Below are 56,455 nucleotides of genomic sequence, written 5' to 3'. Positions count from 1 at the left end.
GCCATTGTGCCGCTCCTCCTCGTGGCCGAACAGGGCCGCACCTGGGGCTGGAGCTCCGCGAACTCCTACCTCTGCTACGCACTCGGCGTCGTGGGCATCATCGCGTTCCTGCTGGCCGAACGGCACGCCGCCGACTACGCGCTGATCCCGCTCCGGCTGTTCCAGAACATCACCTTCGGCCTGTCCTCGCTGCTGAACTTCATCATCGGCATCGGCATGTTCGGCGCCATCGCGATGCTGCCCATGTACCTGCAGCTGGTCAAGGGCCTGACCCCCACCGAGGCCGGCCTCATGATGATCACTTTCACCGTGGGCATCCTCACCGGCTCCATCACAGCGGGCCGGACCATCTCGGCCTCGGGCACCTACCGGATCTTCCCGATCCTTGGCACCGCAACGCTGACGGCGGCCGCCGTCGTCATGGGCCTCTCCCTCGGCGTGGACACCCCGCTGTGGGTCCCCGGCGCCATCGCCGTGTTCTTCGGCCTGGGACTGGGCTTCTGCATGCAGCCCCTGACGCTGGCCATGCAGGTCTCCGTGCCCTCGAAGGACATGGGCGTGGGCACTTCCTCCGCCGCGTTCTTCCGTTCCATGGGCGGCGCGGTTGGCACGGCAGTGTTCATCTCGATGCTTTTCAGCCTCGCGGCGGACAAGATCGCCACGGGCATGAAGGACGCCGCGCAGAATGCTGACTACCTCAAGGTGCTCAAGGATCCGGCCGTGGCCGCCGACCCGGCCAACGCCCAGCTCTACGACTTCTTCAAGAACGGCGCCAGCAACGACTCGCTCAACGACACCAGCTGGCTGCACACGGCCAACTCGACGCTCACCCGTCCCATCGTCGAGGGCTTCGCGCAGTCGATCGACGCGGTCATGCTCACGGCCGCCGTGCTCACCGGCATCGCCTTCCTGATCACGTTCGCCCTGCCGAACAAGAAACTCACGGACCCGAAGGCGGTTGCCCGGGAGGGCGCCGTGGCCGCCGCCCACTAGGCGGTCCCGAGGTCTGGAACACGACGACGGCCGGCAGTCTTGTGGACTGCCGGCCGTCGTCGTCTGTCCTCAGCCGCAGCAGCGGCAAAGTGTATGTTTCGTCTCACTTTCCAGTGGTTGTGACAGGGGGCACGCGGGGGCGGGTGTAAGACTGGGTAGTTGCGGCGAAGGCCGTGGACCGCGAACTGCCAAGGGAGCCGTATGACCACCACCCATGACCAGACCGCCGCCAAGATCCCAAAAAGGGTCATTTGGCTGGCCGTAGCGGGCGCCGTCGGCGGCTTCCTCTTCGGCTTTGACTCCTCCGTCGTCAACGGCGCCGTCGACGCGATCAAGGACGAGTTCGCCCTCAGCGAGGCCGTGACCGGCTTCGCCGTCGCCGTGGCCCTCCTCGGCTGCGCGGCAGGGGCCTACCTGGCCGGCAAGATCGCCGACCGCTACGGCCGGATCCCGGCCATGAAGCTGGGCGCGCTGCTGTTCCTGGTCAGCGCCATCGGCACCGGGTTCGCGTTCGGCGTCTGGGACCTGATCTTCTGGCGTCTGGTGGGCGGGCTCGGCATCGGCCTGGCCTCGGTGATCGCGCCGGCCTACATTTCCGAAATTTCCCCCCGCCACGTCCGGGGCCGCCTGGCCTCGCTGCAGCAGCTGGCGATCACCACCGGCATCTTCGCCGCCCTGCTCTCAGACGCCGTGTTCGCGACGTCGGCCGGCGGCGCGGACCAGGCCCTGTGGCTGGGTTTGGAAGCCTGGCGCTGGATGTTCATGGCCGCCGCCGTCCCCGCGGTCGTCTACGGCTGGATCGCCTTCACCCTGCCCGAATCGCCGCGGTTCCTGGTGTTCCAGGGCAAGGACGAGGAGGCCCTCAGGGTCTTCAAGTCGATCGCCCCGGACGAGGACTCGGACCGGCACCTGCGCGACATCAAGAAGGCCATCGACGAGGACAAGCTTGCCGGCCAGAAGGGATCCCTGCGCGGCAAGGCCCTGGGCCTGCAGCCGGTGGTCTGGATCGGCATCATCCTGTCCGTGCTGCAGCAGTTCGTCGGCATCAACGTGATCTTCTACTACTCCACCACGCTGTGGAAGGCCGTGGGCTTCCAGGAAAAGGATTCGCTCACCATCTCCGTGGCCACCGCCGTCACCAACATCCTGGTCACGCTCGTGGCAATCGCCCTGGTGGACCGGATCGGGCGTCGTCCGATCATGCTGGCCGGCTCCATCGGCATGGCCCTCTCGCTGGGCACCATGGCGCTGGCCTTCGGCTCGGCCACCGGGTCCGGCGACGCAATCTCGCTGCCCGGGGCGTGGGGCCCGGCGGCGCTGGTCGCCGCCAACGTGTTCGTCATCAGCTTCGGCGCCTCCTGGGGCCCGCTGGTATGGGTGCTGCTGGGGGAGATCTTCCCGTCCCGGATCCGCGCCCGGGCCCTCGGCCTGGCCGCGGCCGCGCAGTGGATCGCCAACTTCGCCATCACCCTGAGCTTCCCGGTCATGGCCGCGGCCTCCCTGCCGCTGACGTACGCCATGTACGCGCTGTTCGCGGCGGCGTCGTTCTTCTTCGTCATGTTCAAGGTCCCGGAGACCAACGGCATGTCCCTGGAGCAGGCCGAAACCCTGTTCGTACCCAAGGGATCCGCAAAGGAAGCCGCCAAGGAATCCGCGAAAGAGTCCGCCAGGGCCTGAGCCGGCGCTTCTGTGAGGCCCGCCGCGCCTTCAGCGTTCCGACAAAGAACGCCCATGCTTCCGAGGAAGCATGGGCGTTCTTTGTCACCTCAGCGGGTTCTGCACAACACCGGGCGTTGCTACACCACGTGCGGCTCGTGCGCCGCCAGGTAGCGGCGTCCGCCGAAGACGACGGCAATGGCGGCCACCATGGCCAGCGCGCCGGCGAAGAAGGGCACCTGCGGGCCGAAGTGCTCGCCCAGCTGCGCGGCGGCAAACGGTGCCAGGGCGCCGCCCATCCAGCGCACAAAGTTGTAGCCGGCCGAGGCCACCGGCCGCGGCGAGTCGGAGACGCCCATGGCCAGCTCCGTGTAGATGGTGTTGTTGATGCCCAGGAGCGCCCCGGAAATAACCACGAGGACGACGACGGCCGGCACCGAGTGCCCGGCGGCCAGGCCCAGTCCCACAAGGTCGAGCATCAGCAGGACGAGCGTGCCGGTGAGGACCCGGACCGCTCCGAAGCGGTTCTGCAGCACGGGGGCGGCAAACACTGAGAAGACCGCGACGGCCACACCCCAGCCGAAGAACACCCCGCCGATCCCGTAGGCGTCCATGCCGAGGATGAAGGGCGTGAAGGCGAGGACGGTGAAGAAGCCGTAGTTATAGAACAGGCCGCTGGCCGCCGTCGTCCGCAGCCCCTTGTGCCCCAGGGCCAGCAGCGGATCCCGGAGCCGGACTTTCCGCTCGGGCAGCGGCGTCTTGGGCAGCAGGGCAATGAGCGCGATGAACGCGGAGGCCATCAGCACGGCCGTACCGAAGAACGGGGCGCGCCACTGCCAGCCGCCCAGCAGTGCGCCCAGGAGCGGGCCGAGGGAAATGCCCAGGCCGAGCGCGGCCTCGTAAAGGATGATCGCGGTGCCGGCGCCGCCGCTTGCGACGCCGACAATCACGGCCAGCGCCGTGGCCACGAACAGGGCGTTGCCCAGCCCCCAGCCGGCGCGGAAGCCAATGAGCTCAGCCACGCTGCCGGACGTGCCGGACAGGGAGGCGAACACGACGATGACCGCCAGCCCGATCAGCAGCGTCCGCTTCCCGCCGATCCGGGAGGAGACGTAGCCGGTGATCAGCATGGCGACGGCGGTCACCAGGAAATAGCTAGTGAAGAGCAGCGACACCTGGCTCGGCGAGGCGTCCAGGTTCTTGGCGATCGCCGGCAGGATGGGGTCCACCAGCCCGATCCCCATGAAGGCGAACACCGCCGCGAGGGCCGTGGCCCACACCGCCTTGGGCTGTTTGAGCAGTGAGGCCTTCTCGGCCTCGAGGGTTACTTCCGCTGCCGGCAGGGTGTCGGCGGGCTGGCCGTGCATGGGGGCACTCCTAAGTGATTGGAATTGTTGGGTGAAGATCAGGCCAGGAGCGTCGCGTTGATCCTGCCGATGACCGGGAGGGCGGCCGCGAGGGCGGCGCGGTCTTCGCCCGAAAGGGACGAGAGGACGCCGGCCATGACGGTGTTGCGGCGCTCGTTGGCGGATGCGACGGCGGCGAGGCCGGCGTCCGTGAGGGTGACCCGGACGGCGCGGGAATCGTCGGGGTCCGGCTCGCGCCGGGCGAGGCCGGCGCGCTCGAGCTTGATGATCTGCTCGGTGGCACTGGGCACCTTGACGCCCAGGTTCCGGGCGATTTCGCCTACCCGCACGCCGCCTGCGGCGGGCCCGGCGTCCAACAGCATCTTGAGCATGCTGAGCTGGGCGGCGCTGAGTTCGCCGTCGGCGTCCAGGCGGCGGACGAGGTAGATGCTGTGGCGGAGGGCCTCGCGGAAGTCCTCGGCGAGAGCGAGGAGGCCGGGGTCAGCCGGTTCACTGGCGTTCATAGTTAGGTAGCCTAACAGTTAGGCAACCTAATGGTCAAGGACTCTCGTTGCCCTATCACTCCCGGGTGCTAAAACCGTCGGATAGCAGCCAAAAGTGATAGGGCAACGGGGGTGTGAGGGGCTTAAACACGCCGACGCCGGAACTCAGGTGAGTTCCGGCGCCGGCCCAGCTAGGGCGTTGATCAGACGACCGCCTTGGCCTCCTCGATGAGGGAGGAGACGGCGGCAAAAAGCGGGTGGTCCGCCGGCAGGCCAGTGATCTTCTCCGTGGCCTCGTCCGGCGTGGACGCGGAGAGGATTTTCGCCAGCTCCACGGCCTCGGCGTCGGCCGGATCATTGAAACGCAGGGCGGCGGCGATGGCCCCGAGCAGCGCCTCGGGGACAATTCCGCGTTCGGCCAGCTCGGCAGCGGGACCGATGAAGCGCTCGTGCCGGCTGAGTTTGCGCAGCGGCGCACGGCCCACCCGGGTGACGGTGTCCGGCAGGTGCGGGTTCGAGAAGCGGCCCAGGATTTTTTCCACGTACGCCTCCTGCTCGGCCCGGTTGAAGCCGTGCTTGGCCACCAGCAGCTCCTTGGTTTCGTCCAGGACGGCGCGTACATCGGCCGCGACGTCCTGGTCGGCCATGGCCTCGGAAATCTTGCCCAGGCCGGCCTCGAATCCGAAGTAGGCCGCCGCCGCGTGCCCCGTGTTGACGGTGAACAGCTTCCGCTCGATGTACGGTGCGAGATCGTCCACGAACGTCGCGCCCGGGACCACCGGCTCCTTCCCGGCGAACGGTGTACGGTCGATCACCCACTCATAGAACGTCTCCACCGTGACGTCCAGGCCCTGCCCGGCCTCCTGGTTCGGCACAATCCGGTCCACCGCCGTGTTGGCAAACACGGCGGCCGCGTCCAGGGCGCCCGCGGCCGGATCCCACTGGGCAATGACCTCGGACTTCAGGATGTCCGTGGCGTTGATCGCGTTCTCGCACGCCATCACCTGCAGCGGCGCCAGCCCGGCGGCACGGGCGGCAATCCCCTTGGCGATCACGGGCGCCACGAACTTCAGGATGTGCGGCCCCACGGCGGTGGTGACGATGTCCGCCGTCGCGATTTCCGCGACGACGTCGGCTTCCTGGGTGCCGGAGTTCAGCGCCCGAAAGTTGTTGACCGTACGGACAGCGGGGTTCTCTCCGACTTCGTGGACCTCGTAGCTGTCCGCGGCGGCCAGCTCGGTGATGAGGGCGTCCGCGACGTCGGCGAACACCACCTCATACCCTGCGTCGTGCAGCAGCAGGCCCACGAAGCCGCGCCCGATGTTTCCGGCTCCGAAATGAACAGCCTTCACTAGGAGTTGACCTTTCCGAACAGGGCCAGCACTTCGTCAACCGTGGTGGCCGCCTCGAGCTGGGCCACCTGGGCCTTGTTGGTGAAGACCTTGGCGATTGAGGACAGGATGTGCAGGTGTTCGTTGTTGACGCCGGCCACACCGACGACGAACTTCACTTCCTTGCCGTTCCAGTCGATGCCGTTCGGGTAGCGGATAACGGAGACCGCCGACTTCATGATGTGGTCCTTCGCGGCGTTGGTGCCGTGCGGGATGGCCAGGAAGCTGCCCATGTACGTGGAGACGGATTCCTCGCGTTCGTGCATGGCGTCCACGTAGCCGGAGTCGACGGCGCCGCGGTCCAGCAGAAGCTGCCCGGCCTCGTCGATCGCGGCGTCCCGCGTGGTCGCGTGGCCGTTGAGGACGACGCTTTCGGCCACCAGGATGCCGGCGGGACCCTGCTCGGCTTCTGCCTCGGCGGCAGCGGGGGCGGTGCCGGCGGCGGCCGCGGCAGGGGTCGTTTCCGTGGTGCCGGCTTCCGTGTTGCTGGCCTCGACCAGTTCCACGATCTCGTCGTACCGCGGGCTGTTCATGAAGTTGTCCACAGAGACATGCACGGCGCTGGCGGTCGCGGGCTTGGCCCGTTCGGTCAGGTCCTGGTGGGTGATGACGACGTCGTACGTGTCGGTGAGGTTGGCGATCGCGGAGTTGGTGACCTTGACGTCCGAGAAGCCGGCGGCCTTGATCTTGTTGCGGAGCACCGAGGCGCCCATCGCGCTGGAACCCATGCCGGCGTCGCAGGCAAAGACGATGTTCTTGATCGGGGTGGCGAGGACGGCGACGCCGCTGGCACCCACGCCCTCACCGATCAGGGCTGCGGACACCGAGCTCTTCTTGCCCTTCAGGGCCTCCATCCGGTGGGTGGCCTGATCGAGGTCGTCTTCGGCGGGCGCCTTGCTGGCTTTCAGGACCACCGAGGCGATCAGGAAGGACACCGTGGTGGCAAAGAGGACGGAGAGCGTCACGCCGACGTAGCTGTCGCGTGCCGTTGAGGCGTAGACCGCGATGATGCTGCCCGGGGCTGCCGGGGACCGGAGTCCGGCGCCGGTGACCACGAGCGTGAAGATGCCGGTCATGCCGCCGCCGATTGCGGCGAAGATCGTCATCGGCTTCATCAGGACGTACGGGAAGTAGATCTCATGGATACCGCCGACGAACTGGATCACGGCTGCGCCCGGCGCGGACGCCTTGGCCAGACCCTTGCCGAAGAATGAAAAGGCGAGCAGGATGCCGAAGCCCGGACCGGGGTTGGCTTCGAGCAGGAACAGGATGGACTTGCCCTGCTCGAGCGCCTGCTGCGTGCCCAGCGGGGTGAGGATGCCGTGGTTAACGGCGTTGTTGAGGAACAGGACCTTTGCGGGCTCGATGAAGATGCTGGTGAAGGGCAGCAGGCCGTTGGTGACCAGGAATTCGACCACGGCGCTGGCGCCATTGCTGAAGGCCTTCACGATCGGGCCGACCACCAGCATGCCCACGACCGCCATGGCAGCGGCAACGATGCCTGCCGAGAAGTTGTCGATCAGCATTTCGAAGCCGGGCTTGACACGGCCTTCCCAGATCTTGTCCAGCTTCATCATGATCCAGGCAGTGAGCGGGCCAAGGATCATGGCGCCGATGAACATGGGGATGTCGGTACCGACGATGACGCCCATGGTGGCCACCGCGCCCACCACGCCGCCGCGCACGCCGTAGACCATCCGGCCGCCGGTGTAGCCGATCAGCAGCGGGAGCATGTACGTGATCATGGGCCCGACAAGCTTGCCGAGCTCCGCATTGGGGAAGAAGCCGGCCGGGATGAAGAGCGCCGTGATGAAGCCCCAGGCGATGAAGGCGCCGATGTTGGGCATGATCATTCCGGACAGGAACGTCCCGAATTTCTGGACGTGCACGCGCATGCTGGTGCGTGGTTTCGCAACTGTCTCTGTTGCCATGTGAGTTCCTAACCGTCGTTCCCGCTGCATTGCAGGATGGTCCGATAATTTCGCCGAGCTAGCTGGTGGAGCTGTTGGAGATCCGGTGGAGCCATTCGAGGAAGAGCTTGAGTTCCGAGCTGGAGAGCTGGTCCGAGTGGGACGCCTGGAGTGCTGCGTTCAATGCGATGGCCGCCACAACCACTGAGGACTTTCCGCTGTCCACAGAACCGTTGTCCCGGGCCTGCTCGGTGGAAACCGCAAAGATCATGGCGTCGCGGGTCATGGCGGAGAGCTCGAGGTTCCGCTCCGGCACCTTTTCCGCGATCAGCATGAGGGTCATGCCCACATTGGCCGCCAGGATGGACCTGGCCGCCTCCTTGGGCGGGACGTTGAGCTGGCCGGAGACAGCCGCCTTGTTCAGCATTTCCTCCATGAGGGCCTCGGCATCGGCGACGATGGCCGGGCGGCTCTCAGGGCGGATATTGCCGAACATGACGAGGTACAGTTCCGGCTGTTTCAGCCCGAACTGGACATGGTTGTCCCACATCCTCCGGATGTCCTCCAGAGGTTGGCCAGAGGGCGCGAAGTCACGTTCGCCCGCGACATATTCGTCGAAACCTGCTGCGACGACGGCGTCGAACAGCCCTTCCTTGTCACCAAAGTGGTGGTAGAGGGTCGGTGCCGTGACACCGGCCAGCTGCGTGATCTGGCGGGTCGAGACTGCGGATCCGCCGGAGTTGGCCAGCAGCTCGGCGGCCGCACGCAGCAGCCGGGCCTTGGGTGGTAGCTGGCCATCGATACTCATAACCGCTACCCTAGCACCTATAGCAACGCTATATGAACTGCATCACATACAATTTTTCCAGGTGCCGTGACCCGCCCGCTGCCGCAGCCGTCAGCCGCAGGCGCAGATGATCAGCAGGGTCGCTGCGGCACCTGGTTTACCGGCTTAGTGGCCACTGGCCTACGACAGAAAATGAGGACCTTCAGTGCAGAACTTCCCAGGAGTAGGCGTTAGCCCCGGCCGCATCATCGGTACCGTCCGGCAGATGCCCAAACCGATCAGCGAACCGCCTGCCGGAGAGCAGCTTCCCGCCGGCGTCACGGCGGAGGACGCGACGGCGGCGCTGAAGGCCGCGGCGAAATCCGTCCACGACGAACTGAAGGCCCGGTCCGAGACCGTCTCGGGCGACGGCAAGGCCGTCCTCGAGGCCACGGCCCTCATGGCCACCGACACCATGCTGCTCAAATCCGCCGCCAAACTGATCGGCCGCGGCACCTCCGGGCAGCGGGCAATCTGGGAAGCCGGCGCCTCGGTCTCGGAGATGCTGCACAACCTGGGCGGCTACATGGCCGAGCGCGCCACGGACGTCCTGGATGTCCGCTCCCGGATCGTGGCGGAACTGCGCGGGGTCCCCGCGCCGGGCATTCCCGTGTCCCCCACCCCGTTCATCCTCATCGCCGAGGACCTGGCCCCGGCCGATACCGCCACCTTGGATCCGGAAAAGGTCCTGGCGCTGGTCACCGCCGGTGGCGGCCCGCAGTCCCACACCGCGATCATCGCCCGCTCGCTGGGTCTGCCGGCCGTGGTCGCCGCCGTCGGGGTCGACGAGCTCGCCGACGGCACCGAGGTGTACGTGGACGGTGCGGCCGGCCTCATCACCGCGAACCCGGACGAGTCCCAGCGCGCGGCCGCAGCCCACTGGGCCGCCACCGCCTCGCTGCTTGCCGCCTTCGACGGGACCGGCACGACGGCGGACGGCCACCTCGTGCCGCTCCTGGCCAACGTCGGCGGCGCCAAGGACGCCGTGGCCGCGGCCGGCCTGAACGCCCAGGGCGTGGGACTGTTCCGGACCGAGTTCTGCTTCCTGGAGCGGGACACTGAACCGACCGTGGAGGAACAGGCCGCCGCCTACCAGGGCGTCTTCGACGCCTTCCCGGGCAAGAAAGTGGTGCTCCGCACGCTCGACGCCGGCGCGGACAAGCCGCTGCCGTTCCTGACCGACGCCACCGAGCCCAACCCGGCCCTTGGCGTCCGCGGCTACCGGACCGATTTCACCACGCCGGGGGTCCTGGAGCGCCAGCTGCAGGCCATTGCCCTGGCGGAGAAGGCATCCGAGGCGGACGTCTGGGTGATGGCCCCGATGATTTCCACCGCTGAGGAGGCGGCCCGCTTTGCCTCGCTGTGCGCCGCGGCAGGGATCAAGACGCCCGGCGTCATGGTGGAGGTCCCGTCGGCGGCGCTGACGGCCGAGGCCATCCTCCGCGAGGTCGGCTTCGCCAGCCTGGGCACCAATGACCTCACCCAGTACGCCATGGCGGCCGACCGCCAGCTCGGCCCGCTGGCCGCCCTGAACACCCCCTGGCAGCCGGCCGTACTGCGGCTGGTGGGCCTGACCGTGGAAGGTTCCGCGGCCGAGGGCCACAACAAGCCGGTGGGCGTGTGCGGCGAGGCCGCGGCGGACCCTGCCCTCGCCGTCGTCCTCACGGGGCTGGGCGTCACCACGCTGTCCATGACGGCGCGTTCCATCGCGGCCGTCGCCGCCGTGCTGAAGACCGTCACCCTGGCTGAAGCCCGGGAGCTTGCCAAGCTGGCCTTGTCCGCGCCGAGCGCTACCGAGGCCCGGGCCTGGGTGCGGGCAAAAATGCCGGTCCTGGAGGACCTTGGGCTGTAGCTGCTGCCGCTAGGATGCACTCATGGCACTGATAGCCCCCCGGGTGACGGCCGGCCTCCCGGCCGAGGATGCGCAGAACCTCAGGTACGCCCTCGACGGCAGCCACGACATCACGGTGTTCGTGGACGGCACCGTCCACCGGCTGCCGCCCGCGGCGCGGGACGCCGTCGTCGATCTGCTGGACCGCTTCAGCCGCGGCGAGGCCGTGACGGTCAGCAGCGTCGAGGAAATGCTGACGACGTCCCGGGCCGCGGAGCTTGCGGGGATCTCGCACACGTATCTGCGGAACATGACCGACCGCGGCGAGATCCCGGTGGAATACCGCGGAACGCACCGCCGGATCCGGTTGGCCGACATCATGGCGTGGCTCGAAACGCAGAAGAAGAACGGTGCGGGCGCCGGGACGCCGGCCGGCCAGGATGACGAGGCTGCCAGTGCTTCATGAAGCAGTGATAAGGATCAAGCAACGATCCCGGTCCGGCGCGGAAGCACTGATATCCCGCGGGTTAAGCTTGGAATGTGGGTAAATTCAGAGGGTGGCACATCGTGGCAGGGATCGCCGCCATGCTGCTCGCTGGCATCTTCGGAACCGCCATGGGCCTGAACAACACCGCCACGTATCTGGCAAGCGGCGTCGCTTTCGTAGCGGTGTCGCTCTGGGTGGACAGCCGGATTTCCCGCCGCCGCAGTGCCGCCGGCATCGCCCGCCCCGGCCCCGGCCAGGACCTTGGCCAGGACCTTGGCCACGACGCTGGCCACGATGCGAAGCCGGCCCTCGACGCCGACCCCTCCAAGCGCGAGGGCTAAGCGCGCCGCTAGATTCTGGGCCGGCCAGCCCAGCGCCGCGCCTTGAGCCCGGCATGCAGTTCCAGCCGCACCATTCCCTTCAACGGGTCCACGCCCAGCAGCTGGCGGATCCGGCCGAGCCGGTTGTAGATGCTGCTCCGGTGCAGGTGCAGTTTGGCCGCGACTTCCTGGACCGAGCCGTCGTTGTCGTAGAACAGCTCCAGCACGGGCAGCAGCTCGTGGTTGCGGTCATGGTCCTCGAGGAGGCGGAAATACACGGAACCCGCGTCTGCCCAGGCTCCCGCGCCGCCGCCGGCCGAGGCCAGGAGCTGGTAGACGCCGGTGGCCCGGCAGTCGACGAGCTCGCCCAACTGGGGATCCACCGCCGCGGCCTGGGCCGCCTGCCGTGACTGCCGGTAGGCCTCGGCCAGTTCCCGAGGCTTGGCGAATCCCTCGGACGTGCCCAGGATGATCCGCCGGACCGTGCGCCCGGAGCGTTTGGCGAGTTCGAGTTGGTAGTGGACCAGCACCTGGGCGTGGTCGGCGCGTCCCGTGGATTCCTTGAAGAGCACCACCGCGTGGGTCTCCGTGCCGGCGCTGAACAGTGCGGCGTCCACCCCGATGGTCGCCTGCAGCGCCGCGGAGCGGTGAATGAGCGTGTCGGCGATGGGATCCGAGCCACCGGCCCAGCCATCCGCGTCCAGGACGGTCACCAGCTGCCAGGGTCCCTTGCCCTGGACCTCTTTCCAGCCCGCGACGGCCGCCGCCGCGTTGGCCTCGCCGGCGCACGCGGCCAGGAACTCCTGTTCGCGCCGGCGCCGGAACTCGGACTCGGCCGTATTGGAATCCAGCAGCAGGGTGGACAGTTGTTCCAGCTCCGGGGCCACGTCCGGCAGCTGGGCGAGGACGGTCGCGGCGCTGGGTTCCTCGGCGTCGAGCTGGACCCACAGGTACCCCACCCGGAAGCCCCGCACCAGCAGCGGCACGCACACGCGCCCGAGCATGCCGAGGTCCGCGTTGGCCGGCACGACGACCGGCCGGACCGCCGTCGCGATCCCGTGGGAGAGCTGCCACGCGATGACGTCCACGGGGACACGCTTACTGAGCAGGAAGTTCACCCGGACGCGGTCCGCATGGGATTGGTTGGAACTGTAGGCGAGGAGCAGACCGTCGAGGTCCTCGAGGGAGAGGCCGCGGCCCAGCCGCTGCGCCACCTGCTCCACGAGCTGCTCCACGTCCTGCTGCTGCATCCTGCCAGACTACTGCCCCCGCCCGCCGCACTGCGAATGCAGCCGGGACGGACACGAGCCGACACCTGACGCCCGCTCCATCGACAAATGTCTATCCCATGTTTTGAAAAACCCCGGAATGACGCGGCGGGCGCCCAATGCCCGGCGGCGGCACCTGTCGCGTGCCTCACAGCGGGATTTATTCTGGAAGTACGAATCCCCCGCTCATCCAGGCCCACGAGGCCACCACCTACTGGAGCTAACAAATGATCATCGGCGTACCCAAAGAGATCAAGAACAACGAGTTCCGCGTCGCCATCACGGCGGCCGGCGTCCATGAATTCCGGACCCACGGCCACGAGGTCCTCGTCGAGCGCGGCGCGGGCCTGGGCTCCGGCATCACGGATGAGGAATACGCGATCGCCGGTGCCGAGATCGTCGCCGAAGCCGACGACGTCTGGGGCCGCGCCGACATGGTGCTGAAGGTCAAGGAGCCGGTCAAGGCCGAATACCACCGCTTCCGCAAGGGCCTGATCCTCTTCACCTACCTGCACCTGGCCGCCGAACCGGAACTGACCCAGGCCCTGATCAACTCCGGCGTCACCGCCATCGCCTACGAGACCGTCCAGGAGGGCAGGTCCCTGCCGCTGCTGGCCCCGATGTCCGAGGTTGCCGGCCGGCTGTCCGTGCAGGTCGGCGCCACGTCCCTGATGGCGCCGGCTGGCGGCAAGGGCGTGCTGCTCGGCGGCGTCCCGGGCGTCCGTCCGGCCAAGGTCGTTGTCCTCGGCGCCGGTGTTGCCGGCACCAACGCTGCCGCCATGGCCCTGGGCCTGGGTGCCGACGTCACCATCCTGGACATCAACATCAACCGCCTGCGCGAACTGGACGCCCAGTACCAAGGCCGCCTGAAGACTGTCGCGTCCAACAAGTACGAGATCGAGAAGTCCGTGGTCGACGCCGACCTCGTGATCGGTTCGGTCCTGATCCCCGGCGCCAAGGCACCGAAGCTCGTCACCAACGAGCTCGTGTCCCGGATGAAGCCCGGCTCCGTGCTGGTCGACATCGCCGTGGACCAGGGCGGCTGCTTCGAGGACACGCACCCCACCACGCACCAGGAACCGACGTACAAGGTCCACAACACGATCTTCTACTGCGTCGCCAACATGCCCGGCGCCGTCCCGAACACCTCCACGTACGCGCTGACCAACGTCACCCTGCGCTACGCCGTCTCGCTGGCGAACCTGGGTGTCAAGGCTGCGTTTGAGCGCGACGCCGCCCTGGCCGCCGGCCTGAACATCGCCGGCGGCAAGGTTGCGCACCGCTCGGTCTCCGAGGCGCACAACCTGCCCCTCGTCGCCGACTGGCACGAGCTGGTCTCCGCGTAGCCAACACATCTCCGCGTAGCCAGCACTTCATCGGCTGCTCCTCCCCACCGGCCCCCTCGCCTCGCAAGCTCGGCCAGGGAACCCTGCCGGTGTGGGCCCAAACCGCCCTTTTTTGGACACCCAGAAGGGCGTTTTCGGAGCAGCCGATGGCTGTTTAAGCCCGCACCGTGCCGAGAACCTAGGCCAGGGACCGGGCCTGCTCGATCAGCTGCAACACCTGGAGCGGGCCCGCGGGGTCGACGGGGACGGGCAGCGACGAGCTTGCGCCGCCGTCGGCGATCTTGGCGGCCAGGATCCGGTAAAACTCGGGGTAGGCGCCGCGCTCGGTGGGCAGCCGGTCCAGGTGCCCGTCGCGCCCCAGCAGCCCGGCCCAGTCCGGATCTTCCACGCCGTAGTCGGCATCCAGCGGGCTTCCCCCGGCCAGGATGTACGGCTCCTGCGGGTCCACGCCGTGCTTGGTGAAACCGCCCTCGCTGCCCAGGATGCGGTAGCGCGGGCCCTGCTGGGCGCACAGCATGTTCATCCACAGGTGGCTGGTCACCCCGGAGCTGTGCCGCAGGACCAGGAAGACGTCGTCGTCCGCCTTGGCTCCGGGCCGCCGGGCCGCCAGTTCCGCGTGAATGAGCGTGGCCGGCCCAAAAAGCTGCACGGCCTGGTCCAGCAGGTGGGTGCCGAGGTCAAACAGCACCCCGCCGCCGTCGTCCGCCGTTGCGACCGCCTTCCATGCTTTGGGGACGTCGGGCGACCATCGCTCGAAGCGGGACTCAAAGCGGCTCACGGTGCCGAAGGCTCCGGTGTCCATGAGGGCTTTAACGGTGAGGAAGTCGCCGTCCCAGCGCCGGTTCTGGAACACCGTGAGCACCCGGCCCAGCCGCCCGGCCAAGTCGATGAGCTCCTGCCCCTCGGCGCTGCTGACAGCGAAGGGCTTGTCGACGACGACGTCGAGGCCGGCTTCCAGCGCCGCTTTCGCGAGTGGGTAGTGGGTGGCGGGCGGCGTGCCGAGCACCAGCAGGTCCAGTTCGCCGGCGAGCTCCAGGATATCGGCCGGGGTGTCGACGATCCTGGCCGCCGGATAGCTGTGTGCGGCGGCAGATCTCCTGGCGGCGTCGGAGGTGGCAATGGCATCGAGCGAATAGGCCGGGTTTGCGGCGATGAACGGGGCGTGGAAGACGCTGCCCGAAAGGCCGAAACCGGCGACGGCGGTGCGGATGGGCCGGGTTGAATCGTTGCTCATGGTGCCAAGGCTACCGGCTGGGCATGCACCGGGGCGCCTGTCCGGCAGGGCTTAATCGAACAAGGCCGGCGCCGCCCGGATGATTCCAGGGGCACCGGCCTCGGCCGTGCTGCTTGTTAGTGCGTGGTGCTTGCCGGGACTAGCTCTTCTGCCAGCCGACGACGCTCCAGTCCGGGGTCTGGAACAGGGCCGCACCGTAGTTGGCCAGGCCCGTACGGGCGAAGTAGATCTGCGGGCCGTTCATGATCACGCCCATGGAGAAGTACTTCTCCATGTGCTTCTTCTCGACGTCCATGGCGGCCTTGTTGCGCTGGGCGTCGTCCTGGATGGAGGCAAGGTCCTTGATGGCCTTGTCCAGTTCGGCGTCGCCGAGTTCGTTCTCGTTGGTCTTGGAATCGTAGAACTGCTTCACGCCGGAGGTGGCGTCGGCGCCTACCGTGTAGCCGCTGATGGTGAGCTGGAAGTCGCGGCTGCCAACCACCTTGCCGAAGTCGGCGTCACCGCGCTGGTCGATGCCAACGTCCATGCCGGCCGCCTGAAGCTGCTTCTGGAGCGTCTGAACGGTGGCGAGGCCGGTGGGGTCGTCACCGAAGTTGGTGATCTTGAACGACGCCGGGACGCCGTCCTTTTCCATGATGCCCTTGGCGTTGGCCTTGTAGCCGGCCTCGGTCAGGACCTTCTTGGCCGCGTCGGCGCCGGTTTCCTTGACCGGGTAGTTGTCCTGGTAGTACTTCGAGAACGGCATCAGCATCATGGAGCCCGAGCTGTTCTCTTCCCAGTTCAGTCCGCCAAAGCGGACGGCGCGGATGGCGGGGCGGTCCACGGCGGTGAAGATTGCCTTGCGGACTGCGACGTCGGTGAGCGGGGCCTTGAGGGCGTTGAGGTTCAGGCCGCCGGCGAAGAGGCGCTGGCCGCGGCGGACCTCGGAGTTCTTGGAGCCTTCAAGCTGCTTGTACTTCGTCAGCGTGCGGCCGTCGGCCATGTCGATTTCGCCGTTCTTGAAGGCGGCGATCTCGGCGCTGGCCTCCAGCTGGCGGAAGATCACCTTGTCCAGGACCGGCTTCTCGCCCCACCACTTGTCATTCGGCACGAGGGAGACAGTCTTCGCGGCGGAGTCAAACTTGTCGACCTTGAACGGGCCTGCCATCCACTCGGGGTGCAGTTCGCCCGTGAAGCCGGTGTTGAAGATTTCGGGAGTGTTCACGGTCTGCGGGATGAAGCCGCCGAACATGTCACTGAGCGGGTACACCGGCTGTGTGGTGGTGACAACGACTTCCTTGTCGCTGCTTCCCGCCTTGACGGAGTCGATGAACTCGTAGGCCCCGGAGCTGACGATGTCGATGTCCTTGTTCTGGCCATTGAGCATCTTCCACGTGTTCTCGAACGTGGCGGCGTTGATCGGGGTGCCGTCGTTGTAGGCGGCCTTCGGGTTGATCTTGATGGTGATGGTCTGCTTGCCGTCTTTGACCTCGCTCTTGAAGTCTTCGCAGAAGTTCTTGTTGAGGTTGGCGGTGCCGTCGAAGTCCAGCTTCCAGCAGCCCACGTAGCCGGCCTCGTCGATCGGGTAGTGCAGTTCGGTGTTGTCCGCCGAGTTGCCCGCGTTGGAGAAGCCGTTGAAGTCCGGTCCGATGTTGCCCAGCGGCAGCGTCACGGTACCGCCCTGCTGCAGGTCGGCGGCCTTCTTGGCGTTGACGCTGACCAGCTTGCTCAGGTCGCCGGAGGCATCCTGTGCCTTGGCGCTCTGGGCGGTGGTTGAGGCGCCACCGCTGCCGCAAGCGGTCAGCGCGAGGGCTGCCACGACGGCGGTGAGGCCGCCGATCCTGGTCCGATTTTTCATGTGATCCCCTTCATTTTTTCATGCGAGTGTGATGCGTGGGTTCTCGGGTGGTGTGCTGGTCCGGTGATTCAGTGGTTTTCGTGGACAACCAGCATGTCCGCGTCCAGTTCGCCGTCCGGGTAGAAGCAGGCGAACTGCTGGTCGGTGGCGGACGCTTCGAGGGCCGGCTCCAGGGTCAGGCACTTCTCCTGCCTGGCCGGCGGCAGGGCCGCGAACACGGGGCAGCGGGTGGCGAAGTTGCAGCCTGCCGGCGCTTCCAGCGGCGAGGGCAGGTCGCCCTGGAGGATGATCCGCTCGCGGGTGCGCTCCAGCTCCGGATCCGGTACCGGGATCGCGGAGAGCAGGGCACGGGTATAGGGGTGGCGGGGGTTGTCGAAGACGGCGTCGACGTCGCCGATCTCCACGATCTTGCCCAGGTACATGACGGCAACGCGGTTGGAGATGTGCCGGACCACGGAGAGGTCATGGGCCACCATGAGGTAGCTGAGGCCGAGTTCGGCACGGAGCTTGTCCAGGAGGTTGATGACGCCGGCCTGCACCGATACGTCGAGGGCGGAGACGGGCTCATCCAGGACCACCAGCCGGGGGTTCACCGCGAGGGCGCGGGCAATGCCGATGCGCTGGCGCTGGCCGCCGGAGAACTGGTTGGGGAACCGGTTGACGTGGTCCGCCTGCAGGCCCACCAGCTCCATGAGCTCCATGATCCGCTTCCGGATGGCAGCCTTGGGCATGCCCAGGTTTTCCATCGGCTCGGCCAGGACCTCGTAGACGGTGAAGCGCGGATCCAGTGCCCCGGTGGGATCCTGGAACACCATCTGCAGTTCCTTGCGCATGGCGCTCTTGGCCCGGGCGTCCGCGGCCTGCTTGTTGCTCAGCCCGCCGATCACCACCTCGCCGTCCTGGTCCTTGTGGAACTCCATGATTTCCAGCAGGGTGGTGGTCTTTCCGCAGCCCGACTCCCCCACGATCGAGAAGCACTCGCCCTCACGGATATCGAAGCTCAGCCCGTCCACGGCCTTCACCGTGCCGATCCTGCGCTTGATCAGGGCGCCCTTCATCAGCGGAAAGTGCTTCCTGACGTCGCGGAGTTCCAGGACAGTCTTGCGTTCGTGCCGGGGAAGGCTGTCAAAGCGGGATACCGGCACGGCCGGGACGGCGAAAACCGTGTGGACATCGACGTCGGCGAGGGCCTCGCTCTTGATGCACGCGGCGCTGTGCCCGGTGCCGGGCGCCACCGCCCGAAGGTCCGGTTCGCCGTCGAGGCAGGCCTCGCTGGCCAGCGGGCACCGCGGCGCGAACGAACAGCCGGTGGGCGGCTGGGTGAGGTTCGGGGGGATGCCGTCGATCGGCACCAGCGACGATTTTTCCGCGACGTCCACGCGCGGGACCGCACCGAGCAGGCCCATCGTGTAGGGCATCCGCGGGCTGTAGTAGATGTCATCGACGCTGCCGGTCTCCACCGGCCTGCCCGCGTACATCACCATGATGTCGTCCGCCATGCCGGCGACCACGCCGAGGTCGTGCGTGATCATGACGACCGCGGCGCCGGTCTCCTCCTGGGCGGCGTGGAGCACCTCGAGGACCTGCGCCTGGATGGTGACGTCCAGCGCCGTCGTCGGCTCATCGGCGATCAGAACCCGCGGGTTGTTGGCGATCGCGATGGCGATCATGACGCGCTGGCGCATGCCGCCGGAGAACTCGTGCGGGAAGGCCTTGAGCCGGTCCTTCGGGCTGGGGATGCCGACCAACCCCAGGAGTTCGACGGCGCGTGCCTCCTTGGCCTGCTTGCTCATGGTCGGGTTGTGGACGGTCAGGGCCTCGATGATCTGGGTGCCGACCGTGTAGACCGGGGTCAGGGAGGACAGCGGGTCCTGGAACACCATGGCGAGGTCGCTGCCGCGGTGGCGGCACATGGCCTTGTCGCTGAGCCCCAGGAGCTCCTTGCCCTGCAGCCGGACGGAACCGGTGATTTCCGCCGTCGCGGGCAGCAGGCCCATGATCGCCATGGACGTGACGGATTTGCCGGAGCCGGACTCGCCCACAATGCCCAGCGTCTTGCCGGGCATCACGTCGAAGTCGACGCCGCGGACCGCGTGCACCACGCCGTTTTCCGTGTTGAAGCGGACGTTGAGGTCCCGGACGGAGAGGACCGCGCTCGTGGGGGCGTGCAGCCCGGCGGCGTGGAGGCGCTCGGCGGTCCCTTGCGCGGTGTCCCGTGCGGTGGTGTTGCTGGTCATTTGCTCTTCTTCTGTGTCTTGCCGGTGGCGCCGCCGGTGGCGTGGCCAGTGGCCTTGCTCCTCTTGGCGCGGCCAACGGAGCTGGAGCTGGGGTCGAACGCGTCGCGGAGGCCGTCGTTCATCATGGCGAGCGAGCCGGTCAGCAGGAACATCACGATCAGGGGCGCCCAGAACATCCACGGAAAGGTGGAAACCTGGGAGGTCGACTGGCCGATCAGGACGCCCAGGCTCACGTCGGGGACCTTGATGCCGATGCCGATGAAGGAGAACGCGACCTCGGCGAGGATGGCGCCGGTGACGCCGCGGGTGACTTCCAGGACCAGCAGGGAGCCGATGTTCGGCACGAGGTGGCGCCAGACGATCCGGCGCGGCGGGATGCCCATGTACTGGGAGGCTTTGACGAAGTCACGCTGCATGAGGGAGAGCGACAGGGACCTGATGAGGCGTGCGGTCCCCATCCAGCTGAAGACCAGCAGAACGATGATGAGCAGCAGCCAGCTCGGGACGGTGTTCTTCAGGCCGTTGGCGCCGCCGCTCGTGGCCACCGCGACTACCAGCAGGGCCGGCATCATGATCAGGGCTTCGAGGATGAACAGCATGACCTTGTCCACCTTGCGGCCGAAGAACGCCATGGTGCAGCCGTAGACGGCGGCGATCAGCACCGAGACGAGGCCGACGACGACGCCGATCAGGATGGAGACCCTGGTGCCCTCGACGGTCAGGGCGTAGAGGTCGATCCCGGCCTGGGAGGTGCCCAGCAGGTGCTCCGCGGAGGGCGGCATGCCGATGTTGAAGGGGTCGATGGTCTCCTTGTCCCAGCTGCCGAAGAAGCCGCCGATGAAGGAGAAGAGGGTCAGGGCCAGGAAGATGGCGAGGCCGGCGACCGCTGTCCGGTTGCGCAGGAAGCGCCGCAGGATGATGCGCGACTTGCCGATCACGACCTCGTCGTCGCCGAACTTTCCTTCGTCCAGGACGGCGGCTGGGTCAATCGTGTTGAGGTTGGTCATGATTACTGCACCCGCACTCTCGGGTCCACGAGCGTGGTGGCGAAGTCGGCGAGGATCGCTCCGACCGCGAAGATGACGGAGCCGTAGGCGAGGGTCGCGGTGGCCGCGTTGACGTCCTGCAGGGCAATTGAGTCGATGGACCAGGACCCGACGCCGTGCCAGGCGAAGATTTTCTCGGCGAAGAAGCCGCCGGCGAAGATGGCCGGGATGGTGAACGCAATGCTCTGCGCCACGGGGATGAAGGACACCCGCAGGGCGTGCCGGCTGATGGCCTGGTTGCGGGTCAGGCCCTTGGCCCGCGCCGTCCTGACGAAGTCGGCGTTGACGTTGTCCAGCAGATACTGGCGCTGGGCGATCTGGTATGCGCCCCAGCCCACAATCGTGATGGCGAACGTGGGCACGGCGTAGTGGGCGAGCATGTCGACGAACTGGGCCCAGCCGTCGCCGTCCAGGCCCGGGGTGGAGATGCCGGTGACAAAGAAGACCCGCTCCCCGACCGACTCGTTGATGTTGATGGCGCCCAGCTGCACCAGGAAGTAGGCGATCGGTGCGGGGACGATGTACATGAGGTAGCTGTACGAGGTGATGGCCCGGTCCGAGGCCTTGTACTGCCGGGCCGCGGTGAAGACGCCGAGGGCGACGCCGATCACGAGGGTCAGGATGATCGAGGCCAGGAAGAGCCGGGTTGAGATCCAGACCCGGTCGCCGAACTCGGCGTTGATGAAGGCACCGTTGGGGCTCCGTCCCCAGTCCCAGCGGGTGAGAATGGCGGTGAGCCAGTCGACGTAGCGCTCCCACGGGTTGAGGGTGGGATCGAGCCCCTTGAGCCGGAAGGAATTGACCACCTGCTCGGGCGTGGGCCGCGGAATCCGCTCCTGCTCAAGCAGCGCCGGCTGCAGCGTGCTCACAGCCAGGAGATAGCCGGCACTGGTGGTCAGGAAGATCATGAAGACATACGTGAGCGCACGTTTGGCGAGATATCGAAGCATGGAGCGGCTAGTTCTGGATCGCCGTTGCCTGAGCAGATCCGTGCGTCACGGCTGCGGCCGCACGGGCGGGCCCGCCTGTGCCAGGGACAAGATTATTCACAACGTCGATCCTTCCGTCGTCCCCATCCGGCAGCGGGTTCCGCAGCCGGTTCGGGAGTATGGGCCAGCTGGTTTCCGGCCGCCCGCATGCCTTGCGGCTGAGCCCTTGTGGGCTATGTTGCGGGTCACATTCCAGAGGAAGCTATCACATTAGCCGGGCTCCGCCGGGCTCTCACGGGCCGCGACACGGCGGCTTCGCTACAGATCGTTATGAATAACTCCGTGGAATGGATTTGGACCACGGAACCGGCTGCGCCGCTAGGAGCCGCACACTACGCGCGTGACAAGCTCCCGCCAGGTGTCCGCAAGGCGCTCCGGCGCAATCCCGTGCACGCCGACGGAATGAAGCAACAGTTCCGGCTCCAGCGACGCCCCGAGGGCCGACGCCATGACCCACGGGTCCGCCGTCACGCCGGCTTCGCGCAGCAGCATCTCGAGATGACGGCGCCAGAGGACGGCCGGCGGGACATCGAACCTGTTGTAGACCGAGGCGTCGGCGGCCCGCGCCAGCTCCCCGAATTCCAGGATCCAGTCAATGCGGGCGGCGCCCACGGCGATCAGCCGCTCCAGGGGCGGCGCGCCGGGACCTACCGGGGGCGGACCAAACATGAACCGGCCCTGGAATTCGGCCTCGGCGTCGCTAAGGAGCGCCATCATCAGCCCGGCACGGCTGCCGAACCGCCGGAAGACCGTCCCTTTTCCAACTCCGGCGCGCTGCGCCAGCCGGTCCATGGTGAGGGCGTCGGCGCTGGATTCCTCAACGATTTCCCGGGCGGCGCAGAGCAGGAGCTCCCTGTTGCGCATCGCGTCGCTGCGCGCTGATTCTGCGGCGGGCGCGACGGGGCGCCCTGCCCCGGACTGGGCACCGGGACGGATCGGAATGAGGCTCACACCGCTGATTCTAGCGCCCCGGAATATAACCGGACCGCAGTCCGTTTAGGATGGGTGAAGGCCCCCAAAGCCTCACGATCCACCAGCCGCCGGAATCACCCCGCGGCGTGATGCACAGGAGTACACATGTCCAAGAAGACCATCCTCACTCTCGTCGGCAGCCTTCGCGCCGGCTCCACCAACCTGCAGCTGGCCGAGGCCATCGCGCTCAACGCCCCGGAACAGGTGGACGTGGTCATTCACGAGAGCCTGGGTAACATCCCCTTCTACAACGAGGACATCGACGTCGAAGGCCAGGTGCCCGCGGCCGCCGCCGCCCTGCGGGCCGCCGCCAACGAGGCCGACACCATCCTGCTGGTCACGCCGGAGCATAACGGCACCGTCCCGGCATCGCTGAAGAACGCCATCGACTGGCTGTCCCGCCCCTTCGGCGCAGGCGCCCTGTCCGGCAAGCCCACCGCGGTTGTCGGAACCGCCTTTGGCCAGTTCGGCGGCGTATGGGCCCAGGACGAGGCCCGCAAGGCCGTCGGCATCGCCGGCGCCCAGGTCCTCGAAAACGTCAAGCTGGCAGTCCCGGGCTCGATGGTCCGCTTCGCCGAGGTTCACCCCAAGGACGACGCCGAAGTTGTCGAGCAGATCAAGGGCGTGTTCGACGCGCTGGCCGAGGCTCCCGCTGCGGAAGCGGCGTAAGCTACCGCACCCCGCACTCCGCTCCAGATACCTCCCGGGCCCCCGGCAGCACACGGCTGCCGGGGGCCTCGGGCCGCCCGGAGCAGCCCGGTCGCTTTCGGCCCGGGCATCATTTGGAAACAATCGTTTCCCCCAAGACAACACGGGTAGTATCCTTGGGTTTGTGACCCACGAAACACTTGATGCCGCCGCAGCAGTACTTCCGGCCGAGGCCATTGACGCAATCGAACGTGCGGCTACGTCCGCCCACCGCCACGAGATCCTGTTCTCGGAGCGCGCAGCAAATATCAAACAGTCGGCGGTCCGGGATGTTTTCGACATCTCGATGCGCCCCGGCCTCGTCTCCCTCGCCGGGGGCAGCCCCTACCTGCAGTCCCTGCCGCTGGAACGCCTGGGTCAGACCGCCGCGAAGATCATCGCCGAGCAGGGGATGACCGCCCTGCAGTACGGCGGCGGCCAAGGCACTGAAGAGCTCCGCATCCAGATCTGCGAGGTCATGGCGGCAGAGGGGATCCTGGACGCCGACCCCGCGAACATCGTCATCACGGCCGGCTCGCAGTCCGCGCAGGATGTGGCCACCAAGGTTTTCTGCAATCCGGGCGACGTGGTCCTCGTCGAGGACCCCACCTATGTCGGGGCCCTCAACACCTTCGAGGCCTACCAGGTGGAGGTCGAAACGGTGCCGATGGACGGTGACGGCATCATCCCTGATCTGCTGGAGGCAAAGATCGCCGCCCTCCAGACCGCGGGCAAGAACGTCAAGTTCCTCTACACCATTCCCAGCTTCAACAACCCGTCCGGCATCACCCTGTCCGCGGAACGCCGGCAATCCGTGGTGGATATATGCCGTCGCGCGAATATTCTGGTGCTGGAGGACAACCCCTACGGCCTGCTCCGCTTCGACGGCAAGCCGCTCATCCCCCTGCGGGCGGCCAACCCGGATGACGTCATCTACATGGGGTCCTTTTCCAAGATCTTCGCCCCGGGCCTGCGGATCGGCTGGGCCCTGGTCCCGGCCCACCTGCAGCGCAGGTACTACCTGGCGTCGGAGGCCGTCACCCTGTGCCCGCCGACGCTGAACCAGATGCTGGTGTCGGCCTATCTGCGCGACTACGACTGGCGCGGCCAGATCGAGACGTATCGGGGGCTGTACCAGGAACGTTGCGAGGCAATGCTGGCCGCTTTGGCCGACTACATGCCGGAGGGACTGACCTGGACGCGCCCCGAGGGCGGCTTCTTCGTGTGGGTCACGCTGCCCGACGGCGTGGATACTTACCCGCTGCTGAGGAAGGCCATCGACGCCGGCGTCGTCTTCATTCCGGGAGCGGCCTTTACAAACTCGGACGACCCGTCGAACAAGATCCGGCTGGCGTTCAGCGCGGTGCCGCCCGAATCGATCCGCGAGGGTGTGCGGCGGCTCGCGCCGGTCCTGCGGGAAGCCCTGGCCGCCCTGTAGCGTGAACACCGGCAGGATCCATGCGGGGCCTCGACTGGGGCGCGCTGGGGCCAGTTGATCGGCCAGGCACACTAAACAGCATTACTCGTTGAAAGAGGAGCGGTCCATGACCGGAATAATCGTTGTCGGCGTCGACGGCAGTGAAACTGCACTGCGGGCGGCGCACACCGCGCGCGACCTCGCAGTTTCCGTGGGGGCGACACTTCATGTGGTCAGCGCCTTTGACAGCGACAAGACACAGGTCTTCGGCAGCGGCAGTGACCAGTGGATCGTTTCCGACGCCGGCAACGCGGAAACGGTTGCGCGCTCGGTCGCGGAAGGCCTGCGCCGCCCGGACATCACCGTCACCTACGCCGCCGCGCGGGGCAAGCCGGCCGAGGCCCTGATCCGGGAAGCCGAACGGACCAGTGCCTTGATGATCGTGGTCGGCAACCGGCGCATGAGCGGAATCGGCCGGGTCTTGGGGAGCGTTGCGAACAGCGTGGCCCACAACGCCCCCTGTGACGTCTACATCGCCAAAACCGACGCCGACTGAGGCGCTACCGCTGCTTCGGTGCCATTGCTGGCACGGCGGCTTGGCCGGTGTCTGAGCCTGCAGACCCAAGCATCCGCCGCAGGATCTTTCCTGAGGCGGATTTCGGCACGGCGTCGATGAACTCAACCTGTCGGATTTTCTTGAACGGCGCCACCCGGGCCGCCACGAAGTCCATGACGCCCGCCAGGTCCAAGGCATCGCCGTCCGCGCCCGGCTGGCGGACCACGAACGCCTTGGGCACTTCCTGGCCGTCGGCGTCGAGGGAGCCGACCACCGCGGAGTCGGCGATGCCGGGGTGGGTGAGGAGCAGCGCCTCCAGTTCCGCCGGGGCGATCTGGTAGCCGTTGTACTTGATCAGTTCCTTGAGCCGGTCCACGACCGTCACCACCCCGTCCGCCCGCACCGTGGCGATGTCCCCGGTGCGCAGGAAGCCGTCCGCGTCCAGGGTGTCCGCGGTTTCCTGCGGCCGGTTGAGGTAGCCGAGCATCACATTCGGCCCGCGGCACAACAGGTGCCCCGGCGCGCTGGTCCCTTCCGCGGGAACCGGGATCTCCTCCCCCGTGGCCGGGTCCACGAGGCGGCACTGCATGTTCGGCACCGTGTACCCCACGGAACTGACGGGGGCCCTGAGCCCATCGCGACTTTGGCGCGGAATGAGGTGCGATACCGGGCTCATCTCGGTCATGCCGTAGCCCTGCAGGACCTGGCAGCCGAGGCGTTCGGCCAGGCGCTTGCCAAGTTCGCCGTCCAGCGGCGCCGCACCGGAAAGGGTGGTGTGCACCGAGCCGAGGTCGTACTCGGCAACGAGCGGGTGCTTGGACAGCGCCACGGCCACGGGAGGCGCGATGAACAGGTAGCTGCACCGGTGGTCCTGGATGATCCGCAGGAACTCGGGCAGGTCGAACCGGGGCATGGTCACAAGCCTGGCCCGCTGGCGCAGCGCGAGGTTCAGCAGCACGGTCAGCCCGTAGATGTGGAAAAACGGGAGCAGCGCCAGGACCCGGTCTTCGGGGCCGACGTCGAGCAGACCCCTGGCCTGTTCCACGTTGGCGACCAGGTTGCGGTGGCTGAGCATGACCCCCTTCGGCCGGCCGGTGGTGCCGGAGGAGTAGGGCAGCACGGCCACATGCGTGGCGGGATCGAACGAGACGCGGGGTGCCGGTGCGCCCGTGGCGAGCAAGTCGGCCAGCGAGGGGTGGCCGTCGGCGCCGTCGAGCACCACGAGCCGTGAGGCAGGGATCCCGGTCCTTTCGGCGGCCTCCCGGGCGGCCGGCAGCAGCGCCGATACGGTGAAGAGCCAGTCCGCGCCGGCGTCGGTGAGCTGGGTGGCGATCTCGTCGGCCGTGTACAGGGCGTTGATGGTGGTGACCGTTGCGCCTGCCCGGAGCAGGCCGTGGAAGACGGTCGCAAAGGCGGGGACGTTGGGACACAGGATGGCGGCCACGCCGTGCACGCCCAGGCCCTGGGCGGCGACGGCACCGGCGAGGGCGTCGATCTGCCCGCGCAGCGCCCGGTAGGTGGTCTCCGCACCGCTGGCGCCATCGACGACGGCGACCCGGTCCAGGTCCTCCTCTGCCAGAGCGCCGAAGAGGTAATCGTAAATGCCGAGGTTGGGAACATCGACGTCGGGGTACGGGCTTGAAAACACGCAACATCTCCTTTGATCCGCTTCCGCCCGGGCTGTCGGCGGCTGGTGCCACTCTAGTGCCGGGCGTAGCCGCGGGACAGGAGGGCGCGGACTTGGCTGTGTCCGGTCGTGGCGTGTCCGGACTTGATGAGGATCACCCTCTGTCGTGGGCAGCCTCACCGCCCAGCGGGCCGCCCGGCGCGGACCGGCTCAGTAAAATGGGAGGTGCCCTGCGATGGTGCGGACGTCCGAGAACCCACCTACCAAGGGAGCCCCATGATCACTCTTCAGCGCCGCCAGCTGGTTGGCCACGACATCCTGCTGGCCCGGCACGGCAACCACATCAGCGCCATGCGCGTGGACCGCGGTGCCGGTCGCGTTGTCGCGTTCCTGGACGACGGATCGACGGACAGCGCACCCAACCTGATTGCCCCGGGACTGCGCATGCCCGACACCTTGCGCAGCGTGTTCCGGGAGGACTGGAAGTTCCTGACGGGAATCAGCGCGTGCTGCGCGGGGCTCGCGGGCCTGATGTTTGCCGCCTCGGCCGCCCTCGCCGGCATGAGCGGCGATCCCGCGCTGGTCCAGATCCTGACCGCATACTCGGGAAACTGAGCGGCCCGGGCCAGGCTGGCCGTCACTGAGAAACCGCAACGCTGAGAAACCCCAACACTGAGAAACCGCAACGCTGAGAAACCCCAACACTGAGAAACCCCGCCGCTGAAAGGTTCAGCGGCGGGGTTCTGCGGTTTCGCGGCCGGTTTCGTGGCCGGTTTCGCCGGCTAGTCCAGCAGCAGGGCCGGCTCTTCCAGGATGGCGGCGACGTCGGCCATGAAGCGGGCCGAAAGGTCGCCGTCCACCACGCGGTGGTCGAAGGAGCCGCCGAGGGTGGTGATCCAGCGCGGAATGACTTCGCCGTCCAGGACCCAAGGCTTTTGCTTGATGGTGCCGAACGCCACGATGGCGACCTCGCCGGGGTTGATGATCGGCGTTCCGGTGTCGATCCCGAGGGCGCCGATGTTGGTCACGGTGAGCGTGCCGCCGCGCATCTGGGCAGGCTGGGTCTTGCCGGCCCGCGCCGTCGTGGCGAGCTCGTTCAGGGCCAGGGCCAGTTGCTTGAGCGAGAGGTCCTGGGCGTTCTTGATGTTCGGCACCATCAGCCCGCGGGGCGTGGCGGCCGCGATGCCCAGGTTCATGAAGTGCTTGACGTGGATCTCCGCGGAATCGCTGCCGTCCGGGTTGTCCACCCACGTTGCGTTGACACTCGGGTTTCGCGCCGCGGCCCAAATGACCGCCTTGGCCAGGATCAGCAGCGGGGAGACCTTGATGCCTTCGAAGTCGCGGGAGGCCTTGAGGCGTTTGACGAATTCCATGGTGCGGCTGGCATCGACGTCGACAAAGATGCTGACGTGCGGCGCGGCAAACGCGGATTCGACCATGGCCTTCGCGGTGGCTTTGCGGACTCCCTTGACCGGGATCCGCTCGATCCGCTGGTCCTGCGGGCGGCCGGACTCGCCCCAGAACGAGTCCGCCTTGTCCACCTCGGCGTCCCGCTGGGCCTGGTAGCTCACCAGGTCCTCGCGGGTCACTTCACCGCGGGCGCCGGTAGGCACGACATCGGCCAGGTTGATCCCGAGGTCCCGGGCGATCTTGCGGACCGGCGGCTTGGCCAGCACCTTGCCGACCAGGCCGCTGATGGCACCGCCGAAGGTGGGGCGCGCCTCAACGGAGCCGGCCGGGCCCGCGGCCGCGTCGGCAGGGCGGCTGGCCGCGTCCGGGTTGATCCATATGTCGTGGGCCTCCACCCCCACCTGCTCCACCACCGGGGCGGCAGCGCCGGTGGCTGCCGCGGCGGACGGGGCGTCGTGGCCGGCTGCCGCAGGGGCGGAAATCCGCCGCCGGCGCTTGACGGCGTCGGCCTTGGGGCCGGAGCCCACGAGCGGCCCGCCGGCCGGGCGCCCGGCTGGTTCGCCGGCGTCGGAGTCATCAGCCGGAAGCGTGCCGTACATGGGCGCGGCGGCAGCCTGCTCCTGGGCTACAGGCGCCGGGGCGGGTGCCGCAGCGGCCGGCGCCGGGGCGTCGACGGCGTCGCTCACGCTGATGATCGGCGTGCCGACATCCACCGTGACTCCCTCGGGCACCAGCAGTTCCGTGACGGTCCCGGCGAACGGTGAGGGCAGCTCCACCAGGGATTTGGCCGTCTCGATCTCGCACAGGACGTCGTTGACGGCCACGGTATCGCCGACCTTGACCTTCCAGGCGACGATTTCGGCCTCCGTCAGCCCTTCGCCGACGTCGGGAAGGTTGAACTTGTTGAGCGTCATGGGTCCTCGTCAGTACGCCAGGGCGCGGTCGAGCGCCTCAAGGATGCGGTCGATGTCCGGCAGGTAGTCTTCTTCGACCTTGGCCACGGGATAGGGCATGTGGAATCCCCCGACGCGGATGACGGGGGCCTCCAGTGAATGGAACGCCCGCTCACTGATCCGCGCGGCGATTTCGCCGCCGATGCCGCCGAATGTGGGGGCCTCGTGGGCCACGATCAGCCGGCCGGTTTTCCGGACCGAGGCCGTGACGGTGTCGAAGTCGATCGGCGAGATGGAACGGAGGTCGATCACCTCGACGCTGTGGCCGTCCTCGGCGGCGGCCTCGGCCGCTGCGAGGGCCACGGGCACCAGCGGGCCGTAGACGACGACGGTCGCGTCGGTGCCCTCGCGGAGCACATGCGCCTTGAAAGGGTCAGCGGACGCGCCCGGGGTCTCGGTGTCGACCTCGCCCTTGAGCCAGTAGCGGCGCTTGGGCTCGAAGACGATCACGGGATCCTGGCAGTCGACGGCCTGCTGGATCATCCAGTAGGCATCGTGCGGATTGGAGGGGGTGATGATGCGCAGCCCGGCCGTGTGGGCGAACAGTGCCTCCGGCGATTCGGAGTGGTGTTCAATGGAGCCGATGCCGCCGCCGTACGGAATCCGGATGACGACGGGAACGGTCAGGTTGCCGTTGCTGCGCGAGTGCATCTTGGCCAGCTGGGTGGTGATCTGGTTGAACCCCGGGAACACGAAACCGTCGAACTGGATCTCGCAGACCGGCTGGTAGCCGCGCAGGGACAGGCCGATCGCGGTGCCGATAATGCCGGATTCGGCCAGCGGGGTATCCACCACGCGGTCGGCGCCGAATTCGGCGATCAGCCCGTCGGTGACCCGGTAGACGCCGCCAAGGGCCCCGATGTCCTCGCCCATCAGCAGCGAGCGGGGGTTGTTGTTCAACGTGGCCCGCAGACCCTCATTGATGGCTTTCGCAATGGTCATGGTGGTCATCAGCGGGCCGCCCTGTCTGTCTCGGCTGTGCGTGCCTCATCGGCGGACGCCTCATCGGCGAACCCTGCGCTGTATTCCTCGAACCAGGCCAGTTCCTCGGCCACCAGCGGGTGGGCCTCCACATAGGTGTTGGCGAAGGCAGTCCGGATGTCCGGGGTTTCGAGGTCGTGGGTGGTCTTGCGGACATAGGCGGCGAGCTCGTCGCCGTCGGCCTTGACCTGCTCGAAGAAGCTGTCATCCGCGAGGCCCTGGGCCCGGAGATACTTCTCCAGCCGGGCCAGCGGGTCCTTGGCACGCCAGAGGCTTTCTTCGGCGGATGCACGGTATTTGGTGGGGTCATCGGCCGTGGTGTGCGCCCCGACCCGGTAGGTGAACGCCTCGATCAGTACGGGACCATGGCCCTCGCGGGCCCGCTCCAGCGCCCATTCCGTGACGGCGTGGACGGCGATCACGTCATTGCCGTCCACCCTGATACCGGGGAAGCCGTAGCCTTTGGCGCGGTTCGCGAGCGGGATGCGGGTCTGCACGGAGCTTGGCACGGAGATGGCCCAGTGGTTGTTCTGGCAGAAGAAGACCACGGGCGCCTGATAGGAAGCGGCGAACACCATGGATTCATGGACGTCCCCTTCGGAGCTGGCGCCGTCGCCGAAATACACCATGACGGCGGCGTTCGGCTCCACGGCCTGTCCCGCCTCACCGCTGGCGACGGCGTTGGCGGCCGCCAGTTTCTGGTCCCGCTGGATGCCCATGGCGTACCCGACGGCGTGCGGGGTCTGGGCGGCCAGGACCAGCGTGTAGAGGTGGAAGTTCGTGTCCTTCGGGTTCCAGCCGCCGTTGGAGACGCCCCGGAACTGGCGCAGCAGCTCGGCCAGGTCCACGTTCCGCGTCAGGGCCACGCCGTGCTCGCGGTAGGTGGGGAAGATGTAGTCCTGCGGCTGGCTGGCCCGTCCGGAGCCGATCTGGGCGGCTTCCTGTCCGGTGAGCGGGACCCACAGGGCCAGCTGGCCCTGCCGCTGCAGGGCGGTGGCCTCCACGTCGAAGCGGCGGATCTTGGCCATATCCGCGTAGAAGCCGCGCAGGGTGCCCGGGTCCAGCTTCTCGGCGTATTTTGAGAAAACCGGGTCCGAGCCCAGGGTGCCGTCCGGGTCCAGCAACTGCACCATCGGCTCGGCCGGGGCACCCAGTTGGGCCTCGGCCTCCGCTTCGAGCTGGTCATCCATCCCGGTTCCGTCGAACTCGGTAGAGGGCAGATGTGTGGCGCCCATACCGTCTCCTTGCTTGCCGCATCCGAATGCGCCGCAATCGCTGGGATATATGCCGGACCAGGAATACATTCCAGGTCCGGCATATATTTTGGCTTACTGGTCCTTACTTTATCCGCACGGGGCGGCCTGAGCGCGCAGTGTTAAGCGCTAGGAACGCCGCGGCGGTTTTGTATAGATCGCACAGAGCTCCAGGAAACGGGTGTTGGCTTCCGTTTCGCCGATGCTGACCCGGACGCCCTCGTTGCCGAAGGCCCGTACGGACAGCGCCCGTTCCGCCGCCAGGGCGGCAAATTCCGCGCTGTTTTCGCCCAGATTGAGCCAGACAAAGTTGCCCTGGGCCTCCGGGACGAACCACCCGAGCTCACGCAGTCCCGCCGTGACCCGGTCCCGTTCGTCCACCAGGCTTTGTACCCTTTCTACAACATCGGCGAAGTGCTCGAGCGACGTCACGGCCGCCGTTTCCGCGATCTGGGACACGGCGAAGGGGGTGGCACTGACGCGCAGGTGCTGCGTCAGTTCGGGCCTGGAGACGCTGTAGCCCACACGGAGTCCGGCGAGGCCGTGCGCTTTTGAGAAGGTCCGCAGGACGACGACGTTGGGGTACTTGCGGTACATGGCGATGCCGTCCACGGCGTCGCCGGCGCGCACGAATTCCTGGTAGGCCTCGTCGATGACCACCACGACGTCGGCCGGAACGGCCTGGATGAAGCGCTCCGTTTCCTCGGCCGTCAGGATGGGTCCGGTGGGGTTGTTGGGCGTGCACAGCAGGATCATCCGGGTCCGCGCAGTCACTGCGGCGGCCATGGCGTCCAGGTCATGCCGCCCGTCGGATGTCAGCGGGATCCGGACGCTCTCGGCGCCGGCCAGTCCGACGCAGATCGGGTAGGCCTCGAACGAGCGCCAGGCGTAGATGACCTCGTCGGCCTTGCCGTCGTCGTTCTGGCCGGCGAAGGTGGTCAGCAGCTGGTTCAGGGCGCCCAGGCTGCCGGCGCCCGTGACGATGTCCTCGGCGGGAACATCCAGGAAGCGGGCGAGCGCTTCACGCAGCCTGCTGCAGAGCGGATCGGGGTAGCGGTTGAAATCGGTCTGCGCCGCGATGGCCTGCTGCACTGCAGGGATCGGGGGCAACGGGTTCTCGTTGGAGGACAACTTGTAGCTGGTCAGGCCTTCCACGGGGACGGGGGGTTTTCCGGCCGCGTAGCGGGGGAGGAGGTCTACCACCGGACGGGGCCTGATGCCCCCGGCCGGATTCTCTGATGAAGTCATGCCAACTAGCCTACTTCGGGTCGCTGCCGCAGTTGCGGGAGCCGATTGCTGTCCGTAGGGGATAGCCGTTGCTGACATGGGGAATATGGTCCCTGCCGTCGCCGCCGGGCGTATGACAGCATGGGGCCATGCGCTCAATCATCGTACGAGTCATCATCAACGGGCTGGCCCTTGCAATCGCCTGCTGGATCCTCACCGGGCTGGATATTTCCACCCAGAGTGACGGCACCATCAGCATCATCTTGGGCTACCTGTTCATCGGCTTGATCTTCGGTCTGGTCAATGCCTTCGTCAAGCCCATTGTCAGCCTCCTCTCGCTGCCGATCACTATCCTCACCCTGGGCCTGTTCACCGTGGTCATCAACGCCGCGATGCTCTACTTGACCTCCTGGATCAGCAGCTACACCACTGTGCACTTCACGATCGACTCGTTCTTCTGGACTGCCGTGTTCGCCGCCATCATCATCAGTCTGGTGTCCCTCGTGGCGAGCTTCCTTCCTGCCCTCGATCGTTAGAAGCGCCCGTGCCGCGCGGCGTGCCCGAAGTGGTTGCGGGCGTTGCCCGCGGTTCCGGCCGGGCCTCGCGCCGGAGCGAGAACCTGGTCACCGACGCCGCCCCGCCGGTCCCCACCACTGCGGCCAGTGCCGCGGTGGAGTCCTGCAGGGTGTTGTCCCGGCTCGCGGAGACGAGCGCGGCCCCGTCAGCGTAATTCTCCAACCGGTGCCCGGGACCCAGGCCGAAATCCTGTGGCGGCGGCACCGCCAGCGGGTTGGTGAGGGTCACGGTCACCCGGTCCCTGGTGTCCGGGTTCGCCAGTCCGTCCGCCCCCGGCACCCAGTCCTGCTCATGTTCGAGGTGCAGGCTGCGGATCCCCGGCGCGGGGCTGATCCCGCCCACCGGCGAGCCCGCGGTCAGCACGAACTTGAGGTCGTACTCGGCCAGGACAGCACGGTCCTTGCTGAGATTCATCGCGTGGATCCCGCCCTGGCTGTAGCCGACGGCCACGACCTGATCCCCGGCCGCGGCCCCGGCCTGCCGCAGCGCCTCCCTGATGGCCTGGGCCGTCGACGCCGAGTCATAGCCCAGGGCCTCGGCGATTCCGGCGGGGTCAAAGGGGTTGGTTCCTTCCGGCAGGGCGCCCTGCTGGGTTCCGGGGATGATCACCACCCACGCTGGCCGGGAACCGCCGTCGACCTCGATAATCTCGATCCGGCCGCCTTGCTCTCCCACTGCCCCGGCCCGCCGCAGCAGCCCGGCCGGTGAGAGGTCGACGTCGGCCGTAAACGTCTCCCGGCCCACGATGCTGACGGGGCGGGGCTTGAGGAACACGAGCCCCGGCGCTTCCGAGGCGTCCCGCACCAGGCGGCGGATGTCAGTGGGCCCGGCCAGGGCGCTGGCCACGGCGGCCAAAGGCCAGGGCAGGCCAAGCAGCACGGCGAGATTCCGCGGCGCCATGGCGACCCAGCCTTCAACAGTGCCGCGCACCCCGGGCAGGGCGAAGGGCTCCGGTGCTGCGCCGTACTCGGAGCCGTGCAGTCCCATGCGCAGCAGCAGGGCATTCCGGGCTTCGGCGTATTCGTATTCGCGGTGACTGGTGCGGACGTCGTCGCCGATCCGCTGAAGCTGGGACCGGACGCGTCCGACCTCCCGGCCGGCCTCCCCCACAGCGATGATGGCGTTGCTGCCGCTGGTGTAGGAGTCGGACTGGTAGGGAAAGAGTGCCCGCCGGACGGTGTCGGCCTCCGCCTCAACCATTTGCAGCTGCCGCACCAGCCCGTCCAGTGCCGCGGCACCCGCCAGCAGCTCCTCAAACTGGAAGCTCACCCCGCCGATTCCGCCCCGGATGAGCAGGCTGCCGTCGCGCGGCGGCGCGGAAACCCCGGGGCCGCCGCCGGAGCCCGCCGGAGTCGACTCGGCCATCAGGGTCCCATCCGGTCCGTGGGCTGCGCCACGTTCCGGGCATGCCGGAGCACCACGGCAACAGCATCGAGCAGCGCATCCCGGCTTCGGTGCAGCGCCGCCGCGTGCAGGGACAAGGCCGCACGGTAGGCGCGGCCGGCCGGTGACTGCCACGACTGCAGCTCGAGGCGGGCGAGGGCGGCGAGCACCGCATCAGCCTCATCGGCGCACCGCGCAACGCGCGCAGCAAACTGCTGGACTTCATAACTGCGCGAAGCGCACTCAAGGGCGTCGGCGGCCGTCACGCCAAGAACCGCCATGTCCTGCACCGCCATGTCCTGCACCGCCACACTGCCCGCCGGTCCCGGTGCTATCCCGTTGACCGGCCTCATCCCGGCCTCACCCCGGCCTCATCCCAGTGACCTGTCTCATCCAGCTGCCCATGAACCGACGCTAGCGGGCTGGCCCGTGCCCGTGAAGAGAGCCGCCCGGCTATGTGGACAACGTCCCGGACCGCCATGCACTGCAAGCCGGCCATGTCATCCGGCAATGTCACAAGTACGGGGGCGCTTAAGGCCCGGCGGCACTTCGTGAAAGAATCGCCATATGCCTGAAACTGCCGCCACAGCTGATACCCGCACGCCGTCCGGACGCCTGGCCCTCGCCGCGTCCGACCACCAGATCGCGCTCGGCCCGCTGGATGGCCGCTACCAGTCCGCCGTCGCGCCGCTGGTCGACTACCTTTCCGAGGCTGCCCTGAACCGCGACCGCGTGGCTGTGGAGGTCGAGTGGCTGATCCACCTGACCGGCAACAGCGTCCTGCCCGGGGCCGGGCCGCTCACGGCGGAACAACAGGAGCAACTGCGTGCGATCGTCACGGAGTTCGACGCCGCCTCCGTCACCGAACTCGCAGAGATCGAGGCCGTTACGGTCCACGATGTCAAGGCCGTGGAGTACTACATCGGCCGCCGCCTGCCCGGCATCGGAATCGATCACCTGACCGCCATGGTGCACTTCGGCTGCACCTCGGAAGACATCAACAACCTCTCCTACGCCCTGGGCATCAAGGGGGCCGTGGAGGACGTGTGGCTGCCTGCGGCCCGCGCCCTCGTCGGCCAGATCAGCGCCATGGCCGGGGACAACCGCGCCGTGCCGATGCTCTCCCGCACCCACGGCCAGCCCGCCACGCCCACCACGCTGGGCAAGGAACTGGCAGTCATCGCGCACCGGCTCAACCGGCAGCTGGACCGGATCGCCCGCACCGAATACCTCGGCAAGATCAACGGCGCCACCGGCACCTACGCCGCCCACGTCGCGTCCGTCCCGGGCGCCGACTGGGAGCACGTCGCCAAGGGCTTCGTCGAAGGCCTCGGCCTGACCTGGAACCCGCTGACCACCCAGATCGAAAGCCATGACTGGCAGGCCGAACTCTATGCCGACGTCGCGCGTTTCAACCGCATCCTGCACAACGTCTGCACCGACATCTGGAGCTACATCTCGATCGGGTACTTCGTGCAGATCCCGGTGGCAGGCGCCACGGGCTCCTCAACCATGCCGCACAAGGTGAACCCGATCCGTTTCGAAAACGCCGAGGCCAACCTCGAGATCTCCTCCGGCCTCCTGGACGTCCTCGGCTCCACCCTGGTCACCTCCCGCTGGCAGCGCGATCTCACCGACTCCTCCTCGCAGCGCAACATCGGTGTGGCGTTCGGCCACTCGCTGCTCGCCATCTCCAACGTTGCCAAAGGCCTGGACCGGCTCAAGGTTGCCGAGGACGTGCTGGCCGCGGACCTGGACACCAACTGGGAAGTCCTCGGCGAGGCCATCCAGATGGTCATGCGCGCCGAGGCCATCGCCGGCGTCGACGGCATGGAAAACCCGTACGAACGGCTCAAGGACCTGACCCGCGGACAGCGCGTGGATGCCGCCCGGATGCAGGAATTCGTTCAGAGCCTCGGCCTGTCCGCCGACGCCGAAGCCCGCCTGCTGGCGCTGACCCCGGGCAAGTACACGGGCATCGCGGACCAGCTGGTGGATCACCTCAAATGAGGCTTCTGCTCATCCGGCACGGCCAGACGCCCGGCAATGTGCTGGGCCAGCTGGACACGGCGCACCCGGGGCCCGGGCTGACCGAACTCGGCGAGCGTCAGGCCGAGACGTTGTCCCGCGCATTGGCGAACGAGCGGATCCTTGCCCTGTACGCCTCCACCCTGGTTCGGACGCAGATCACAGCGGCACCGCTCGCCCGGGTGCACGGGCTGGAAACCGAGGTGCTGGAGGGCCTTCACGAGATCGAGGCCGGGTCGCTGGAAAAGCGCACCGACCACGAATCGCACAAGCAGTACATCGGCACCATTTTTTCGTGGGCGGACGGCGAGCTGGACCGCCGGATGCCTGCCGGTCCCAGCGGCCGGGACTTCTTTGAGCGCTACGACGCCGCGATCGCCAAAATAGCGGGACGGACAAACGGGGCGGGGGGCTCAGGATCCGTGGCCGTGGTCAGCCACGGCGCAGCCATCCGGGTGTGGGCCGGCCTGCGGGCGGACAACATCGAACCGGACTTTGCCATCAGGCATGTGCTGGACAACACCGGAATCGTGGCGCTGGAAGGCGATCCCGCCAACGGCTGGGAACTCATCCACTGGGACGACAGTCCCGTGGGCGGACTGGCACTGGCGGATCCGACGGCGGAGGATCCCACCGGCCGTCCGGCGTAGCGGGCCCGTCCGTCCCCGGCGGGCGAACAGGCCGTCCCTGCGGGGCGTACCGGGTCTGGACTGCTCACGGGAACGCGGCGATGATGAAGACAGGCGTGGGGACAGGATGGTCGGCCGCGGCATGCGGTTGAGACCGCGCAGTGGAGGCGCAGGGGCATGTCACGCAAATCGGTACACCCGGGGCATGCGCCCGGCCACGTTTTCCCTGGCTTCGATGACCAGTTCCTCGCGGCGTACTACGAGCACGCTGCGCCGGAGGACCTCCAAGGCTACAGTCCAGAAAACCTGGAGCAGCGCTCCAGGCACCATGCGGAACTAGCGGACGGCCGTCCGGCAGGCACGGCGGCCGTCGACATCCTGAACGAAAGCGACGCCAGCGTCCTGCTGGTGGTTGCCGACGCCATTCCGCACCTGATCCATTCGCTTACTGCGGAGCTGGCCCGCCAAAACGAGTCCATCCGGTTACTGGTGCATCCCAATTTTCTGGTGCGGCGGGATCCGCGGACTGATCGGTTGGTGGAGGTACGGCATGGGTCCTCGCAGTCCGGACCGACGGGCCCAATTGCTGGCGTCCCGGGCGCCGCGGCGACCGGCACGGTCCAGGACCCGCCGGGGTGGAGATCCGAAACGTGGGTGGCGGCAGAGATAGGCCGCCTGCCGGGGTCACGGGCCATCGCGGAGCTCATCGCCAACGTGCGGCGTGTCCTGGCGGACGTCCAGTTGGTCGCTGATGACACCCCAGCCATCCACGCCCGTCTCGCCCGCACCATCAACTCCTTGGACCTGCTGCCCGCCGGCACGGTTCCGGCTCCGGAGCAGCTCGGTGAGCTCCTGGGCTGGCTGGACCGCGGCAACTTCATGTTTCTGGGATACAGCGAATATGAATACTCGACGGCGGAGGGCCCGGATGTTGTGTCGTTGCTGCCCGGAGCGGGGCTGGGCCTGCTCAGGGACGGGCGGCCGGAGGCCCGCCAGCCTGTTACGGGGCTGCCTCATTCGCAGGTCCTCACCATCTCCATTTCGGATCTGAGATCATCCGTCCCCCGTCCGGCTTACTTGGATGAAATCCTCGTCCGGACCTTCGGTAGCGCCGGGAAGGCCACGGGAGAAGTCAGGTTTGTGGGCCTTTTCGCCCCGGGCGCCACGGGCCGGTCCGTGCGGCGCATCCCGCTCATCCGGGACAAGGTACGCGCCATCCAGGAGCGCTTCGGCTTCACCGAGGCCTCCCACCCTGGCAGGCAGCTCCTCACCGTCCTCGAGTCCTTCCCCCTGGACGAGCTGTTCCACCGGGACCTGGATGAACTTTCCGGGCTTGCCCGGGAGATCCTGCGCCTGCAGGCCCACCACCAGACACGGGTGTTCCTGCGCGCTGACAGCTACGGGCGCTTCATGACCGCGCTGGTGTTCCTCCCCCGGGCCAGGTACAGCACGGCCGTCCGCCTCCGGATTGAACACGAGCTTAAACAGGCTTTCTGGTCCTCCTCGCTCGAGTTCGAAGTCAGGCTTAGTGAATCCCCGATGGCCCGCGTGTTCTTCCGGATACTGTTGCCCGCCGGCGGGATGCCCGACGTCGATCCCGCTGAAGTGGAGCGGAGCGTTGTCAGCGCAACGCGGACGTGGGCCCAGGGCCTGGACGAAGCGCTCCGTGACAGGTTGCCGTCGGCGGAGGCCAGCCGGTTGTCGGCGCTGTGGTCCGCCGCTTTCCCGGCCAGCTACCGGGCTGATTTCGAGGTCGAGGACGCGGTCGAGGACATCAATACGTTCGAGCGGTTCGATCTCGACGGCACGGGCGGGCGACCGCTGAACGATCCTCAGCTGGCCGTTTATGTCCGCACCGACGCCTCCCCGACGCTGGCCGAAGACGCACGGATCCGGCTTTACCTGACCACCGCCCACAGCCTGACGCGGATCCTGCCGTTCTTCCACAACCTCGGACTGGAGGTGCTGGACCAACGGCCCTTCGATGTGGTGCGCGGGAGGGACCGGGCCTTGTTCCTCTATGACCTTGGCGTCCGCTACCCGGCCGGCGTGGATCCGTCCCGCACCAGCGGGCTGCTGGGGGATGCCTTCGGAGCTGCCATGCGTGGGGACTCAGAATCGGACCGCTTTGACGGCCTCGTCCTCCGGGAGGGCATCGAATGGCGCCAGGCGGCAATCCTGCGCAGCTATGCCAAGTACCTGCAGCAATTGGGCACAACGACCTCCTACGGCTTCATGGCCGATACCCTGCTGGTCAATGTCCGGGCAACCCACGCGCTCCTGGCATTGTTCAGGGCCAAGTTCGATCCCGAGCTGGAGGCGGCACGCCGGTTCGGGGACACCGACGCGGCTCGGAGGGATCTGCTGGCCGCGATCGACGACATTCCCGTCCTCGACGCCGACCGGCTGCTGCGCACCTTCATGAACCTGGTGGAATCCACGCTCCGCACTAACTACTTCCAAGCGAAGCCCCACCTGAGTTTCAAACTGAACCCTTCCGCGATCGCGGGTGCCCCGCTTCCCCGTCCCAAATACGAAATCTGGGTGTACTCGCCCCACGTGGAAGGCGTCCACCTGCGCTTCGGGGCACTGGCCCGGGGCGGGCTGCGCTGGTCCGACCGGAGCGAGGATTTCCGCACCGAGGTCCTTGGCCTGGTCAAGGCGCAGAACGTGAAGAACTCGGTGATAGTGCCAACCGGCGCCAAGGGCGGCTTCTATCCCAAACAGTTGCCGGACCCGGCCATGGACCGCGACGCCTGGCTGAGGGAGGGCCTGGAATGCTACCGGACCTTCGTCCGCGGGCTGCTGGACATCACCGACAACCTGGTCACCACCGCCCACGGCGAAACAGTGGTGCCTCCGGCGCGAGTGGTGCGGCACGACGTCGACGACTATTACCTCGTGGTGGCGGCGGACAAGGGAACAGCGTCATTTTCGGACGCTGCGAACGCGGTGGCCGCGGAGTACGGCTTCTGGCTGGGCGATGCCTTCGCGTCCGGCGGGACCGTGGGCTATGACCATAAGCAGATGGGCATCACGGCCCGCGGGGCCTGGGAATCGGTGAAACAGCATTTCCGCGAACTCGGGATGGACTGCCAGGCAGAGGACTTCACAGTTGCCGGCATCGGCGATATGGGCGGCGACGTCTTTGGGAACGGGATGCTCCTCTCCCGCCACATCCGGCTGGTGGCGGCTTTCGATCACCGCCACATCTTTCTTGACCCGGCGCCGGATGCGGGGGCCTCGTTCGAGGAACGGCGGCGGCTCTTTGCCCTCCCCCGCTCATCTTGGGCGGACTACGATCCAGCACTGATCAGCGTGGGCGGTGGTGTCCATTCCCGCCGGGCCAAGTCCATCAGCATCACTGAACAGGTCAGGAGCTCTCTGGGCCTGGAACCGGGCACCGTGTCCCTGCCGCCACACGCTCTGCTTCAGGCCATCCTCCGGGCGCCCGTGGACCTGCTGTACAACGGCGGCATCGGAACTTACATCAAGGCCTCATCAGAGGCCAACACCGGGGTTGGCGACAAGGCGAACGACCCCGTCAGGGTCAACGGCAATGAGGTGCGGGCGAAGATCATCGCCGAGGGCGGGAACCTCGGAATCACGCAGCTCGGACGGATCGAGGCCGCCCTGGCAGGCGTCCTGCTCAATACCGACGCCATCGATAATTCAGCCGGCGTGGACTGCTCGGATCATGAAGTAAACATCAAGATCTTCGTGGACCGGATGATCGCGGCGGGAAAGATGCCGTCGCCGGAACGCGCCGGCTTCCTGCATTCCCTCACGGACGAGGTGGCCCGCCTTGTGCTGGCCAACAACGCGGACCAGAATGTCCTGCTCTTCAACGACCGGCACCTGGTGCGGGAATGGAGCCCGGGCTTCGAACGGACCATGGACTGGCTCGAGAACGCCACGGACCTTGACCGCAAGCTGGAGGGCCTGCCAAGCAACGAACAACTCAGGGAACGGCTGCGGTCCGGTGAGGGCCTGACCGCGCCGGAACTGTCGGTGCTGGCCGCCTACGCAAAGATCGAACTGGCAGCGGAGCTCAACGCCAGCGACCTTGCCGATGACCCGTGGTTCCGGCGCGTGCTCCGCGGCTATTTTCCACGCCAGCTGTCCGAACGCTTTGAAGCAGAGCTGGCGGACCACCCGCTGCGCCGCCAGATCGTGTGCACAGTGGTGGCCAACGACATGATCAATCTCGGCGGAATCACCTTCGCCTTCCGTGCCATCGAGGAAACCACTGCCACCGCCGCCGCCGTTGCCAGGGCCTTTGTGGTGGCGCGCGAGGCCTACGACCTGCCGTGGATCGTCACCCGGCTGGCCGCACTCCCCGCCGGATATCCCACCGAACACGTCGCCGAGGCGACGCTGCACATGCGCCGAATCCTCGACCGGGCCACGCGATGGTACGTGACGCATGACCATCGCGACCAGCCCGTGACCGCGGCCTTGGACAGGATCATGCCCACCCTGGAACTGCTGCGGACCCGAACATTGGACTACCTCCGCGGCTCCGACCTGGACCGCGTGGAAGACAGAGTCGCGCACTGGGCCGCCGTGGGGATGCCCCGGGAGCTGGGCCTGCGCGCCTCGGACCTGTTGGAGAGTTTCGGGTTGCTGGACATCTCCCTGATCTCCGAGCAGGTGCGCGAACCCATCCCCACTATTGCTGAACTGTACTACGCGGTGTTCCAGCGCATCGGCGCCGCGAACCTGCTGCTCAGCATCACCGACCTGCCCCGGCAGAGCCGCTGGGAGTCTCTCGCGCGGGCAGCCCTGCGCGACGATGTGTATTCCGCCGTAGCCGACATGACCGTCTCGGTAATGGCGACAACCCAGGGCCTGAATGCCACCGACGCCGGCACGTCCGATGCCGTGGAGCGCATCGTGGCCTGGGAACGCGGGCACCAGGAGCAGCTGGCACGGATCAAGGACACCTTCGCGGAAGTGACCAAACCGGGCCAAGTGGATATCGCCTCGATCTCCGTGGCGCTGAAACTCCTGCGGACACTGGTGCGCCGCTAGGCTGTGGCCGTCGCCACGTCGACCCGGAAAGTCGAGCCGGAAGCCGCAACTGCACTGCCATCCGCCCACAGTTCTCGCGACGCTTACCGGCAGGAAACACAGCCGAAACCGCTGGTGCCTAGCCTTGGACTGCATAACACTTCGGCGAATCGAGGCAGTGATGCAGACCAACCCGCGGCTCAACATCCGTCAGGTCACTTGGGCGAACCCCGTCGGAGCGGACCTGAGGGCAGCCCAGCAGGCGGAACTCGAGGCCCGCTTCGGCCGGCCCGACCACGAACCCGGCCCGCCGCCGTCGGAAGCGGACACGGCGGTGTTCCTGGTGGCGCACGACAAAGCCTCAGGCCAGCCGGTGGGCTGCGGCGGCCTTCGCATGCTGGACGCCACCACCGCTGAAATCAAACGCCTCTACGTACTGCCCTACACCCGTGGCTCAGGAGTGGCGAGCTCCATCCTCGCGGCCCTCGAAGCCCACGCCCACGCGCTGGGAATCACCACCCTGACTGCGGAGGCCGGCTCGGTGCAGACCGACGGCCGGCAGTTCTACGAGAACTCGGGCTTCGTTTCCGTGCCGAACTTTGGGCCTTATGTCGGCCTGGTGCACTCGTACTGCTACGCGAAGCCGATCGATTCGCACAGCGCCGCGCACACCGCCATGGCGTGAGGCCGCGCGCCGCCCCGGGCCGGCTGCGTCACACAACGCCGCCGGTCACGGAGTCGGCTAACCTCGCACTATGGAATCGGCCGACATCACCTTCCGTACCCGCAAATGGGTGCGGCCCGAGGACCTCAACGCCAACGGCACCCTGTTCGGCGGGAACCTGCTGAAGTGGATCGACGAGGAGGCGGCCATCTACGCCATCCTGCAGCTGGGCAACGGCCGGGCCGTCACCAAATACATCTCCGAAATCAACTTCGTCAGCTCCGCGGTCCAGGGCGACCTGATCGAAATGGGCCTGACCGCGACCCGTTTCGGCCGGACATCGCTGACCATGCGGGCCGAAGTCCGGAACATGATCACGCGCCGCAGCATCCTCACCATTGATGAGATCGTCTTCGTGAACCTGAGCCCGTCCGGCAAGCCAGAGCCGCACGGCTATACCGAGATCACCTACGACCGGGACCGGATTCCAACGCACCATCTGACCGAGACCCTGGACCAGGACTAGCCAAGCCCAGCAGCGCGTCCCGCACAGGCTGGCCCCGCTCCGCCAGGGCCAGCCGCATCCCGGCCGACGACGCCCACCGCAACGCCTGCGTGCGGAGGTGGCGCGCACGGTTGTAGGCGCCCAGGGCCTCGTCCACGGGCCGGGTATTGAGCAGCGCCGCCAGGGTCACGGCATCGACCAGCGCCTCGCAGGCACCCCGGCCAAGGTTGGGTGTCATCGCGTGGGCGGCATCCCCGAGCAGTGCCACCCGGGCGCGGACATAGCTGCCAAGCGGCGGCGTCGTCCAGATCCGCTGCACCAGGGTTGTTTCCGGTTCCGCAGCGGCCAGGACGTCGCGGATGCCCGGGGCGTAGCCTGCGTAGCGGGCGCGGGTTTCCGCCAGGACCGCGGCGACGTCGAGGCTTCCGTGTCCCGCCCCGGAGCGGAACGCCGCGTACCAGTTGGTCCCGGCCGCCGCGGGACCAATCCCGAAGAGCTGCCCGCGGCCCCAGTATTCGCCCGTGTGCCCCCGCCACAGCGATCCGGGAACCACGCCGCGGACCGCGAGGTAGCGGGTGTACCGGGCACCGGAGCGGGCACCCCAGCAGCTGCGGCGCACCGCGCTGTGGACACCGTCAGCGCCCACCAGGAGGCCGGCAGGACCGGGTCGGACGACGTCGAGGCGGCCGGACACCCGGCGCACGCTGGCCGGGACTGCACCGTCGAGGAGCCGGACGAGATCAACCCGGGAGACGCCGATCAGCCCCGTCGCCTGCGCTGATGTCCATGCCCTGCCGGAGGCCGCCCGGACGGTCATGCCGTCGATCACCGGGCTGGCCTCCCTGACGGCGTCCAGGATGCCCAAGTCGCCGAGGGCGCGCTGGGCCGCGGGCCACATGGCCAAGGATGTCCCCACGGTCGGGAGCCCGGACCGCTGTTCGGTGACCGTGACCTCGAAACGCGCGGGATCCAGCCGGGCTGCAAGAGCCAGCCCGGCGATGCCGCCGCCGACGATGGAAACAGCCTGCGGGCGGGGCCGATCATGCGGTTGTTCGGTCAGGTCCAGAAGTCGTCTGCCTTGGCGGTGTCCTCGAAGAACTCCCGCCCTTCCGCGATCTGTCCGTCGCGAACCACGAACGTGATGACGGTAGGCATGTCCAGGGTTTTGCCGTTGGCTTCCCCGTGGGTTTGCTGGATCGCGACCGTGTGGTTTTCCCCGCCGACGATGTCCTCGACGTTGGCTTGGAAGTGACCTTGGGTGCGCGCGCCCAGTTCACCGAAGTACGCCAGGATCGCGTCGCGGCCCTGTTTGGTTCCGGATAGCACGCCACTTCCGGCAACGTGCCAGACTGCGTCCTCCGCGAACAGGTCGCTGAGGGTCGCCATATCCCCTGCGTTGAAGGCCGTGTAACCCCGCCGGACCAGTTCAACATTCTCTGCGGTTCCCATTATCGGACACCTCTCCATCGTCCTTGTCGGGTCGTGCTGGGACGGTTCAAGGCTAGTCCTGGCCCCGGTGCCTGTCGACGGAAAATATGAGCCCCGCCGGGCCGCCGGTCTAGCGGGCCCCCGGCCAGCCGGTGTAGGCCTCCGCGAGGTAGGCGCTGCCGTGGCGGGAGGACACCACGGACTGGAGCTCGCCAAGCTGGCGGGCGCGGGAGAAATCATCGGCGCAGGCCGGGGTGTGCAGCATGGAAGTCATCCAGTAGGAGAACTGCTGGGCCTTCCACACCCTGTTCAGGGCGCGGTCGCTGTAGGCGTCCAGGAGCGCGGCGGAGCCGGTGGCGTAGAAGCTGTCGAATCCCTCGAAGAGGACCTTGACGTCATGCAGCGCCAGGTTCAGGCCCTTGGCCCCGGTGGGCGGCACCGTGTGCGCGGCGTCCCCGGCGAGGAACAGGTTGCCGTGCCGCATGCGGGCGTGGACAAAGCTGCGGAATTTCAGGACCGTCTTGTCGATCACGGGCCCTTCCTTGACCTCGAAGCCGTTGCCGTTGACGCGGCTGCGGAAGGCGTCCCAGATGCGGTCCTCATCCCAGTTGTTGACGTCCTCGTTGGGGTCGCACTGGAAGTACATCCGCTGGACCGTCTCCGTGCGCTGGCTGATCAGGGCGAAGCCGTTCTCCGAGTTGGCGTAGATCAGCTCGTCGGAGCTGCGCGGCGCCTCGGCCAGGATGCCGAACCAGGCGAAGGGGTACTCGTGGAAGTACCACTTGCGGTGCGCCTCGGGAATCTGGAACCGGCAGTGGCTGCGCGAGCCGTCCGCGCCGGCGATGAAGTCGGCCTGGAGCTCGTACTCGACGCCGTCCGCGCCCGTGAACCAGACCTTGGGCTTGGCTTCGATGTCGTGGATGGTGGTGTCCGTGACGCCGTAGCGGACATCGCCGCCGTCGGCCTTCCGGCGTCCGGCGAGGTCCAGGAACACGTCCGTTTGCGGGTACAGCCACACCGACTCCCCGACGAGGTCCTGGAAGTCGATCCGGTGGCTTTCGCCGTTGAAACGCAGTTCGATTCCGTCGTGCCGGTCGCCGTCACGCAGCACGCGGTCGGAGACACCGCTGTCGACGAGCATGTTGACCGAGCCGTGCTCAAGGATGCCGGCACGGACCGTCTCGGAGATCTCCTGGTGGCTGCGTATCTCCAGGACGGTGGATTCGATGCCGGCCTTGGCCAGCAGGTGGGACAGCATGAGTCCGGCCGGGCCGGCCCCGATGATGGCCACCTGGGTGGTGATGACTTTTCGCTGTGCCATGTGCGTCTCGCTTCGTTGCGGGGTCCGGGCGGTCGGGGCCGGGGCCGTTTTCGTCTTCCGGCTAACAGTGTGCTCCCCCGGGGGTGATACGCGTTACATGGATTCCGCTGAATGGAATACAGGATTCTCGCGGGGCTCTCCCAGCCGCCGCCCGATCCCCCGCGCCGCCGTCTGGAGGGCGGGAACAAGCGCCTGCAGGCGCACCTCGCGAAGGGGAACAACGACGCCGAGGGCCGCCACAGCGTGCTTCCTGCGGTCCAGCACCGGAACCGCGATCCCCCACGTGTCAGGGTCCACGACGCCGGCCAGCTGGGCATAGCCCCGGTGGGCGGCCTCGCCAAGGAGGGCGCGGAGATCCTCCAGTGCCAGCCGGTCGGTCGGATCGCTGAATCCCTCGAGGTACTCGGCCTGGACGGGGCGGGGCTGGTTGGCCATGAGCACCAGCCCGGCGGAGGACACGTGCACGGGCATCCGGCCGGCCACCTGCGCCCGGTTGGCGACGGAGCCGCGGCGGGACAGCCGCTCCACAAAGAGCGCTTCCCGCCCGTCCAGCACGGCGAGGTTCACGTTTTGATGCAGCACCTGCTGGATGTCCTCCATGAACGGCAGGGCTGCCTGGCGGAGTTCGAGCGTGGGGGAATTGCGGTTGGCGAGCTCCCAGAGCCGCAGGCCCAGGCTGACGGAGCCGCCGGGGCCGACGTCGAGCAGGCCATGCCCTGCCAACTGCCGGACGAGCCTGTGCGCGGTGGTCAGGGGGAGCTCCGCCCTCGCGGCAAGCTCCGAGAGCGGCAGCGCCGTGACGCCTTCAGGGAACGCGGCAATCAACCGCAGGACCCGGTCCACCACCGAGTCGCCGGAGTTCGAGTTGGCCACCATACCCCTTCCGTTGAATGGTTTTAAGTGTCCCATGCAACACGGTGCGGTGATACAACTCTCACAATGGAAAGAGGCCCCGCGAACGCCGGCCGGGGCACGGAATCACCTAAACACTAGCGCTGAGGTAACAATGTCAACGTCGTCATTGGACAAGTCGTCGTCATCGGGGGAGAAATCACGGTGGCCCGTGTGGCTCTGCTGGCTGGCCATGGTGCTGGACGGCTTTGACCTGGTGGTGCTCGGCACGGTCATCCCGACCCTCATCAAGTCTCAGGAACTTGGCTTCGACGCCGTTGGGGCGACGTTCGCGGCAACCGTCTCCCTGGTGGGTGTGGGGCTCGGAGCGCTCTTCATCGCCCCGCTCTCGGACCGCTTTGGCCGGCGGAACCTGCTGGTGGCCTGCGTGGCGTGGTTCTCCCTCTTTACGATCGCCGTCGTCTTCGCACCAAACGTGGCGTGGTTCAGCACGTTCCGGCTGCTGGCGGGGCTCGGCCTGGGCGCCTGCCTGCCCGCCGCCCTGGCGTACATGAACGACTACGCACCCGCCGGAACGGCCGGAAAGTCCACCACCCGGACCATGACCGGGTACCACGTCGGCGCCGTGGCCACCGCGTTCCTGGCCCTCATGGTCATTCCAAGCTGGCGGACCATGTTCGTGGCCGGCGGCCTGGCCGGCTTCGCCCTGGTCCCCTTCCTGTGGTTCAAGCTTCCGGAGACCCTCCCGCCGGTCCACCACATCCCTGCGGACGCCAAGTCCCCGGCCGGCAGCCAGGCCCGCGCGCAGGCCGCGGCCGCGCCCGCGGAAGAACGCGCCAGCTTCCGGGATTTGGGCCGAAAGCCCTACCCGCTGATAGCAGCCGGTGTGGCCGTTGCGTCCTTCATGGGGTTGCTGCTGGTCTACGGCCTGAACACCTGGCTGCCGCAGCTCATGGCCTCCGCCGGTTACAGCCTGAACGCCGGCCTCGCCTTGCTCCTGGTCCTGAACGTGGGCGCCGTGGTGGGCCTGCTGATCGCCGGCGTCTTGGCCGACCGGCACGGGACCAAGAAGATCGTCCTGCTCTGGTTTGGCCTCTCCGCCGTGTTCCTGGCCGCGCTCAGCATCCAGATCCAGAACGAAGTGGTGCTCTATGCCGCCGTCTTCGTCACCGGCGTGTTCGTCTTCAGCTCCCAGGTTCTGGTCTACGCCTGGGTCACCCAGCTCTTCCCCGTCCGCCTGCGCGGCACCGCTTTGGGCTTTGCCGCCGGCGTGGGCCGGCTGGGGGCAATTATGGGCCCGGCCGTCACCGGCGCGCTGGTGGCCGCCGGCATCGCCTACCCGTGGGGCTTCTATGTTTTCGCCGCCGCCGCGGTCCTGGCGGTGCTCGCCCTCGCCTTCGTCCCGCAGACCGTCCCGGCAGTGTCCCGCGCCGGCGCCAGCGTCGGGCACTCGTAGCCGTCAGTCGCGCCTAGGAGAAGCGCTCCGGGGTCCGCGCCTCGCGGCGGCCCCTGAGTTTGCGCCACGCGCCGGGCGCCAGCACGACGGCGATGCCGACGGCGGCGCCGATGATGGTCTCGACGATTCTGTCGCGGAGCAGGAGGCCGGGCGGCACGGGCGCCACGAGAAGCGTCGAGGTCAGGGCCAGCGGCGTGACGAAAACCTGCGCCAGCATGTACTGGCGCGCGATGAACATCTCGGCGCCGAACTGGCACGCGGCAATGACCAGCACCGTCTGCCAGGGCGTCGGCTGCAGGAGCAGGATGCCGGCGAGCAGCACCAGCCCCAGGGCTGTGCCCGCGATTCGCTGCAGGCCGCGGCTGACGCGGTGCCGGGTGGTGTGGCCCACCAGCGGAACGACGGCGGCCACCATCGCCCAGTAGTTGTGGCCAATGCCCAGCCATTCCCCGGCCAGGGTTCCCAGCGTTCCCGCCAGGCCTGCCGCCACGAGGTAACCCCAGCTTTCATGCCACGCGGTGCGTTTCTCCCGCGGAGTGAGGGCCGCCGGTCTCGGATTCACCCACGGGGTCCGGTGGCTCCGGGCCACCCGCGAGGACAGGCCGAGCAGCAGGGAGAAAGCCACGGTGACGACCGCCACCAGCATGGCCTGCCACAGCGGCGGCTGGTTGGGGATTGACGCGATGGCCGCGAACGCGAAGATATGGAACAGCGAACCGGAGGGGCGCAGGCGCCACCACGCGACAACCAGGGAGCAGCCCCACGCGATCACGGTGGTGGCCACCACGAGGACCCAGGTGGTGCCTGCCGCCGACAGCCCGGCCAGGGCGTCCACCCGCGCGGTGAGGGCGGCCAGGAACATCACCAGCAGCATCAGCCCGCCGCCGCGGACCTGCAGGGTCAGACGCCTGGCGTGCGGCTCGTTGCGGCCGTAGATGCCGGTGAAGGCGCCGAAGGAAGCGAAGATTGCCAGATCCAGGCGGTCCAGCAGCACCAGCGTGATCAGCGGAACAAAGACTCCCACGGCGCAGCGGAAGGCAACCTGGTGGTCCTTGTTGCCCGGCGCGATGGTGAACATCTCGGCGAACACCTTCACAGCGCCGGCCTCACAGCGAAAAAGCTCTTCATGGGCGGGTTCTCACGCATTTGTTCATGAGTTCAGGCGCCTTTCGTTGCAGCCGGAGTGTTACGACGGCGGCGCTGGCATCCAAGAGGGAGTTTACGCCGGAACGGCGCGGCGGCGGCATCGGAATCCGTTGATCGGGATCGGCCGGCTGCACCGCGAAGTGGTAGCGTCTATCGGTTGAATCAAGCCCGCAACGCACACCGGAGGTTCCCCATGCTCAAAGGATTCAAGGATTTCATCCTGCGCGGCAACGTGATCGAACTGTCCATCGCCGTCGTGGTCGGCACCGCTTTCACCGCCCTGGTCAGCGCGTTCACCGCAAACATCGTCAACCCGATCCTGGCTGCCGCCGGCGGAGTCGAGACCCACGGCCTGGGCTTCTACGTCTGGCCTGGCAACGACAAGACCTTCGTCAACATCGGCGCCGTGGTGACGGCCTTCCTGACCTTCCTCATCACCGCCGCGGTGGTGTACTTCATTTTCGTGGCCCCCATGAACCGGATCAACCGAATGGTCAAGAACCGGCTCAAGGCAGCCGAGCCCGAGGAGAAACCGATCCCGGCCGACACCGCGCTGCTGGCCGAGATCCGCGACCTGCTGGCCAATCTGGCCGGCCCGGACTCCGCCGCCACCCGCGCCCGCGTCGGGGAACACCCGGACGGGGAACACCGGGACGGGGAGTACCCAGACGGGAAGGCACACTCGTCCGAGCCGGTCGGAACCGCAAGCCGAACTCACGTCTGACCCGTCCTTGCCGGGCCCTCTGGCGGGCGGCCGGACCGGAGTGCTTTGATGTAGGGGCCCCGCCGCGCGAGCTTGGCTGCCAAGGAGGAACACCATGCCGGACCTTAGTTGGAACCACGAGCTGGTGGACCAACTGGACTGGCATTTTGCCAATCAGGCCCGGCCGCGGCTGGAGGGGTTGACTGACCACGAGTACTTTTGGGAGCCGGTACCGGGCTGGAATGTCCGCCGCAAAGACGCCTCAACACCCCCGGCCGCGCCGGGTTCGGGTGAATTCACCATAGATTTCAGCTACCCGGAGCCCGTTCCTGCTCCGGTGACAACCATTGCGTGGCGCCTGTGCCACATTCTGGTCGGCGTCCTCGGCGCACGCACGGCATCGCACTTTGGCGGCCCACCGTTGGACTACCAGAGCTTCGCCTACCCCGGCACCGCGGCCGGGGCACTGGCCCAGCTGGACGAGTACTACGGCCGGTGGATCCACGGCGTGAAGGGCCTCCACGAATCGGGATTGGCGGCACCCTGCGGGCCGGCCGAGGGACCGTACGCCGATGCCCCCATGGCAGCACTGGTCCTGCACATCAACCGTGAGATGATCCACCACCTGGCCGAGGTCGCCCTGCTCCGCGACCTTTACGCCCACCGCCACCTGCTCCTGCGCGGCCCGGAGGGTGGACCGGGCCTGTAACAGCACGATCACCTGGCCTGGCCCGGTCCCGGTCCCGGCGCGAAACCGTCACCCGGCGGCAACCGTGCCGAAACAGCCGGCCGGGATCATGGGAGCATGACGCGCACCTCCGCAGGCAAAAACCCTGCCAAAACCACCGGCAAAGCCCAGTCCCCGGCCACCTCCGAGTTGAGCTGCGAAGTGTGCGGCCAGATGCCCGAACCGACCAAGGCACGGCTGACCCTGGCCAATGTCGCCGTGATGCTCCCGATCGAACTGCTGGTGCACGCGGCGGTGGTGGAAACCCACCTGCCCTACGTTGCCAAGGTCCTGGTGCTGACCCTGACCGCGACCATCCTGGTGATCTGGGTGGCCGAGCCCTCGGCGGCCCGGATGCTCAGGGGCTGGCTGCATGCCCCGGCCCTGCGGCACCGCAAACGGCTCGACGCCGCACCCGCCCTGTGGCGGGCGCGGACCGTCCTGAAAGACAAGCCCGGGTCGCTGCAGAAACTGACGCAGGCCCTGGCCGCGCTGAACACGAACATCCTCAGCATTCATGTTCACCCCGTGGCCGGCGGTGTGCTGGACGAGTTTGTGCTCTCGGCCCCGGGCGAAGTCCGCGAAGCCGAGCTGCTCCGGGCGCTGCGGGCCGGCGGCGGAGCGGACCCGCACGTCTGGCCGACCACCGCCCTGGCCATGGCCGACGGGCAAACCGGCGCACTGAGCCTGGCCGCCCGGATCGCCGCCAGCCCGGAGGAGCTGCCGCTGGCTGTCGCGGAACTGCTGCGGGCACGGATCATCCCCGGACCGGCCGCCGGCAACACCGAGGGCCCACCCCAGACGGGCGGTGACGGGACGGTCCTGAAAATCCCTACGGCGTGGCACGGGCCCATCACGTTTTCCCGGCCCGGCGAGCCGTTTACGCCTGCCGAATCCGCCCGCGCGCACCGTTTGGCCGAACTCGCGGAGATCCTGGCGCACCGGCCGGCGGCGCGTTAGCCGGCACGGCCGGCCGGTGGCCCGGCTGGCCGGTGAAATAGCCGGCCGGTGGTTGGCGCGGGGTCAGATGCCTGTCATCCGGATGGTGAGGGCATCCTGCTCGACCGTGACCTTGAGGTGCTTGGCCTTGCCGAGCGGGTCGCCGTCGAGCTGGAATTCCTGCTCGTGGGCGAGTTCGATCTCGGCTGACTTTCCAGCGAAGTATTCCACCGACGCGTTCTTGGCGTTCCTCCGGCCGAAGACGCCGGCCAGCACATCCAGCCAGCCGAACCGGCCGATGGGGGCCAAAATCACGACGTCCAGGATGCCGTCGTCGATCTTGGCGTCGGGAAAGATCTCCACGCCCCCCATGATCTTGCCGCAGTTACCCACCATCACGCTGCGGATGCGGCGCCGTACCGGGTGCTCGCCGTCCATGCTGATTTTCGCCCTGATGGGCTTGCCCGGCAGGTGCCGGATGCCCGCCTCAACGTACGCGAGCCAGCCCACGCGGTCCTTGAGTTCGTCGACGGTGTTGGCCATGATCGCAGCGTCGTAGCCAAGTCCGGCCATCACCAGGAAGGTGGATTCCGTCTCGGCGTGGTCCAGCGTGGCTTTCACTACGTCCACCTTGGTGTCCGTGCCGCTCAGGACGTCGTAGCTGGCCGCCACTGGGTCGGTGATGTCGATGCCGAGATTGCGGGCCAGCAAGTTCCCGGTCCCCAGGGGCACCAGGCCCATCGGCGTTCCGGTGCCTGCGAGGACTTCCGCCACGCAGCGGACCGTTCCGTCGCCGCCTGCGGCGATTACGACGTCGACTCCGGCCTCCAGCGCCTCGCGGGCCTGGCCCAGCCCGGTGTCCTCCTTCGTGGTTTCCAGCCACAGTGGCTCCGCCCAGCCCTGGGTCTCGCACAGGCGGAAGAAGGAGGCGCGGAAGCTCTCACCGGGAGACTTCATGGGGTTGATAACCACGGCGGCGCGCCGGGACGCTGTATTGTCCGCGGTTTCCAGGGTCTCCGACGTCGCGGTGCTGTTCTCTGTCATGGCGTCCTTAGGGGCAATTCGGCGGAGGGTTCCCGAACTAAAATCCTAGCCGCAGTGCCCGCGTAACCTGCGCAGGGCTGGCGCGAATCGTGGACGTGCGCTCCGCAGGCTCACTAGACTGGACTTCGTGATGTGCCGGAGGCTGCGCTCCGGACGCCGAAAGCGGGGGCAGATGACTGAAACAGAGAATTACTCAGCGACGGCAGAATCATCCAGCGTCGATCCGCACGACTGGGGCCGGGCGATGGCACTGGCGCTCACACGGCTGGCCGAGCAGATCGCGCCCGGAGGCAGCGAAGACATCCATGCCTTGCTGGTGGGCAGGGACCTGCACTTGAAAATCGGTGACGAACCCGGTGGCGTGACGATCACGGTTTCGACAGAGCCCATCCCGGATCCCGCTGCCTGACGGTTCTCTTCCCAGGACGTACCCCTTCCCGGACGTACTTCTTTCCAGACGTACCCCTTCCCAGACGTCTGAAACGCGGTTCACCGGCCCGAGGTCAGGTCCTCGGAGATAATTTCCGCCGTGGCCAGCGCCGCCTCACGCACGGCCTTGAGGTAGGCGTCCGGTTCGGGCTGCGCGGATACCGTCTGGGCCTGCAGCGAGACGTTGATGGCCGCCACGACTTTCGGCCCGTCGTGGACGGGCGCCGCGATGGACATCAGGCCCAGCTCCAGCTCCTGGTTCAGCAGGCACCAGCCCTGGGCGCGAACAGTATCCAGTTCCGCCAGGAGGGCGGCCCGCGTTCCGATGGCTCCGGGAGTCAGGGGCCGGATCTCGGCGGCCGCGAGGTACTCTTCCAGCTTCGCCGTTGGGAGGGCCGCGAGCAGCACCCTGCCCATGGACGTGGCGTAGGCGGGGAAGCGGGTGCCCACCGTGATGCCGACCGTCATGATCCGCCGGGTGGACACCCGGGCGATGTAGGCGATGTCGGTGCCTTCGAGCACCGCGGCCGACGTCGACTCCCCCAGTTCGAGGGAGAGCCCTTCCAGATGCGGCTGGGCGAGCTGCGGCAGGGAGAGCCCGGACAGGTAGGCGTAGCCGAGCTGCAGCACTTTGGCAGTCAGGGCGAAGATCTTGCCGTCCGTGCGGACATAGCCCAGCTCCGCGAGCGTGTGCAGGAACCGCCGGGCGGTGGCCCGGGTCAGCTCGGTCCGGGCCGCCACCTCGGTCAGCGTCATCTTGGGGTGTTCCGTGTCGAAGGCACGGATCACGGCGAGCCCGCGCGCCAGCGACTGCACGTACTGGTCGCTGGCCGCGGGCGCGCCGCCGCTCTTGGCTGGCTCAGTCATTTTCCGCCTCTCGGTCCCGCATCACTTTAGCGGTGCCCACAGCTTGTCCGGCCGCAGGCCTGTCAGCTTGGGTCCGCCGCCCGGAGCGGCATCGGGACCATGGCCTGAAGTTCCTCGAGCGTGCAGCCGAAGGTCTCCCGCACCTGGACGCCGTCGGGTCCGGTCAGGAAGACGGCCCTGTCGGTGTAGACGCGGGTCACGCAGCCGATCCCGGTGAGCGGGTACGTGCAGGTCTCCACGAGTTTGGACACGCCGTCGCGGGTCAGGAGCGTCATCATGACGAAGACGTCCTTGGCGCCGGTGGCGAGGTCCATGGCGCCGCCGACGGCGGGGATCGCGTCCGGGGCCCCGGTGTGCCAGTTGGCGAGGTCGCCGGTGGCGGAAACCTGGAAGGCGCCCAGGACGCAGATGTCCAGGTGTCCGCCGCGCATGATGGCGAACGAGTCAGCGTGGTGGAAGTAGGACGCCCCCGGCAGCTCGGTCACGGGGATCTTCCCTGCGTTGATGAGGTCGCCGTCGATCTGGTCCCCGGTGGCCTCCGGGCCCATGCCGAGCATGCCGTTCTCGGTGTGGAGCGTGATGTTCTGCTCCGGCTCGAGGTAGTTCGAGACCAGGGTGGGCTGGCCGATGCCGAGGTTCACGAACGATCCGGGGACGATGTCGCGGGCCACGAGGCGGGCGAGATCGTCACGGCCCAGCGGCTTGCCGGACGTCTGGAGATCAGCCTGGTTGCCGGTCCGCAGACTCTGGTCATTGGTTGGGATGCTCATCTCAGGCCACCTTCACGATGCTGTTGACGTAGATGCCGGGGGTCACGATGTTTTCCGGGTCCAGTCCGCCGGTCGGGACGATCCCGGACACCTGGGCGATGGTGTGTTTCGCGGCGGCGGCCATGATGGGGCCGAAGTTCCGCGCGGTTTTACGGTAGACCAGATTGCCCCGGCCGTCCGCCGTGAGGGCCTTGATCAGGGCGACGTCGGCGTGGATGGGGGTCTCGAACACCTGCCACTTGCCGTCCAGGAAGCGGGTTTCCTTGCCTTCGGCGAGCATGGTGCCGTAGCCGGTGGGCGTGAAGAAACCGCCGATCCCGGCGCCGGCGGCACGGATCCGCTCGGCGAGGTTTCCCTGCGGGACCAGTTCGAGCTCAACCTCGCCGGCGCGGTACCTGGCGTCGAAATGCCAGGAGTCGGACTGCCGCGGGAAGGAGCAGATCATCTTCTTCACCCGGCCTTCCTTGATCAGCAGGGCCAGGCCCTGGTCGCCCTGGCCGGCGTTGTTGTTCACCACGGTCAGGCCGGTGGCGCCGCACTCCAGCAGCGCGTCGATGAGCTCGAACGGCTGCCCGGCGTTGCCGAAGCCGCCGATCATCACGGTGGAGCCATCCTTGATGCCGGCGACTGCCTCGCCGACGGTGTCGATGAAATTCAGCATCTGTCTTTGCCCTGTCCTCTATGCCGCATCGCGGGAAGTTACGTTTTCGAGCACGACGGCGAGGCCCTGGCCGACGCCGATGCAGATCGCGGCGACGCCCCAGCGCTGCCCGGAGGCCTGCAGGGAACGGGCCAGGGTGCCGAGGATGCGGCCGCCGGAGGCGCCGAGCGGGTGGCCCATGGCGATCGCGCCGCCGTGCCGGTTCACGATTCCCGCATCGATGCCCCAGGCGTTGATGCAGGCCAGGGACTGCGCGGCGAACGCCTCGTTCAGTTCGACCGCGCCGACCTGGTCCCAGCCGATCCCGGCCTTGGCGAGGGCCTTGTTCGCGGCCTCGACCGGGGCGTAGCCGAAGTACTGCGGGTCGTTGGCGTGCGCGCCGCGCCCGGCGATCCGGGCCAAAGGCTCCAGGCCCAGGATCCCGGCGGCCTTTTCACTGCCCAGCCACGCCGCGGACGCGCCGTCGGAGAGCGGGGACGCGTTCCCGGCCGTGACGGTGCCGTTCCCGGTCCGGAACACGGTCTTGAGCCCGGCGAGCTTCTCCGCCGAGGACCCGGGACGGATGCCCTCGTCGCGGACCAGGTCCGTGCCCGGGACCGGGACGACGAGGTTGTCGTAGAAACCCTCGTCCCAGGCCGCGGCGGCGAGGTTGTGGGAGCCGGCGGAGAACTCGTCCTGCTGCTCGCGGGTCACGCCGTACTTCTCCCGGAGCCGTTCGGTGGCCTCGCCCAGGGAGATGGTCCAGTCCTTCGGCATGGCCCGGTTCACCAGCCGCCAGCCCAGCGTGGTGGAGGCCAGGGTCAGGTCCCCGGCCGGGTAGGGCTTCTCGGTCTTGGGCAGCACCCACGGGGCGCGGGACATCGATTCGGCGCCGCCGATCAGCATCAGCTCGGCGTCGCCGGTGTTGATCTGGCGGGAGGCGATGATCGCCGCGTCCAGGGAGGACCCGCAGAGCCGGTTGACCGTGGTGCCCGGGACCGAGACGGGCAGCCCGGCCAGCAGGGTGCCCAT

The 56,455-nt window shown here is 67.7% G+C and carries 50 protein-coding genes (1 of these 50 cut by a window edge); 21 read left to right on the top strand and 29 right to left on the bottom strand.

Annotation, left to right across the window (positions count from 1 at the left end):
* Positions 1-993: the 3' portion of an MDR family MFS transporter gene (locus tag AC1DN2_RS18235; protein WP_476851446.1), read on the top strand. It extends 666 nt beyond the left edge of the window; only the last 993 of its 1,659 coding nucleotides appear in the window; its start codon lies beyond the left edge, outside the window; its stop codon occupies positions 991-993.
* 201 nt (positions 994-1,194) lie between these two features.
* Positions 1,195-2,670 (top strand): sugar porter family MFS transporter, encoded by a 1,476-nt coding sequence (locus AC1DN2_RS18230; protein ID WP_223914958.1) that lies wholly within the window; start codon positions 1,195-1,197, stop codon positions 2,668-2,670.
* A 119-nt stretch (positions 2,671-2,789) separates the two neighbouring features.
* On the opposite strand, the gene AC1DN2_RS18225 is transcribed toward AC1DN2_RS18230, so the two are convergent.
* From AC1DN2_RS18225 to AC1DN2_RS18205, 5 genes are all read right to left on the bottom strand, one after another.
* Entirely contained in the window at positions 2,790-4,016 is a 1,227-nt protein-coding gene (locus AC1DN2_RS18225; protein ID WP_028277571.1) for an MFS transporter, read from the bottom strand.
* Positions 4,017-4,054: 38 nt separating this feature from the next.
* Positions 4,055-4,519 (bottom strand): MarR family winged helix-turn-helix transcriptional regulator, encoded by a 465-nt coding sequence (locus tag AC1DN2_RS18220; RefSeq protein WP_223914957.1) that lies wholly within the window; start codon positions 4,517-4,519, stop codon positions 4,055-4,057.
* 182 nt (positions 4,520-4,701) lie between these two features.
* Entirely contained in the window at positions 4,702-5,850 is a 1,149-nt protein-coding gene (locus AC1DN2_RS18215) for a mannitol-1-phosphate 5-dehydrogenase (RefSeq protein ID WP_476851445.1), read from the bottom strand.
* Positions 5,850-7,820: a PTS mannitol transporter subunit IICBA gene (locus AC1DN2_RS18210; protein WP_476851444.1), complete on the bottom strand. Its 1,971-nt coding sequence runs from the start codon at positions 7,818-7,820 to the stop codon at positions 5,850-5,852. Before AC1DN2_RS18210 ends, AC1DN2_RS18215 begins: the two co-directional genes overlap by 1 nt.
* Positions 7,821-7,878: 58 nt before the next feature.
* Complete coding sequence (locus tag AC1DN2_RS18205; protein WP_028277575.1) at positions 7,879-8,607, bottom strand: TetR/AcrR family transcriptional regulator; 729 nt, start codon at positions 8,605-8,607, stop codon at positions 7,879-7,881.
* A 184-nt stretch (positions 8,608-8,791) separates the two neighbouring features.
* Here AC1DN2_RS18205 and ptsP point away from each other — a divergent pair, with 184 nt between their 5' ends.
* The 3 genes from ptsP (at position 8,792) to AC1DN2_RS18190 (ending at position 11,284) form a co-directional block, all read left to right on the top strand.
* Positions 8,792-10,477, top strand: a complete 1,686-nt coding sequence (gene ptsP, locus AC1DN2_RS18200) for a phosphoenolpyruvate--protein phosphotransferase (RefSeq protein WP_476851443.1) — start codon at positions 8,792-8,794, stop codon at positions 10,475-10,477.
* 22 nt (positions 10,478-10,499) lie between these two features.
* Complete coding sequence (locus tag AC1DN2_RS18195) at positions 10,500-10,922, top strand: helix-turn-helix domain-containing protein (protein ID WP_230006917.1); 423 nt, start codon at positions 10,500-10,502, stop codon at positions 10,920-10,922.
* Between the two features lie 74 nt (positions 10,923-10,996).
* On the top strand, positions 10,997-11,284 hold the full coding sequence (locus tag AC1DN2_RS18190; RefSeq protein ID WP_476851442.1) for a hypothetical protein: 288 nt from the start codon (positions 10,997-10,999) through the stop codon (positions 11,282-11,284).
* Positions 11,285-11,292: 8 nt separating this feature from the next.
* On the opposite strand, the gene AC1DN2_RS18185 is transcribed toward AC1DN2_RS18190, so the two are convergent.
* A complete protein-coding gene (locus AC1DN2_RS18185; RefSeq protein WP_223914951.1) occupies positions 11,293-12,513 on the bottom strand; it encodes a PucR family transcriptional regulator in 1,221 nt (406 codons plus the stop codon).
* A gap of 245 nt (positions 12,514-12,758) precedes the next feature.
* Here AC1DN2_RS18185 and ald point away from each other — a divergent pair, with 245 nt between their 5' ends.
* Positions 12,759-13,877, top strand: coding sequence for an alanine dehydrogenase (gene ald / locus AC1DN2_RS18180; RefSeq protein ID WP_079555133.1), 1,119 nt, complete (start codon positions 12,759-12,761; stop codon positions 13,875-13,877).
* A gap of 178 nt (positions 13,878-14,055) precedes the next feature.
* Here the strand turns inward: ald and AC1DN2_RS18175 are convergent, their stop codons facing one another.
* The 6 genes from AC1DN2_RS18175 to AC1DN2_RS18150 form a co-directional block, all read right to left on the bottom strand.
* On the bottom strand, positions 14,056-15,111 hold the full coding sequence (locus tag AC1DN2_RS18175) for a Gfo/Idh/MocA family protein (RefSeq protein WP_230006920.1): 1,056 nt from the start codon (positions 15,109-15,111) through the stop codon (positions 14,056-14,058).
* Positions 15,112-15,250: 139 nt separating this feature from the next.
* The gene (locus AC1DN2_RS18170) at positions 15,251-16,948 is read right to left on the bottom strand and encodes an ABC transporter family substrate-binding protein (protein WP_230006921.1); all 1,698 of its coding nucleotides are present in this window, start codon (positions 16,946-16,948) and stop codon (positions 15,251-15,253) included.
* Between the two features lie 68 nt (positions 16,949-17,016).
* Positions 17,017-19,185, bottom strand: a complete 2,169-nt coding sequence (locus AC1DN2_RS18165) for a dipeptide ABC transporter ATP-binding protein (protein WP_476851441.1) — start codon at positions 19,183-19,185, stop codon at positions 17,017-17,019.
* Entirely contained in the window at positions 19,182-20,192 is a 1,011-nt protein-coding gene (locus tag AC1DN2_RS18160) for an ABC transporter permease (protein ID WP_230010032.1), read from the bottom strand. Before AC1DN2_RS18160 ends, AC1DN2_RS18165 begins: the two co-directional genes overlap by 4 nt.
* 2 nt (positions 20,193-20,194) lie before the next feature.
* Complete coding sequence (locus AC1DN2_RS18155; RefSeq protein ID WP_028277582.1) at positions 20,195-21,181, bottom strand: ABC transporter permease; 987 nt, start codon at positions 21,179-21,181, stop codon at positions 20,195-20,197.
* 357 nt (positions 21,182-21,538) lie between these two features.
* On the bottom strand, positions 21,539-22,171 hold the full coding sequence (locus AC1DN2_RS18150) for a TetR/AcrR family transcriptional regulator (protein ID WP_476851440.1): 633 nt from the start codon (positions 22,169-22,171) through the stop codon (positions 21,539-21,541).
* 126 nt (positions 22,172-22,297) lie between these two features.
* Here AC1DN2_RS18150 and AC1DN2_RS18145 point away from each other — a divergent pair, with 126 nt between their 5' ends.
* The 3 genes from AC1DN2_RS18145 to AC1DN2_RS18135 all read left to right on the top strand — a co-directional run bounded on the left by AC1DN2_RS18145 (position 22,298) and on the right by AC1DN2_RS18135 (position 24,852).
* Complete coding sequence (locus tag AC1DN2_RS18145; protein ID WP_018775397.1) at positions 22,298-22,861, top strand: NAD(P)H-dependent oxidoreductase; 564 nt, start codon at positions 22,298-22,300, stop codon at positions 22,859-22,861.
* 163 nt (positions 22,862-23,024) lie between these two features.
* Positions 23,025-24,317: an aminotransferase-like domain-containing protein gene (locus AC1DN2_RS18140; protein ID WP_476851439.1), complete on the top strand. Its 1,293-nt coding sequence runs from the start codon at positions 23,025-23,027 to the stop codon at positions 24,315-24,317.
* Between the two features lie 106 nt (positions 24,318-24,423).
* Positions 24,424-24,852 (top strand): universal stress protein, encoded by a 429-nt coding sequence (locus AC1DN2_RS18135; protein ID WP_223914942.1) that lies wholly within the window; start codon positions 24,424-24,426, stop codon positions 24,850-24,852.
* 4 nt (positions 24,853-24,856) lie between these two features.
* Here the strand turns inward: AC1DN2_RS18135 and AC1DN2_RS18130 are convergent, their stop codons facing one another.
* Positions 24,857-26,500: an AMP-binding protein gene (locus AC1DN2_RS18130; RefSeq protein WP_476851438.1), complete on the bottom strand. Its 1,644-nt coding sequence runs from the start codon at positions 26,498-26,500 to the stop codon at positions 24,857-24,859.
* Between the two features lie 255 nt (positions 26,501-26,755).
* Here AC1DN2_RS18130 and AC1DN2_RS18125 point away from each other — a divergent pair, with 255 nt between their 5' ends.
* Positions 26,756-27,094, top strand: coding sequence for a hypothetical protein (locus AC1DN2_RS18125; protein WP_476851437.1), 339 nt, complete (start codon positions 26,756-26,758; stop codon positions 27,092-27,094).
* Between the two features lie 167 nt (positions 27,095-27,261).
* On the opposite strand, the gene AC1DN2_RS18120 is transcribed toward AC1DN2_RS18125, so the two are convergent.
* The 4 genes from AC1DN2_RS18120 to AC1DN2_RS18105 all read right to left on the bottom strand — a co-directional run bounded on the left by AC1DN2_RS18120 (position 27,262) and on the right by AC1DN2_RS18105 (position 32,324).
* Positions 27,262-28,803, bottom strand: coding sequence for a dihydrolipoamide acetyltransferase family protein (locus tag AC1DN2_RS18120; protein WP_476851436.1), 1,542 nt, complete (start codon positions 28,801-28,803; stop codon positions 27,262-27,264).
* Positions 28,804-28,812: 9 nt separating this feature from the next.
* Positions 28,813-29,793: an alpha-ketoacid dehydrogenase subunit beta gene (locus tag AC1DN2_RS18115; protein ID WP_090582226.1), complete on the bottom strand. Its 981-nt coding sequence runs from the start codon at positions 29,791-29,793 to the stop codon at positions 28,813-28,815.
* Positions 29,793-31,058 (bottom strand): pyruvate dehydrogenase (acetyl-transferring) E1 component subunit alpha, encoded by a 1,266-nt coding sequence (gene pdhA / locus AC1DN2_RS18110; RefSeq protein WP_476851435.1) that lies wholly within the window; start codon positions 31,056-31,058, stop codon positions 29,793-29,795. Before pdhA ends, AC1DN2_RS18115 begins: the two co-directional genes overlap by 1 nt.
* Positions 31,059-31,205: 147 nt before the next feature.
* Entirely contained in the window at positions 31,206-32,324 is a 1,119-nt protein-coding gene (locus AC1DN2_RS18105; protein WP_476851434.1) for a histidinol-phosphate transaminase, read from the bottom strand.
* Positions 32,325-32,452: 128 nt separating this feature from the next.
* Between AC1DN2_RS18105 and AC1DN2_RS18100 the strand changes: the two genes are divergently transcribed.
* On the top strand, positions 32,453-32,839 hold the full coding sequence (locus AC1DN2_RS18100; protein WP_028277592.1) for a phage holin family protein: 387 nt from the start codon (positions 32,453-32,455) through the stop codon (positions 32,837-32,839).
* Here AC1DN2_RS18100 and AC1DN2_RS18095 read toward each other — a convergent pair.
* Positions 32,790-34,244 carry a hypothetical protein gene (locus AC1DN2_RS18095; protein ID WP_476851433.1) on the bottom strand — a complete coding sequence of 485 codons (1,455 nt, stop codon included), beginning with the start codon at positions 34,242-34,244 and terminating at the stop codon, positions 32,790-32,792. The two genes, AC1DN2_RS18100 and AC1DN2_RS18095, sit on opposite strands and share 50 nt — an antisense overlap.
* Positions 34,244-34,615 (bottom strand): hypothetical protein, encoded by a 372-nt coding sequence (locus tag AC1DN2_RS18090; protein WP_476851432.1) that lies wholly within the window; start codon positions 34,613-34,615, stop codon positions 34,244-34,246. Before AC1DN2_RS18090 ends, AC1DN2_RS18095 begins: the two co-directional genes overlap by 1 nt.
* Positions 34,616-34,829: 214 nt before the next feature.
* On the opposite strand from AC1DN2_RS18090, the gene purB reads away from it, so the two are divergent.
* The 5 genes from purB (at position 34,830) to AC1DN2_RS18065 (ending at position 43,122) form a co-directional block, all read left to right on the top strand.
* A complete protein-coding gene (gene purB, locus AC1DN2_RS18085; RefSeq protein WP_476851431.1) occupies positions 34,830-36,272 on the top strand; it encodes an adenylosuccinate lyase in 1,443 nt (480 codons plus the stop codon).
* Entirely contained in the window at positions 36,269-36,940 is a 672-nt protein-coding gene (locus AC1DN2_RS18080; protein ID WP_476851430.1) for a histidine phosphatase family protein, read from the top strand. Before purB ends, AC1DN2_RS18080 begins: the two co-directional genes overlap by 4 nt.
* Before the next feature lie 156 nt (positions 36,941-37,096).
* Positions 37,097-41,953, top strand: coding sequence for an NAD-glutamate dehydrogenase (locus tag AC1DN2_RS18075; RefSeq protein ID WP_476851429.1), 4,857 nt, complete (start codon positions 37,097-37,099; stop codon positions 41,951-41,953).
* A gap of 160 nt (positions 41,954-42,113) precedes the next feature.
* A complete protein-coding gene (locus tag AC1DN2_RS18070; protein WP_043436378.1) occupies positions 42,114-42,617 on the top strand; it encodes a GNAT family N-acetyltransferase in 504 nt (167 codons plus the stop codon).
* A 70-nt stretch (positions 42,618-42,687) separates the two neighbouring features.
* Complete coding sequence (locus AC1DN2_RS18065; RefSeq protein ID WP_476851428.1) at positions 42,688-43,122, top strand: acyl-CoA thioesterase; 435 nt, start codon at positions 42,688-42,690, stop codon at positions 43,120-43,122.
* Here the strand turns inward: AC1DN2_RS18065 and AC1DN2_RS18060 are convergent.
* The 4 genes from AC1DN2_RS18060 to AC1DN2_RS18045 form a co-directional block, all read right to left on the bottom strand.
* On the bottom strand, positions 43,061-44,161 hold the full coding sequence (locus tag AC1DN2_RS18060; RefSeq protein WP_476851455.1) for an FAD-dependent monooxygenase: 1,101 nt from the start codon (positions 44,159-44,161) through the stop codon (positions 43,061-43,063). The genes AC1DN2_RS18065 and AC1DN2_RS18060 overlap by 62 nt on opposite strands.
* A complete protein-coding gene (locus AC1DN2_RS18055) occupies positions 44,158-44,550 on the bottom strand; it encodes a nuclear transport factor 2 family protein (RefSeq protein WP_043436380.1) in 393 nt (130 codons plus the stop codon). Before AC1DN2_RS18055 ends, AC1DN2_RS18060 begins: the two co-directional genes overlap by 4 nt.
* 109 nt (positions 44,551-44,659) lie before the next feature.
* The gene (locus tag AC1DN2_RS18050) at positions 44,660-45,850 is read right to left on the bottom strand and encodes a 4-hydroxybenzoate 3-monooxygenase (protein WP_476851427.1); all 1,191 of its coding nucleotides are present in this window, start codon (positions 45,848-45,850) and stop codon (positions 44,660-44,662) included.
* A 93-nt stretch (positions 45,851-45,943) separates the two neighbouring features.
* Positions 45,944-46,723, bottom strand: a complete 780-nt coding sequence (locus AC1DN2_RS18045; protein WP_476851454.1) for an IclR family transcriptional regulator — start codon at positions 46,721-46,723, stop codon at positions 45,944-45,946.
* 133 nt (positions 46,724-46,856) lie between these two features.
* Here AC1DN2_RS18045 and AC1DN2_RS18040 point away from each other — a divergent pair, with 133 nt between their 5' ends.
* Positions 46,857-48,158: an MFS transporter gene (locus tag AC1DN2_RS18040; protein ID WP_476851426.1), complete on the top strand. Its 1,302-nt coding sequence runs from the start codon at positions 46,857-46,859 to the stop codon at positions 48,156-48,158.
* Between the two features lie 13 nt (positions 48,159-48,171).
* Here AC1DN2_RS18040 and AC1DN2_RS18035 read toward each other — a convergent pair whose 3' ends face one another.
* The gene (locus AC1DN2_RS18035) at positions 48,172-49,254 is read right to left on the bottom strand and encodes an FUSC family protein (RefSeq protein ID WP_476851425.1); all 1,083 of its coding nucleotides are present in this window, start codon (positions 49,252-49,254) and stop codon (positions 48,172-48,174) included.
* Positions 49,255-49,497: 243 nt separating this feature from the next.
* Between AC1DN2_RS18035 and mscL the strand changes: the two genes are divergently transcribed.
* The 3 genes from mscL (at position 49,498) to AC1DN2_RS18020 (ending at position 51,694) form a co-directional block, all read left to right on the top strand.
* Positions 49,498-50,028 (top strand): large conductance mechanosensitive channel protein MscL, encoded by a 531-nt coding sequence (gene mscL, locus AC1DN2_RS18030; protein WP_476851424.1) that lies wholly within the window; start codon positions 49,498-49,500, stop codon positions 50,026-50,028.
* 94 nt (positions 50,029-50,122) lie between these two features.
* Positions 50,123-50,716, top strand: coding sequence for a DinB family protein (locus AC1DN2_RS18025; protein WP_476851423.1), 594 nt, complete (start codon positions 50,123-50,125; stop codon positions 50,714-50,716).
* Between the two features lie 96 nt (positions 50,717-50,812).
* Positions 50,813-51,694 carry an ACT domain-containing protein gene (locus AC1DN2_RS18020; RefSeq protein ID WP_476851422.1) on the top strand — a complete coding sequence of 294 codons (882 nt, stop codon included), beginning with the start codon at positions 50,813-50,815 and terminating at the stop codon, positions 51,692-51,694.
* 63 nt (positions 51,695-51,757) lie between these two features.
* Here the strand turns inward: AC1DN2_RS18020 and AC1DN2_RS18015 are convergent, their stop codons facing one another.
* Positions 51,758-52,717 carry a diacylglycerol/lipid kinase family protein gene (locus tag AC1DN2_RS18015; RefSeq protein WP_476851421.1) on the bottom strand — a complete coding sequence of 320 codons (960 nt, stop codon included), beginning with the start codon at positions 52,715-52,717 and terminating at the stop codon, positions 51,758-51,760.
* A 172-nt stretch (positions 52,718-52,889) separates the two neighbouring features.
* On the opposite strand from AC1DN2_RS18015, the gene AC1DN2_RS18010 reads away from it, so the two are divergent.
* Entirely contained in the window at positions 52,890-53,126 is a 237-nt protein-coding gene (locus tag AC1DN2_RS18010; RefSeq protein WP_476851420.1) for a hypothetical protein, read from the top strand.
* Positions 53,127-53,206: 80 nt separating this feature from the next.
* Here the strand turns inward: AC1DN2_RS18010 and AC1DN2_RS18005 are convergent, their stop codons facing one another.
* The 4 genes from AC1DN2_RS18005 to AC1DN2_RS17990 all read right to left on the bottom strand — a co-directional run.
* Positions 53,207-54,013 (bottom strand): IclR family transcriptional regulator domain-containing protein, encoded by an 807-nt coding sequence (locus AC1DN2_RS18005; RefSeq protein WP_476851419.1) that lies wholly within the window; start codon positions 54,011-54,013, stop codon positions 53,207-53,209.
* 62 nt (positions 54,014-54,075) lie between these two features.
* The gene (locus tag AC1DN2_RS18000) at positions 54,076-54,783 is read right to left on the bottom strand and encodes a 3-oxoacid CoA-transferase subunit B (protein WP_476851418.1); all 708 of its coding nucleotides are present in this window, start codon (positions 54,781-54,783) and stop codon (positions 54,076-54,078) included.
* A 1-nt stretch (position 54,784) separates the two neighbouring features.
* Complete coding sequence (locus AC1DN2_RS17995) at positions 54,785-55,444, bottom strand: 3-oxoacid CoA-transferase subunit A (protein ID WP_476851417.1); 660 nt, start codon at positions 55,442-55,444, stop codon at positions 54,785-54,787.
* A gap of 18 nt (positions 55,445-55,462) precedes the next feature.
* The coding region (locus AC1DN2_RS17990; RefSeq protein WP_476851416.1) for a thiolase family protein at positions 55,463-56,455 on the bottom strand (993 nt) is incomplete at its 5' end.

This window comes from Arthrobacter sp. 01L42 (assembly GCF_056400005.1).
The sequence above is the reverse complement of the archived record's forward strand: the minus strand, read 5'-3'. Positions and strand labels throughout refer to the sequence as shown.

Excerpts from the sequence above, each read along its gene's own strand:
- AC1DN2_RS18160 (WP_230010032.1), bottom strand. The coding sequence starts at position 20,192 with ATGACCAACCTCAACACGATTGACCCAGCCGCCGTCCTGGACGAAGGA.
- pdhA (WP_476851435.1), bottom strand. The coding sequence starts at position 31,058 with ATGGGCGCCACACATCTGCCCTCTACCGAGTTCGACGGAACCGGGATG.
- AC1DN2_RS18025 (WP_476851423.1), top strand. The coding sequence starts at position 50,123 with ATGCCGGACCTTAGTTGGAACCACGAGCTGGTGGACCAACTGGACTGG.
- AC1DN2_RS18230 (WP_223914958.1), top strand. The coding sequence starts at position 1,195 with ATGACCACCACCCATGACCAGACCGCCGCCAAGATCCCAAAAAGGGTC.
- AC1DN2_RS18125 (WP_476851437.1), top strand. The coding sequence starts at position 26,756 with ATGATCACTCTTCAGCGCCGCCAGCTGGTTGGCCACGACATCCTGCTG.
- AC1DN2_RS18155 (WP_028277582.1), bottom strand. The coding sequence starts at position 21,181 with ATGCTTCGATATCTCGCCAAACGTGCGCTCACGTATGTCTTCATGATC.
- AC1DN2_RS18120 (WP_476851436.1), bottom strand. The coding sequence starts at position 28,803 with ATGACGCTCAACAAGTTCAACCTTCCCGACGTCGGCGAAGGGCTGACG.
- AC1DN2_RS18115 (WP_090582226.1), bottom strand. The coding sequence starts at position 29,793 with ATGACCACCATGACCATTGCGAAAGCCATCAATGAGGGTCTGCGGGCC.
- AC1DN2_RS18015 (WP_476851421.1), bottom strand. The coding sequence starts at position 52,717 with ATGACAGAGAACAGCACCGCGACGTCGGAGACCCTGGAAACCGCGGAC.
- AC1DN2_RS18225 (WP_028277571.1), bottom strand. The coding sequence starts at position 4,016 with ATGCACGGCCAGCCCGCCGACACCCTGCCGGCAGCGGAAGTAACCCTC.
- AC1DN2_RS18095 (WP_476851433.1), bottom strand. The coding sequence starts at position 34,244 with ATGGCCGAGTCGACTCCGGCGGGCTCCGGCGGCGGCCCCGGGGTTTCC.
- AC1DN2_RS18070 (WP_043436378.1), top strand. The coding sequence starts at position 42,114 with ATGCAGACCAACCCGCGGCTCAACATCCGTCAGGTCACTTGGGCGAAC.
- AC1DN2_RS18195 (WP_230006917.1), top strand. The coding sequence starts at position 10,500 with ATGGCACTGATAGCCCCCCGGGTGACGGCCGGCCTCCCGGCCGAGGAT.
- purB (WP_476851431.1), top strand. The coding sequence starts at position 34,830 with ATGCCTGAAACTGCCGCCACAGCTGATACCCGCACGCCGTCCGGACGC.
- AC1DN2_RS18165 (WP_476851441.1), bottom strand. The coding sequence starts at position 19,185 with ATGACCAGCAACACCACCGCACGGGACACCGCGCAAGGGACCGCCGAG.
- AC1DN2_RS18005 (WP_476851419.1), bottom strand. The coding sequence starts at position 54,013 with ATGACTGAGCCAGCCAAGAGCGGCGGCGCGCCCGCGGCCAGCGACCAG.
- AC1DN2_RS18185 (WP_223914951.1), bottom strand. The coding sequence starts at position 12,513 with ATGCAGCAGCAGGACGTGGAGCAGCTCGTGGAGCAGGTGGCGCAGCGG.
- AC1DN2_RS18010 (WP_476851420.1), top strand. The coding sequence starts at position 52,890 with ATGACTGAAACAGAGAATTACTCAGCGACGGCAGAATCATCCAGCGTC.
- AC1DN2_RS18205 (WP_028277575.1), bottom strand. The coding sequence starts at position 8,607 with ATGAGTATCGATGGCCAGCTACCACCCAAGGCCCGGCTGCTGCGTGCG.
- AC1DN2_RS18105 (WP_476851434.1), bottom strand. The coding sequence starts at position 32,324 with ATGACTTCATCAGAGAATCCGGCCGGGGGCATCAGGCCCCGTCCGGTG.
- AC1DN2_RS17995 (WP_476851417.1), bottom strand. The coding sequence starts at position 55,444 with ATGCTGAATTTCATCGACACCGTCGGCGAGGCAGTCGCCGGCATCAAG.
- ald (WP_079555133.1), top strand. The coding sequence starts at position 12,759 with ATGATCATCGGCGTACCCAAAGAGATCAAGAACAACGAGTTCCGCGTC.
- AC1DN2_RS18020 (WP_476851422.1), top strand. The coding sequence starts at position 50,813 with ATGACGCGCACCTCCGCAGGCAAAAACCCTGCCAAAACCACCGGCAAA.
- AC1DN2_RS18135 (WP_223914942.1), top strand. The coding sequence starts at position 24,424 with ATGACCGGAATAATCGTTGTCGGCGTCGACGGCAGTGAAACTGCACTG.
- AC1DN2_RS18100 (WP_028277592.1), top strand. The coding sequence starts at position 32,453 with ATGCGCTCAATCATCGTACGAGTCATCATCAACGGGCTGGCCCTTGCA.
- AC1DN2_RS18075 (WP_476851429.1), top strand. The coding sequence starts at position 37,097 with ATGTCACGCAAATCGGTACACCCGGGGCATGCGCCCGGCCACGTTTTC.
- AC1DN2_RS18050 (WP_476851427.1), bottom strand. The coding sequence starts at position 45,850 with ATGGCACAGCGAAAAGTCATCACCACCCAGGTGGCCATCATCGGGGCC.
- AC1DN2_RS18175 (WP_230006920.1), bottom strand. The coding sequence starts at position 15,111 with ATGAGCAACGATTCAACCCGGCCCATCCGCACCGCCGTCGCCGGTTTC.
- AC1DN2_RS18065 (WP_476851428.1), top strand. The coding sequence starts at position 42,688 with ATGGAATCGGCCGACATCACCTTCCGTACCCGCAAATGGGTGCGGCCC.
- AC1DN2_RS18170 (WP_230006921.1), bottom strand. The coding sequence starts at position 16,948 with ATGAAAAATCGGACCAGGATCGGCGGCCTCACCGCCGTCGTGGCAGCC.
- AC1DN2_RS18055 (WP_043436380.1), bottom strand. The coding sequence starts at position 44,550 with ATGGGAACCGCAGAGAATGTTGAACTGGTCCGGCGGGGTTACACGGCC.
- AC1DN2_RS18080 (WP_476851430.1), top strand. The coding sequence starts at position 36,269 with ATGAGGCTTCTGCTCATCCGGCACGGCCAGACGCCCGGCAATGTGCTG.
- AC1DN2_RS18040 (WP_476851426.1), top strand. The coding sequence starts at position 46,857 with ATGTCAACGTCGTCATTGGACAAGTCGTCGTCATCGGGGGAGAAATCA.
- mscL (WP_476851424.1), top strand. The coding sequence starts at position 49,498 with ATGCTCAAAGGATTCAAGGATTTCATCCTGCGCGGCAACGTGATCGAA.
- AC1DN2_RS18000 (WP_476851418.1), bottom strand. The coding sequence starts at position 54,783 with ATGAGCATCCCAACCAATGACCAGAGTCTGCGGACCGGCAACCAGGCT.
- AC1DN2_RS18090 (WP_476851432.1), bottom strand. The coding sequence starts at position 34,615 with ATGAGGCCGGTCAACGGGATAGCACCGGGACCGGCGGGCAGTGTGGCG.
- AC1DN2_RS18145 (WP_018775397.1), top strand. The coding sequence starts at position 22,298 with ATGTCCAAGAAGACCATCCTCACTCTCGTCGGCAGCCTTCGCGCCGGC.
- AC1DN2_RS18210 (WP_476851444.1), bottom strand. The coding sequence starts at position 7,820 with ATGGCAACAGAGACAGTTGCGAAACCACGCACCAGCATGCGCGTGCAC.
- AC1DN2_RS18220 (WP_223914957.1), bottom strand. The coding sequence starts at position 4,519 with ATGAACGCCAGTGAACCGGCTGACCCCGGCCTCCTCGCTCTCGCCGAG.